The organism is Hymenobacter sp. UYAg731, assembly GCF_054061335.1.
This window is the reverse complement of sequence record NZ_JBSSEC010000001.1, coordinates 920,827-975,130: the sequence shown is the minus strand read 5'-3', so window position 1 is coordinate 975,130 and position 54,304 is coordinate 920,827. Positions and strand designations below refer to the sequence as shown.

The 54,304-nt window shown below is 62.1% G+C and carries 55 protein-coding genes (1 of these 55 cut by a window edge); 24 read left to right on the top strand and 31 right to left on the bottom strand.

From position 1 onward, the window contains the following. On the bottom strand, positions 1-255 hold the 5' portion of the coding sequence (locus ACVWYF_RS04155; RefSeq protein ID WP_457064913.1) for a BlaI/MecI/CopY family transcriptional regulator. The gene continues 135 nt to the left of window position 1, outside the view; only the first 255 of its 390 coding nucleotides appear in the window; the start codon lies at positions 253-255; its stop codon lies off the left edge, out of view. Between the two features lie 153 nt (positions 256-408). Here ACVWYF_RS04155 and ACVWYF_RS04150 point away from each other — a divergent pair, with 153 nt between their 5' ends. Further along, positions 409-1,176 (top strand): TatD family hydrolase, encoded by a 768-nt coding sequence (locus ACVWYF_RS04150; protein ID WP_457064910.1) that lies wholly within the window; start codon positions 409-411, stop codon positions 1,174-1,176. 40 nt (positions 1,177-1,216) lie between these two features. Here ACVWYF_RS04150 and ACVWYF_RS04145 read toward each other — a convergent pair whose 3' ends face one another. After that, the gene (locus tag ACVWYF_RS04145) at positions 1,217-1,567 is read right to left on the bottom strand and encodes a hypothetical protein (RefSeq protein WP_457064908.1); all 351 of its coding nucleotides are present in this window, start codon (positions 1,565-1,567) and stop codon (positions 1,217-1,219) included. Between the two features lie 445 nt (positions 1,568-2,012). Further along, positions 2,013-2,627, bottom strand: coding sequence for a hypothetical protein (locus tag ACVWYF_RS04140; protein WP_457064906.1), 615 nt, complete (start codon positions 2,625-2,627; stop codon positions 2,013-2,015). Between the two features lie 178 nt (positions 2,628-2,805). Here ACVWYF_RS04140 and ACVWYF_RS04135 point away from each other — a divergent pair, with 178 nt between their 5' ends. Both ACVWYF_RS04135 and ACVWYF_RS04130 read left to right on the top strand, forming a co-directional pair. After that, a complete protein-coding gene (locus tag ACVWYF_RS04135; RefSeq protein ID WP_457064904.1) occupies positions 2,806-5,055 on the top strand; it encodes a TonB-dependent receptor in 2,250 nt (749 codons plus the stop codon). Between the two features lie 125 nt (positions 5,056-5,180). Further along, a complete protein-coding gene (locus tag ACVWYF_RS04130) occupies positions 5,181-5,681 on the top strand; it encodes a hypothetical protein (protein WP_457064902.1) in 501 nt (166 codons plus the stop codon). 81 nt (positions 5,682-5,762) lie between these two features. Here the strand turns inward: ACVWYF_RS04130 and ACVWYF_RS04125 are convergent, their stop codons facing one another. Continuing rightward, entirely contained in the window at positions 5,763-6,464 is a 702-nt protein-coding gene (locus ACVWYF_RS04125) for an outer membrane beta-barrel protein (RefSeq protein WP_457064900.1), read from the bottom strand. A 97-nt stretch (positions 6,465-6,561) separates the two neighbouring features. Beyond that, a complete protein-coding gene (locus ACVWYF_RS04120; RefSeq protein WP_457064898.1) occupies positions 6,562-7,278 on the bottom strand; it encodes an outer membrane beta-barrel protein in 717 nt (238 codons plus the stop codon). Positions 7,279-7,522: 244 nt separating this feature from the next. Between ACVWYF_RS04120 and ACVWYF_RS04115 the strand changes: the two genes are divergently transcribed. The 3 genes from ACVWYF_RS04115 (at position 7,523) to ACVWYF_RS04105 (ending at position 10,477) form a co-directional block, all read left to right on the top strand. Next, a complete protein-coding gene (locus tag ACVWYF_RS04115; RefSeq protein WP_457064897.1) occupies positions 7,523-8,254 on the top strand; it encodes a hypothetical protein in 732 nt (243 codons plus the stop codon). 105 nt (positions 8,255-8,359) lie between these two features. Beyond that, a complete protein-coding gene (locus ACVWYF_RS04110) occupies positions 8,360-9,508 on the top strand; it encodes a sensor histidine kinase (protein WP_457064895.1) in 1,149 nt (382 codons plus the stop codon). A 171-nt stretch (positions 9,509-9,679) separates the two neighbouring features. After that, positions 9,680-10,477: a LytR/AlgR family response regulator transcription factor gene (locus tag ACVWYF_RS04105; RefSeq protein ID WP_457064893.1), complete on the top strand. Its 798-nt coding sequence runs from the start codon at positions 9,680-9,682 to the stop codon at positions 10,475-10,477. 80 nt (positions 10,478-10,557) lie between these two features. Here ACVWYF_RS04105 and ACVWYF_RS04100 read toward each other — a convergent pair whose 3' ends face one another. From ACVWYF_RS04100 to ACVWYF_RS04080, 5 genes are all read right to left on the bottom strand, one after another. After that, complete coding sequence (locus tag ACVWYF_RS04100; RefSeq protein ID WP_457064891.1) at positions 10,558-11,142, bottom strand: Uma2 family endonuclease; 585 nt, start codon at positions 11,140-11,142, stop codon at positions 10,558-10,560. Positions 11,143-11,178: 36 nt separating this feature from the next. Next, complete coding sequence (locus ACVWYF_RS04095; RefSeq protein WP_457064889.1) at positions 11,179-11,988, bottom strand: LytR/AlgR family response regulator transcription factor; 810 nt, start codon at positions 11,986-11,988, stop codon at positions 11,179-11,181. A gap of 235 nt (positions 11,989-12,223) precedes the next feature. Beyond that, positions 12,224-13,276 (bottom strand): sensor histidine kinase, encoded by a 1,053-nt coding sequence (locus ACVWYF_RS04090; protein ID WP_457064887.1) that lies wholly within the window; start codon positions 13,274-13,276, stop codon positions 12,224-12,226. Positions 13,277-13,321: 45 nt separating this feature from the next. Further along, positions 13,322-14,179, bottom strand: coding sequence for a hypothetical protein (locus tag ACVWYF_RS04085; RefSeq protein WP_457064885.1), 858 nt, complete (start codon positions 14,177-14,179; stop codon positions 13,322-13,324). A 38-nt stretch (positions 14,180-14,217) separates the two neighbouring features. After that, a complete protein-coding gene (locus tag ACVWYF_RS04080; protein WP_457064883.1) occupies positions 14,218-14,661 on the bottom strand; it encodes an ABA4-like family protein in 444 nt (147 codons plus the stop codon). Between the two features lie 153 nt (positions 14,662-14,814). On the opposite strand from ACVWYF_RS04080, the gene ACVWYF_RS04075 reads away from it, so the two are divergent. Then, positions 14,815-15,510, top strand: coding sequence for a hypothetical protein (locus tag ACVWYF_RS04075; RefSeq protein ID WP_457064881.1), 696 nt, complete (start codon positions 14,815-14,817; stop codon positions 15,508-15,510). 99 nt (positions 15,511-15,609) lie between these two features. On the opposite strand, the gene ACVWYF_RS04070 is transcribed toward ACVWYF_RS04075, so the two are convergent. Continuing rightward, positions 15,610-16,452, bottom strand: a complete 843-nt coding sequence (locus ACVWYF_RS04070; RefSeq protein ID WP_457064879.1) for a DUF481 domain-containing protein — start codon at positions 16,450-16,452, stop codon at positions 15,610-15,612. 3 nt (positions 16,453-16,455) lie between these two features. Next, complete coding sequence (locus ACVWYF_RS04065; RefSeq protein ID WP_457064877.1) at positions 16,456-17,556, bottom strand: AMP-binding protein; 1,101 nt, start codon at positions 17,554-17,556, stop codon at positions 16,456-16,458. 83 nt (positions 17,557-17,639) lie between these two features. On the opposite strand from ACVWYF_RS04065, the gene ACVWYF_RS04060 reads away from it, so the two are divergent. Further along, positions 17,640-17,831: a hypothetical protein gene (locus ACVWYF_RS04060; RefSeq protein ID WP_457064875.1), complete on the top strand. Its 192-nt coding sequence runs from the start codon at positions 17,640-17,642 to the stop codon at positions 17,829-17,831. A gap of 210 nt (positions 17,832-18,041) precedes the next feature. Here the strand turns inward: ACVWYF_RS04060 and menB are convergent, their stop codons facing one another. From menB to ACVWYF_RS04040, 4 genes are all read right to left on the bottom strand, one after another. Further along, complete coding sequence (gene menB, locus ACVWYF_RS04055) at positions 18,042-18,866, bottom strand: 1,4-dihydroxy-2-naphthoyl-CoA synthase (RefSeq protein WP_457064873.1); 825 nt, start codon at positions 18,864-18,866, stop codon at positions 18,042-18,044. 117 nt (positions 18,867-18,983) lie between these two features. Beyond that, on the bottom strand, positions 18,984-20,687 hold the full coding sequence (gene menD, locus ACVWYF_RS04050; RefSeq protein ID WP_457064871.1) for a 2-succinyl-5-enolpyruvyl-6-hydroxy-3-cyclohexene-1-carboxylic-acid synthase: 1,704 nt from the start codon (positions 20,685-20,687) through the stop codon (positions 18,984-18,986). A gap of 131 nt (positions 20,688-20,818) precedes the next feature. Beyond that, on the bottom strand, positions 20,819-22,030 hold the full coding sequence (locus ACVWYF_RS04045) for a chorismate-binding protein (RefSeq protein ID WP_457064869.1): 1,212 nt from the start codon (positions 22,028-22,030) through the stop codon (positions 20,819-20,821). Between the two features lie 24 nt (positions 22,031-22,054). Next, the gene (locus ACVWYF_RS04040; RefSeq protein WP_457065085.1) at positions 22,055-22,489 is read right to left on the bottom strand and encodes a hotdog fold thioesterase; all 435 of its coding nucleotides are present in this window, start codon (positions 22,487-22,489) and stop codon (positions 22,055-22,057) included. Between the two features lie 135 nt (positions 22,490-22,624). Between ACVWYF_RS04040 and ACVWYF_RS04035 the strand changes: the two genes are divergently transcribed. The 5 genes from ACVWYF_RS04035 to ACVWYF_RS04015 all read left to right on the top strand — a co-directional run bounded on the left by ACVWYF_RS04035 (position 22,625) and on the right by ACVWYF_RS04015 (position 29,833). Continuing rightward, positions 22,625-23,248, top strand: coding sequence for a histidine phosphatase family protein (locus ACVWYF_RS04035; protein ID WP_457064867.1), 624 nt, complete (start codon positions 22,625-22,627; stop codon positions 23,246-23,248). A 258-nt stretch (positions 23,249-23,506) separates the two neighbouring features. After that, positions 23,507-25,240 (top strand): pyruvate dehydrogenase complex dihydrolipoamide acetyltransferase, encoded by a 1,734-nt coding sequence (locus ACVWYF_RS04030; protein WP_457064865.1) that lies wholly within the window; start codon positions 23,507-23,509, stop codon positions 25,238-25,240. Positions 25,241-25,413: 173 nt separating this feature from the next. Continuing rightward, positions 25,414-28,026 (top strand): TonB-dependent receptor, encoded by a 2,613-nt coding sequence (locus ACVWYF_RS04025; RefSeq protein ID WP_457064863.1) that lies wholly within the window; start codon positions 25,414-25,416, stop codon positions 28,024-28,026. Between the two features lie 181 nt (positions 28,027-28,207). Continuing rightward, positions 28,208-28,750: an ATP-dependent protease subunit HslV gene (gene hslV, locus ACVWYF_RS04020; RefSeq protein ID WP_457064860.1), complete on the top strand. Its 543-nt coding sequence runs from the start codon at positions 28,208-28,210 to the stop codon at positions 28,748-28,750. Positions 28,751-28,861: 111 nt separating this feature from the next. Continuing rightward, the gene (locus ACVWYF_RS04015; RefSeq protein ID WP_457064858.1) at positions 28,862-29,833 is read left to right on the top strand and encodes a deoxyhypusine synthase family protein; all 972 of its coding nucleotides are present in this window, start codon (positions 28,862-28,864) and stop codon (positions 29,831-29,833) included. A gap of 249 nt (positions 29,834-30,082) precedes the next feature. Here ACVWYF_RS04015 and ACVWYF_RS04010 read toward each other — a convergent pair whose 3' ends face one another. The 3 genes from ACVWYF_RS04010 to ACVWYF_RS04000 all read right to left on the bottom strand — a co-directional run bounded on the left by ACVWYF_RS04010 (position 30,083) and on the right by ACVWYF_RS04000 (position 32,483). Then, a complete protein-coding gene (locus ACVWYF_RS04010; RefSeq protein ID WP_457064856.1) occupies positions 30,083-31,033 on the bottom strand; it encodes a DUF3667 domain-containing protein in 951 nt (316 codons plus the stop codon). A 96-nt stretch (positions 31,034-31,129) separates the two neighbouring features. Continuing rightward, positions 31,130-31,834 (bottom strand): hypothetical protein, encoded by a 705-nt coding sequence (locus ACVWYF_RS04005; RefSeq protein ID WP_457064854.1) that lies wholly within the window; start codon positions 31,832-31,834, stop codon positions 31,130-31,132. Positions 31,835-32,207: 373 nt separating this feature from the next. Next, positions 32,208-32,483 (bottom strand): hypothetical protein, encoded by a 276-nt coding sequence (locus tag ACVWYF_RS04000; protein WP_457064852.1) that lies wholly within the window; start codon positions 32,481-32,483, stop codon positions 32,208-32,210. 127 nt (positions 32,484-32,610) lie between these two features. Between ACVWYF_RS04000 and ACVWYF_RS03995 the strand changes: the two genes are divergently transcribed. Both ACVWYF_RS03995 and ACVWYF_RS03990 read left to right on the top strand, forming a co-directional pair. Beyond that, the gene (locus ACVWYF_RS03995; protein WP_457064850.1) at positions 32,611-33,027 is read left to right on the top strand and encodes a helix-turn-helix transcriptional regulator; all 417 of its coding nucleotides are present in this window, start codon (positions 32,611-32,613) and stop codon (positions 33,025-33,027) included. Between the two features lie 76 nt (positions 33,028-33,103). Beyond that, positions 33,104-33,865, top strand: a complete 762-nt coding sequence (locus ACVWYF_RS03990) for an SDR family oxidoreductase (RefSeq protein ID WP_457064848.1) — start codon at positions 33,104-33,106, stop codon at positions 33,863-33,865. A 185-nt stretch (positions 33,866-34,050) separates the two neighbouring features. On the opposite strand, the gene ACVWYF_RS03985 is transcribed toward ACVWYF_RS03990, so the two are convergent. The 5 genes from ACVWYF_RS03985 to ACVWYF_RS03965 all read right to left on the bottom strand — a co-directional run bounded on the left by ACVWYF_RS03985 (position 34,051) and on the right by ACVWYF_RS03965 (position 36,341). After that, the gene (locus ACVWYF_RS03985; RefSeq protein WP_457064846.1) at positions 34,051-34,224 is read right to left on the bottom strand and encodes a hypothetical protein; all 174 of its coding nucleotides are present in this window, start codon (positions 34,222-34,224) and stop codon (positions 34,051-34,053) included. 75 nt (positions 34,225-34,299) lie between these two features. Beyond that, the gene (locus ACVWYF_RS03980; RefSeq protein ID WP_457064844.1) at positions 34,300-34,758 is read right to left on the bottom strand and encodes a hypothetical protein; all 459 of its coding nucleotides are present in this window, start codon (positions 34,756-34,758) and stop codon (positions 34,300-34,302) included. A 45-nt stretch (positions 34,759-34,803) separates the two neighbouring features. Then, on the bottom strand, positions 34,804-34,998 hold the full coding sequence (locus ACVWYF_RS03975; protein WP_457064842.1) for a hypothetical protein: 195 nt from the start codon (positions 34,996-34,998) through the stop codon (positions 34,804-34,806). A gap of 90 nt (positions 34,999-35,088) precedes the next feature. Next, positions 35,089-35,325: a hypothetical protein gene (locus tag ACVWYF_RS03970; RefSeq protein ID WP_457064840.1), complete on the bottom strand. Its 237-nt coding sequence runs from the start codon at positions 35,323-35,325 to the stop codon at positions 35,089-35,091. A 98-nt stretch (positions 35,326-35,423) separates the two neighbouring features. Beyond that, entirely contained in the window at positions 35,424-36,341 is a 918-nt protein-coding gene (locus ACVWYF_RS03965) for a DUF58 domain-containing protein (protein WP_457064838.1), read from the bottom strand. Positions 36,342-36,616: 275 nt separating this feature from the next. On the opposite strand from ACVWYF_RS03965, the gene ACVWYF_RS03960 reads away from it, so the two are divergent. After that, positions 36,617-36,985 carry a DUF3276 family protein gene (locus tag ACVWYF_RS03960; protein ID WP_216680562.1) on the top strand — a complete coding sequence of 123 codons (369 nt, stop codon included), beginning with the start codon at positions 36,617-36,619 and terminating at the stop codon, positions 36,983-36,985. A 224-nt stretch (positions 36,986-37,209) separates the two neighbouring features. Next, positions 37,210-38,310 carry a redox-regulated ATPase YchF gene (ychF, locus tag ACVWYF_RS03955; protein ID WP_457064836.1) on the top strand — a complete coding sequence of 367 codons (1,101 nt, stop codon included), beginning with the start codon at positions 37,210-37,212 and terminating at the stop codon, positions 38,308-38,310. Between the two features lie 222 nt (positions 38,311-38,532). Here the strand turns inward: ychF and ACVWYF_RS03950 are convergent, their stop codons facing one another. Then, positions 38,533-40,002, bottom strand: coding sequence for a M48 family metalloprotease (locus ACVWYF_RS03950; RefSeq protein ID WP_457064834.1), 1,470 nt, complete (start codon positions 40,000-40,002; stop codon positions 38,533-38,535). A gap of 264 nt (positions 40,003-40,266) precedes the next feature. On the opposite strand from ACVWYF_RS03950, the gene ACVWYF_RS03945 reads away from it, so the two are divergent. Continuing rightward, positions 40,267-41,145, top strand: a complete 879-nt coding sequence (locus tag ACVWYF_RS03945; RefSeq protein WP_457064832.1) for a hypothetical protein — start codon at positions 40,267-40,269, stop codon at positions 41,143-41,145. A gap of 17 nt (positions 41,146-41,162) precedes the next feature. On the opposite strand, the gene ACVWYF_RS03940 is transcribed toward ACVWYF_RS03945, so the two are convergent. Next, a complete protein-coding gene (locus ACVWYF_RS03940; RefSeq protein ID WP_457064830.1) occupies positions 41,163-42,494 on the bottom strand; it encodes a type IX secretion system plug protein in 1,332 nt (443 codons plus the stop codon). A 160-nt stretch (positions 42,495-42,654) separates the two neighbouring features. On the opposite strand from ACVWYF_RS03940, the gene ACVWYF_RS03935 reads away from it, so the two are divergent. Together ACVWYF_RS03935 and ACVWYF_RS03930 are read left to right on the top strand one after the other, a co-directional pair. After that, complete coding sequence (locus ACVWYF_RS03935; RefSeq protein ID WP_457064828.1) at positions 42,655-43,041, top strand: hypothetical protein; 387 nt, start codon at positions 42,655-42,657, stop codon at positions 43,039-43,041. Continuing rightward, complete coding sequence (locus ACVWYF_RS03930; protein ID WP_457064826.1) at positions 43,038-43,352, top strand: hypothetical protein; 315 nt, start codon at positions 43,038-43,040, stop codon at positions 43,350-43,352. The genes ACVWYF_RS03935 and ACVWYF_RS03930 overlap by 4 nt, the downstream gene beginning before the upstream one ends. Before the next feature lie 131 nt (positions 43,353-43,483). On the opposite strand, the gene ACVWYF_RS03925 is transcribed toward ACVWYF_RS03930, so the two are convergent. Both ACVWYF_RS03925 and ACVWYF_RS03920 read right to left on the bottom strand, forming a co-directional pair. After that, the gene (locus tag ACVWYF_RS03925) at positions 43,484-45,394 is read right to left on the bottom strand and encodes an ABC-F family ATP-binding cassette domain-containing protein (RefSeq protein ID WP_457064824.1); all 1,911 of its coding nucleotides are present in this window, start codon (positions 45,392-45,394) and stop codon (positions 43,484-43,486) included. Positions 45,395-45,542: 148 nt separating this feature from the next. After that, on the bottom strand, positions 45,543-48,257 hold the full coding sequence (locus tag ACVWYF_RS03920; protein WP_457064822.1) for a hypothetical protein: 2,715 nt from the start codon (positions 48,255-48,257) through the stop codon (positions 45,543-45,545). Positions 48,258-48,413: 156 nt separating this feature from the next. On the opposite strand from ACVWYF_RS03920, the gene ACVWYF_RS03915 reads away from it, so the two are divergent. Beyond that, on the top strand, positions 48,414-48,971 hold the full coding sequence (locus ACVWYF_RS03915) for a DUF1572 family protein (RefSeq protein WP_457064820.1): 558 nt from the start codon (positions 48,414-48,416) through the stop codon (positions 48,969-48,971). 8 nt (positions 48,972-48,979) lie between these two features. Then, the gene (locus tag ACVWYF_RS03910; protein ID WP_457064818.1) at positions 48,980-49,642 is read left to right on the top strand and encodes a 2'-5' RNA ligase family protein; all 663 of its coding nucleotides are present in this window, start codon (positions 48,980-48,982) and stop codon (positions 49,640-49,642) included. Between the two features lie 175 nt (positions 49,643-49,817). On the opposite strand, the gene ACVWYF_RS03905 is transcribed toward ACVWYF_RS03910, so the two are convergent. Then, on the bottom strand, positions 49,818-50,450 hold the full coding sequence (locus tag ACVWYF_RS03905) for a DNA-3-methyladenine glycosylase family protein (RefSeq protein ID WP_457064816.1): 633 nt from the start codon (positions 50,448-50,450) through the stop codon (positions 49,818-49,820). Between the two features lie 31 nt (positions 50,451-50,481). Continuing rightward, positions 50,482-51,144, bottom strand: a complete 663-nt coding sequence (locus ACVWYF_RS03900) for a metallophosphoesterase family protein (RefSeq protein WP_457064814.1) — start codon at positions 51,142-51,144, stop codon at positions 50,482-50,484. 398 nt (positions 51,145-51,542) lie between these two features. Between ACVWYF_RS03900 and nhaA the strand changes: the two genes are divergently transcribed. After that, positions 51,543-52,730 carry a Na+/H+ antiporter NhaA gene (gene nhaA / locus ACVWYF_RS03895; RefSeq protein ID WP_457064812.1) on the top strand — a complete coding sequence of 396 codons (1,188 nt, stop codon included), beginning with the start codon at positions 51,543-51,545 and terminating at the stop codon, positions 52,728-52,730. Here nhaA and ACVWYF_RS03890 read toward each other — a convergent pair. Continuing rightward, on the bottom strand, positions 52,727-53,782 hold the full coding sequence (locus ACVWYF_RS03890) for a threonine aldolase family protein (RefSeq protein WP_457064810.1): 1,056 nt from the start codon (positions 53,780-53,782) through the stop codon (positions 52,727-52,729). The two genes, nhaA and ACVWYF_RS03890, sit on opposite strands and share 4 nt — an antisense overlap. Positions 53,783-53,992: 210 nt before the next feature. On the opposite strand from ACVWYF_RS03890, the gene ACVWYF_RS03885 reads away from it, so the two are divergent. Then, positions 53,993-54,298, top strand: a complete 306-nt coding sequence (locus tag ACVWYF_RS03885; RefSeq protein WP_457064808.1) for a hypothetical protein — start codon at positions 53,993-53,995, stop codon at positions 54,296-54,298. The last annotated feature ends 6 nt before the right edge of the window (positions 54,299-54,304 follow it).

Sequence of the window (54,304 nt, the reverse complement as noted above, 5' to 3'; positions counted from 1 at the left end):
CTGCGCCAGCATGCGCTTCAGGCTGGCGGCCCGGTATTCCATCTTGCCAATGAGCGGGAAGTACTCATACGTCTTGCCATAAGCCTTGAAGCCCACGTAGCCCTTGCGCTCCAGAATCCGCACCACCGACGAGATGGTGTTGTAAGGCGGCTTCGGGTCGTCGGGCAGATGGTCGATAACGTCTTTGATGAAAGCCTTCTTCAGCTTCCACAGCGCCTGCATAATGCGCTCTTCGGTTTTGGTCAATTCTTCCATGTCTCAAATGTATAACGGATGAATCAGTTTCAAAACTGAATAATAAGTTACGAAACTGATTCATCCGTTGATAGTCGATTTTGAGCTGACTAGCCGCTTTTTGCCGCAGAAAATGATTGCCGGCCCGCACCTTCGCCCGACCTTTGCCCCACTATGCATATCACCGATTCGCACGCCCACCTCTACTCCGAACAGTTCCGGCCCGACCGCCTGGAGGCCCTGCGCCGCGCCCAGGAAGCCGGCGTGCGGACCATCGTCATGCCCAACGTCGACCACAGCACCATTGACGCCATGCTGGAGCTCGAAGCCGAGGCCCCGGAAACCTGCTTCGCCATGATGGGCCTGCACCCGTGCTCCGTCACGCGCAATTTTGAGCAGGAATTGTATGATGTGGAAACCTGGCTGGGCCGCCGGCCCTTCGCCGCCGTGGGCGAGGCCGGCCTCGATTTGCACTGGGACAAAAGCCTGCTGGCCGAGCAGCAGCAGGCCCTGAAAATTCAACTCGACCTGGCCAAAAAACACCAGCTGCCCATCGTGCTGCACACCCGCGAAGCCTTCGCCGAAACCGTGGCCCTGGTCGAAGCCGCGCAGGATGGCACGCTGCGCGGCGTGTTCCACTGCTTTTCCGGCACGCCCGAGGAAGCGGAGCAGGTCATCAAACTCGGCTTTAAGCTGGGCATCGGCGGCGTGGCAACGTTCAAGAACGGCGGGGCCGACAAGGTGCTGCCCGGCATCGGCCTGGAGCATCTGCTGCTCGAAACCGACTGCCCATACCTCGCGCCCGTGCCGCACCGGGGCAAGCGCAACGAGCCGGCCTACCTGCCGCTGGTGCTGCGCCGCGTGGCCGCCCTGCTGGGCCTGCCCGAAGCGGAAGTGGCCGCCGCCACCACGCGCAACGCGGCGGCACTGTTCAATTTATGAAAAGAGTGGTGGCGCGAACGGGCCGTTCGCGCTATCGGCTTTAAGCGGCCTTTTCCAGGCTGGTGAGCAGGGTTTCAATCTGGTCGGAGAAGGCGTTGACCTGGTCGAGGCCGGCGCGGGCTTCTTCGAGGTGGCCGTGCTGGTAGCGGGTGGCCAGGTCCTGGCCGGTGCTCAGCATGCGCTGCAGGACGTGCTCCAACTCGCGCACGGCGGGCTGGCCGGCCGCCTGGGGCTTGAGCACGGCCTGAATCCACTGGCCCAGCGGGTTTTCGGTGAAGGAAAACAGGGCCGGCTCGGCTTCGCGCACGCTGTAGAGCACGGAGCGCAGCCGCGACTTAAAGAGCACCTGCTTTACGCGGGCCTGCTGAAAGTCGAACGAAGTAAGCGGCATAAAAGCGGGAAGAAAGAATAGAAGGGACAGGGCCGAAACCGAGAGGTAGCGGATGAGGAGCCGCAAGCCCGGCAAATGGTTGCGGGCGGCCTACCACAAATCAGGCCAAGGACGCGCCAAGGCCGGCATCGCGCCGCTTTTCTAGGGCCTGGCCGGGGGGCAGCAGCGACACGCCTACGTGCTGTCGGAACTGTCGGGCACGGTGCCATCGGGGGCCAGCAGCAGGCAGGCACCGGGGAGGCCGTGAAACCGGGCCTGGCAATGGATGGGCAGGGAAGCATCAGCCATGAGGGAGGGGGAAGCGAAGGGCCGCAAACTACGCGGCAGGCAAATGATGAAGGCGTGAAGATATTCGCCGCGGGGCAACCCGGCAGAGTCACCCGTACATCGGTACAGAATTGGGGGCCGGCTGCGATGTCCGGATGGTAGAAAACTAGCTTGGCTGCTAGTATTTTACATCGAACCGGCCATCTATCACGGTCAGCGAGTCGTGGCCGCTGAGGCTGCCGCCGTAGAGTGTGCCCGCAAACGTGCCGCTCACGGTGCGCTGCTGGCGGTCGAGCTTGCGCACGAGCAGGCGCACGGGGCGGCGGGTGCTGCTGTAGTAGCCCACATACGGAATTAGGTCGATGGCCTCCATGTATTCCCGGTAGTGGCCGGGGCGGGTTCGCACGGTGTCGTCCCCCAGCAGGTGTATTCCGCCCAACGTGTCGGAGAGGAGGAACGTGAGCCGTATTTCGCGGTCATAAAACTCCTTGCTGTTGCGCACCCCGCTCATTTCGCCGCGCACGGTGAGCAGGGGCGGTACCGCGTTGCCCCCCTCAGGCTCCAAGCGATTGGGTTCCCAAACGGTACCGATGCCCCCTTTGAGGGCGTGGCTGCCCAGCACGGTCCACACCTGCGAGCCCAGCACGCAGCCCAAGGTATTGGCCCCGGTTTCGGTGTATGGCGGCAGCTTGGCCTTCGCAAACTCTTCGTTGTTGTCGTAGTCGTTGCACGAGCGGGTGCAGGCGCTGAGCGGCAGCAGGCTAAGGTAGGTGAGGACGGTTCGAAAGCGCATGGGAAAGAGCCGCAGGGAATAGACGCGGCCCCTAAAATACATACGATTCCCTGGCTGCAGCGGGCTGCTCATCGCCTGCCACAACGGTTCATCCGCCTCATCCGACGGTTCGGAAACGGGAAGTTGAGCGTCGGGCCGTGGCACCGGCACCTTTGAGCCATTCAAACCGCCCGCCGCCATGAAAACTTCGCTACTCCCGCTACTCCTGTTGCTCCTGCTGCTGAGCGCCCCACCCGCCGCCCGCGCCCAAACCGCGCCGGCTGCCAAAACCACCCAATCCACCACGGCACCAACCCGCCTGCACGGCACCGTACGCGATGCCGCCGGCCAGCCTCTGCCGGGCGTGAACGTGTTCCTGAAAACCACCTTCGATGGGGCCAGTACCGATTCGCTGGGCCGGTTCGACTTCCGCACTGACCGTGCCGCCGGCCCGGCCGTGCTCGTGGTGAGTTTCATCGGCTACGTGCCGCAGGAGCTGCTGGTGGGCCTGGGCGAAGGCCCCATCAATCTGCCCGGCATCAAAATGAAAGCCAACCCCGCTGCCCTCGGCGACGTGGTGGTGACGGCCGGGGCCTTCGAGGCCAGCGACACCAAGCGCGGCACCTTGCTCAAGCCCCTCGACATCGTGACCACCGCCGGGGCGCTCGGCGACGTGGCCGGGGCCCTCAATGCCCTGCCCGGCACCACCCGGGTGGGGGAGGACGGCAAGCTGTTCGTGCGCGGCGGGGCGGCCTCCGAAACCAAGTACTACATCGACGGCCTGCCCGTGCAAACGCCCTACGGCGGCGCGGTGCCCAACGTGCCGGCGCGGGGCCGGTTTTCGCCCTTCCTGTTTAAGGGGCTGGTGTTCAGCACCGGCGGCTACTCGGCCGAGTACGGGCAGGCCCTGAGCGCCGTGGTGGTGCAGAACTCGACGGATTTGGCCCCCGAAACGCAGTCCAGCGTGTCGCTGATGAGCGTGGGGGCAAGCCTGGGCCGGACCCGGCGTTGGGAGCGCACCTCCGTGGCCGTGAGCGCCGACTACACCAACCTCGCGCCTTACTACAACCTCGTGCCCCAGAACCTGGGCTGGGACAAGGCCCCGCTGGCCCTGGGCGGCTCCGTCAAAGTGGCCCACAAAACAGGGCAGGCCGGCATGCTGAAAATCTACGGCACCTACAGCCGCCAGCGCCTGGCCCTGCGCCAGCCCGACGCCAGCCCCGCCTACGCCGCCGACGGCCACCCCGTGACGCTGGCCAACGACAACGCCTACCTCAACGCCACCTACCGGACCCCGCTGCGGCGCGGCTGGAGCCTGAACACCGGCCTGGCCCTGACCGTGGACGATAACCTCATCCGCCCCGACGTGCAGTCGGTGCGCGACCTCGACCAGTCGGCCGTGGCCCGGCTCGTGCTCACCAACGACTCGGCCAGCACCTGGTTCAACCTCAAAATGGGCCTCGAAGGCTACGCCCAGCGCTACCGCCAGCAGTACCAGTCCTCGGCCGAAGCAAGTACGCGGACCCTGGCCGTGGACGAGCAGCGCGGGGCCGGCTTCGTGGAAAGCGAGATGGTGCTGAGCCACCGCCTGGCCGCCCGCGTGGGGGCGCGCACCGAATATTCAGCGCTATTGAGCCAGTTCAACGCCGCGCCGCGCCTGGGCATGGCCTACAAAACCGGCGAGCACAGCCAGCTGTCGGCCGCCTGGGGCTACTTCTACCAAACGCCCACCACGGATTTGCTCCGCATCAGCCACGCCCTTGCTTTTGAGCGGGCCGAGCACTACAGCCTGCTGTATGAGCGCACCGTGCAGGACCGCACCCTGCGCGTGGAGGGCTACCAGAAAAACTACCGCCAGCTCGTGACCTACGACCGCGCCAACGTCTTCGACCCCGCCGGCTACCAGAACGCCGGCAGCGGCTACGCCCGGGGGCTCGACGTGCTGTTCCGGGACCGCAGCACCTTCAAAATGGCCGATTACTGGGTGAGCTACGGCTTTCTGGACACCCGCCGCCAGTATCGGGCCGACCCCGTGGCGGCCATCCCCACCTTCGCCGCGCGGCATAACCTGAGCGTGGTGGGCAAGTACTACGTGGCCAAAATGCACACCCAGTTCGGCTTCACCTACAGCTACGGCTCGCCCCGTCGCTACTTTGACCCCAACCAGGCCGGCTACAACCAGGCCGCCCTGCCCACCTACCAGGACCTGAGCCTGAACGTGAGCTACCTCACCCACTGGTTCAAGCAGTTCACCATCGTCTACATCTCGGCCAGCAACGTGCTCAACCGCCGCAACATCTATGGCTACACCTTCGCCGGTACCCCCGATGCTGGCGGGCAATTCCGTAGCGCCGCCGTGCTGCCGCCCGCCCCGCGCATGCTGTTTGTGGGCGTGTTTATCTCGATAAATAAGACGACCAAGGTAGATTTGGAGAAGCGGCCGGATTAGCGCGCCAGCGGGGAGCGGCGGAAACCCTTTTTGCCGCGGGGCGGGCGCGTTCAGCTAATCAGCTAACTAAAATAATGAGGGCACCAGGACCGTTGCTACCGAAATCAACCCTCTTGTTTCCACTTATGAATGCTCCGCTACGATTGCTGACCCTGGCACTATTCGCCAGCAGCACATTTGGTCTTACCAATTGCAAAAAAGACAGTGAGCCGGAACCCCAAAAACCTTCTCAGCGGGAAATATGGCTCACAACCCCGGGGTGGCGACTGGAGACTTACGCCATAGTAGAAACGACTGCCGCGGGCGTCGTCACGACGACCGATTATCCGCTCGCGGCCTTTGACCCCTGCTCCCTGGACGACCTCAGTTACTACCATGCCGACAAATCGTTTACCGTAGACGAGGGACTGGTAAAGTGCAGTGCCATTTTCCCCGGATTCCTAACCAGCGGAACCTGGGCTTTCGCGTCGAACGAAACGGAAATTGTGGTCAATCCCGACCGGGTAGGGGCCGCTCCCGTGTCGATTCGGAACCTGACGGCCACGACATTGATTTTCGCATCAGCCCCTTATACGTATCCCGACGGCACCACGTCCGTTCAGATAAGAACCTATTCGGCCCATTAAGTAGTCGTGCAGAAGTAAGAAGCGGTTTGAGTTAGTCTCTACACCGTTCCGGCGGCCCCAAAACCTCATTCAAACAGCTTCTTAGCGCCGCCCGAACCGGTAGCGCAGGCCCAGCGCGCTGCTGCTGGTGAGGCCCTGGAAATGGCCCGTCGGACTGTCGCTGGTCAGGGCCTTGTTGAGGGTGAAGTCGTAGGTGAGCTCGAAATGCTGGCTCAGGCGAACCCGGGTGCCCAGGCCGGCCGTGAGCAGTAGCGTATTGCGGGCGGCGCGGGAGCTGTAGGGATTCACAATGAGCGCGCCGCCGAGGCTGTCGGCCCGGGTGCCGCGCTCGAAGCCGCTGCTGTGCTCCAGGGTGAAGCCGCCCAGCGCGTCGAACTGCACCCGGTGGGCCGGGTTGCGGGTGAGGGTGTAGCGGGCCAGCACCGCTACCGAGGCGTTGCGCAGGGTGCTGGTGGCGTATTCGTGGAAGTAAGTGCCCCTGGTGGGACTGGTGGGATTGTAGGCGAGCCCCACGTTGGCGAAATGGGCAGTGTTGCCGCTGTAGGCCACGCCCACCTGCACGGCCAGGCGCGGGCGCAGCCGGTAGCCGGCCACGAGCTGTACCGGCAACCGCACGGGGGTGTCGTAGCCCGACTGGCCGCCCAGCAGCTGGTAGTAGCTGCTATAGGCCCCCAGCCCGATGTAGAAGCGGGGCGCGGCCGACGGTTCGGGCGTGGTTTGGGCGTGGGTGGGGAGGGCAGCGGCGAGGAGCAGGCCACCGAGGGCAAAGGGAAGGAAACGCATGGAATGGGGAGAGGAAAGTGGCGTGTATTGGCGGGACGGGGCAACGGCACTGTGCGGACGCGCGGCCCGCGACCGGAAAAAGCGGGGCCGGCCCGCATTACCGCCCAAACCGGTAGCGTAGGCCCAGGGCCTGGCTCGTGGTGAGGGTATTGATGCCGGTGATGGCGGTGCCGAAAACGTTATTGTTGTTGTTCAGGGCTTTGTTCACGGTGAAGTCGTAGGTAAGCTCGACGCGGCGGCTCAGGCGGTAGCGGGCCCCCACGCCGCCGGTGAGCAGGTAGGTGTTTTGCGTGAAATTGACATCGTAGTTATTGGTTGTGGATGTGCCCTGGGAGGCATTGGTCTGGGTGCCCTGGTTGGCGCTGCGGCGATGTTCCAGGGTGAAGCCGCCCAGCGCATCGAACTGCAGCCGGTGGGCCGGGTCGGCGGTGATGGTGTACCGGGCCAGGGCCGAAATGGAGGTTTGCCACTGGGAAATGTGGCCTTCGGTGCTGGTGTAGGGCGACGGCGTGCCCGGCGTAGGGCTGCTGTACACGATGGTCTGGCCGTAGCGCGACTGGTCGGTGCTGTAGGCCACGCCCACCTGCCCGGCCAGGCGGGGGCTGAACCGGTAGCCCGCCGTGAGCTGCACCGGCAGCCGAAACCGATTGTCGAGGCCCAGCGAGGAATTACCCACCTGCTGGTAGTAGCTGCTATAGGCCCCCAGCCCGATGTAGAAGCGGGGCGCGGCCGATGGTTCGGGCGTGGTTTGGGCGTGGGTGGGGAGGGCAGCGGCGAGGAGCAGGCCACCGAGGGCAAAGGGAAGGAAACGCATGAGCAGGGGAGAGGAAAGTGGGTTGGACTACTGCTAAGAGCAACCGGGCCGCCCAGGCGTTGCACGGCCGAAGCCAGAAAGCGCAAAAAAGTTGTCGCCCGCTGGTCGGCCCCGCCCGACGGTTCATCCGCTTCATCCGACGCTTCGGGAACAGCCATTTTTCCCGGCCCCGGCCCACCGCCACCTTTGAATCATCAACCACGGCAGCTCACCCTTCACCCCAACAACTTCAAGCCCCAATCCCATGAAAACCCTCGTCCTCACCCTCACTTTCGCCGCCGCCTCGCTCGCCGCCAGCGCCCAGGCCCAACCCGCCGCCGCCCCGGCTGCTAAAACCACCGCCCTGCCAGCTATTACCACCGCTGCCGCGCCCGCCGATGCCTACACCACCCTGATGGCCGCCACCATCACCGAGCTCCTGAGCACCGGCGACCCGGTGGCCCTCAAGGCCGTGGCCGCCAAGCTGGAGCGCGCCGCCACCGTGGCCCCCGCCGACTGGCTGCCCCGCTACTACCAGGCCTATGCGTTGGTCATTAGCGTGTTTCAGAGCAAGGAAGACGGCGATGCCAAAGACAAAACCCTCGACCAGGCCGAAGCCGCCCTCGCCCAGGCCCGCCAGCTGCACGGCGACGAGTCGGAGCTGCTCGCCCTGCAAGCCTACGCCTACCAGGCCCGCCTGGGCATCGCGCCCATGGCCCGCTCGCAGCAATACTCCGAAATGGTGGGCGAGGCCGTGGCCAAAGCCCAGGCCCTGAACCCCGCCAACCCGCGTCCCTACCTCGTGGAGGCCAACAACGTGAACTTCACGCCCAAGATGTTTGGCGGCGGGCCTGAGGCTGCCAAGCCGCTCTACGAGCAGGCCCAGGCCAGGTTTGCCGCCTTTGTGCCCGCCGGCCCGCTGGCTCCCAACTGGGGCCAGCGCCAGCTGCAAGGCCGGATGAAGCAGTACGAAACGCCCACCACGGCGGCGAAGTAGGGCATAGGCTGGCGCAGACCAACAGAACGTCATTCTTCGGCAGGCTCAGCATGACGTTCTTTTAACCGCCTGCGCAATTTATCATCCCCGCCGCCCCTTACTTTGATGGAAACTTCCCTGCCCGCCGCCGTGGCCCTTCCTCATTCTGCTTCCTGCGCTCCTGCGGCCCCCGCCCCAGCAGCCGCGCCGGCCCAGCCCTGGGTCACCACCACCGAGCCCTCGCAGCTGCGCAGCATCTGGGCGCGGCGCTGGTGGATACTGCTGGGCACGGCTGGCTTCGCCTTCTCCAACGAGCATCAGCCCTGGCTGAACCCGGTCAATTACGGCATCAGCTTCGCGATTTCGCTGCTGTACTTCGTAGGGCTGTGGCTGGCCAACGGCTACACCTCCGACTGGCTGAACCACCGCATGGGCTGGACCGAGCGGCCCATGCGCCGGCTGCTGCTCACGGTGGGGGCCTCGGTGATGGCCTCGATGGCTGTGATTATGGTGCTGGGCGAGGCCATTACGCTGCTGTTGTGGCATAAGTCGCCGGGCTTTATTTTTCAGCACAACGTGCTGGGCCAGATGGTGGCCCCGCTGGTGATGACGGTGATTATTTCGCTGTTTATGCACTCGCGCTCCTTTCTGCTGGGCTGGCGCGAGGCCACGGTGCGCGCCGAGCGCCTCGAAAAGGAAACCGCCATTGCCCGCCTCGACTCCCTGCGCCGGCAGGTGGACCCGCACTTTCTGTTCAACTCCCTGAACGCGCTGACCAGCCTGGTGGAGGAAAACGACCCCGCCCGGGCCGTCCGCTTTATCCGGCAGCTCTCGCAGGTGTACCGCTACGTGCTCGACTCCGAAAGCCAGGAGCTGGTGCCCCTGGCCGATGAGATTGCCTTCGCCGAAAGCTACTTGTACCTCCAGAAAACCCGCCTCGGCAACGCCCTGGCGGTGGAAATGGACCTGCCGCCGGCGGCAGTGGCCCCGTACTACGTACCGCCCCTGGCCCTGCAATTACTGCTCGAAAATGTGGTGAAGCACAATGCCGCCTACCAAACCGACCCGCTGCACCTGCGCGTGACCTTGGACCCCATCGCCCACACCCTGACGGTGCGCAACACCCGCCGCCCACGCCGCCTAGCCCCGGGCGAGTCGTCGGGCCGGGGCCTGGCCAACCTGGCCGCCCGCTACGCTTTCCTGACGAGCCAGCCGCTGGCGGTTGGCGAGGAAAACGGCGAGTTTGTGGTGACGCTGCCGCTGCTGGTGCTGTAAGCGGGGATGTTTAGGCAACAAAAGAACGTCATGCCTCATCTGGCATCCGCTTGCCGAAGCATCTCTGCCGCGTGAGTAATCCATTCGATTGGGTTTATTTGCGCGGTAGAGATGCTTCGGCTGCGCTCAGCAGGACGTTCTCTTGAAGCTCAATCACCGCTTACCGCTCCAATGCCCCTCCACTGTATCATCGTCGAAGACGAACCCCTGGCCGCCCGCCGCCTGGCCGATATGCTGGCCCGCCAGCCCGAGCCGTTCGAAATCCTGGGCACCGCCGAATCAGTGGTCCAGGCGGTGGCCCTGCTGCGGGAAATAGCGCCCGACGTGCTGTTTCTCGACATCAACCTGGCCGATGGCCTGAGCTTCGAGATTTTTGAGCAGGTGGCGGTGCGCTGCCCGGTCATCTTCACCACGGCCTACGACCAGTACGCGCTCCAGGCCTTCAAGGTGAACAGCGTGGACTACCTGCTCAAGCCCATCGATGCCGATGAGCTGGCCGCCGCGGTGGCCAAGCTGCGCCAGCGCCTGCCCGCTACGCCCGCGCCAGTTGCCGCGCCGGCCTTCGACCCCGCGCTGCTGGCCCAGCTCATGCAGCAGATGCAGCAAAGTGCCGCACCAGCCACCAGCTACAAAACCCAGTTTGTGGTGCGCGTGGGCGAGCACTTGAAAGTGGTGCCCCTCGACCAGATTGCCTACTTTTTCAGCCTCGAAAAAGCCACCTTCCTGCAAACCGCCGAGGGCCGCAAGTTCGTGGTCGACTACACGATGGACCAGCTCGAAAACCTGCTCGACCCGCGCCGCTTCTTCCGCCTCAATCGCGCCTACCTGGCCCAGCAGTCGGCCATTCAGGACATCATCCACTACACCAACTCCCGCCTGCAAACCGTGCTCAAGCCCACCGCGCCCGATGCCCAGGTGCTGGTGAGCCGCGAGAAGGTGAACACGTTCAAGAGCTGGCTGGACCGGTAGGGAAGGAGTGGGGAACGGAAATAAAAAGGAACGTCATGCTGAGCTTGTCGAAGCCTGACGTTCTACTTGTTCGCTCCCCACTACTCCGCCCGCAGCCGGCCCAGCTCCAGCACGAAGCCGGGCAGTACCGGGCCGGCCGTCAGGTCCTGGTCGAAGCCGACCACGGGGCGCACGGGCTGGCCGGGCTCGAAAATATAAACCGACTCGGTGCCGGGGGCAATGAGCCAGCCCAGCCGGGCTCCGGCTTCGAGCCAGTGCTCCATCTTGCGCATGGTATCGGTGAGGCGGTCGGTAGGCGAGAGCAGCTTCACCACAAAATCGGGGCAGATGCGGGCGAAGCCGCGCCGGTCGTCGAGGCTTAGGGCATTCCAATTACCCTGAGCTATCCAGCTGGCATCGGGCGAGAGCATGGCCCCGGTATTGAGGCTGAAGCCGGAGGAGGAATCAAACGTCTTACCCAACTGGTGCTGGCGGTTCCAATGGGCTAACTGGTAATTGATTTCGCTATTGGAGGCACCAGTTTCAGAATTAGTGGGGGGCATAATGGTGATTTGGTGGTGGGCATCGCGCTCAATGCGTTGGTCGCGGTTGTCCATGCAGAACTGGAAGAACTCTTCGTCGGTGAGGCGTTCGAGCACGGGGCTTTTTAGGGTAATGGCGGTCATGGCAAAGGGGATTAGAGCAACAAGATACGCCGAAAACTACCCTTCCAGCCAGGCTTTCAGGGCCGGGGCCTTCTCGCGGCTCACCAGGATTTCTTCGGCCGGCGCGGGGTATAAATCAACCAACAGCTTGCCGCCGAAATGCGGGTGCAGGCGGCGTACGGCCGGCAATTGGGCCAGCAGCTGGCGGTTGAGGCGGAAGAACCGGGCGGGGTCGAGCAGGCCTTCGAGCTGCTCCAGGGTGTAGTCGAGCACGAAGCGGCGGCCGTCGGTGGTCACCAGCGTCACGGTTTCGTTCCGGCTCAGAAACCACGCCGCCTCGGCCACCGGCAGCGGCAGCAGCTGCTCGCCCTGCCGCACCAGAAACCGCGTTTTGTAGGGCCGCAGGGCATCGAGCATGCGCTCGATGGAGTGAATTGAGTTAAGAGTTGAGCCAACAGCATTTGCCGAATCAACTCTTAACTCTTCACTTTTAACTCTTAACTGATTTAACTCAGACCATTGCCGCAGCTTGGCCAGGGCGGCTTGCAGCTCGCCCAGCTTCACGGGCTTGAGCAGATATGCCACGCTGTGGGCCTGGAAAGCGCGGATGGCGTACGCATCGAAGGCGGTGGTGAAGATGACCGGGCTGGGCACCACGGCCTGCTCCCAGATTTCGAGGCTCAGCCCATCGGCCAGCTGAATGTCGCTGAGAATAAGGTCGGGCGCGGGGTAGGTGGCCAGCCAGGCCAGCGCCCCGGCCACTGTATCGAGCACGGCCAGCACCTGCGCATCGGGGGCGGCTTGCAGCAGCAGGCGTTGCAGGCGCTCGGCGGCGGGGTATTCGTCTTCGAGGAGCAGAACGGTCATGGGCGAAGAAGCGGAAGCTGGCGGGCATTTGCCAGAATCGAGTCCGATTTATTGAAATTGAGTTCGTTTTGGCAAACCTGAACTCCGGTTTGGTAAATCCGGACTCCGGTTTGGTAAATCCGGACTCCGGTTTGGTAAATCCGGACTCCGGTTTGGCAAACCGGAACTCAAGTTTGGCAAATCCGGACTCAGTTTCAGCAAACCGGAACTCAAGTTTGGCAAACCTGAGCTCCGATTAGCTCTTCTCGGCTTGGGGCGCGGCTAGTAGCGGCAGCCGCACCCGAAACAATTCCCCGGCCACGCCGGCCTCCACGGCCTGCGCCGCGCCCAGCAGCTCGTAGCGGCGGCGCACGTTGGCCAGGCCCGTGCCCGTGCCGGGGGCAAGGCCGGCCGTGCGCGGCCGCAAGGTGTTTTCGACCACCAACGCATCCGGCGCATCGGCCGCGACGAGTAGCCGCAGGTGCAGGGGGTGCTCGCGCGAGGCCACGTTGTGCTTCAGGGCATTTTCTACCAGGAGCTGGACGCTGAGGGGCGCAACGTGCCCGGCCAGGGCGGCGGGCGCAACGCTGATTTCGACCCGCAGATTGTCCCGAAACCGGGCCTTGTGCAGCGCCAGGTAGGTTTCGATGAAGGCCAGCTCCTCGGCCAGCGGCACGGTGGCGCGGCCCTGGGCCAGCAGCACGTAGCGGTACACGTCGGCCAGCTGCTCCACAAAATCCTGGGCCGGGGCGTTGGCGGGCTCGATGAGGGCCGAGAGGGTATTGAGGTTGTTGAACAGGAAATGCGGGTCGAGCTGGCTTTGCAGGGCCTCCAGCTGGGCCTGGTTCTGGGCGCGGCCCAGCTCCTCGGCGCGGCCCAGGCTGGTCTTCCACTGCTCAAAGAAATACATGGTTTCGTAGAGCGTGAGCACGGCCACGGTGGGCACCAGGCTGAACCGAACCTGCGCCAGCAGCGCCGGCAGTGTCAGTGGGAAGTCGTTGGGCCGCAGCGCGTGCAGCGGCAGCGCCAGCAGCACCGACGTGGCGGCCGTCACCAGCAGGGCCAGGCCGGCCAGCAGCCAGAGGCGGCGCGGTGTTTGGGCCGGGCTGGGAAAGCGGGCCAGCAGCGCCATCCACAGCTGCCGGTTGGCCAGCCAGTAGCCCGTGGTGAAGTACAGCGAAATGGCCCAATGTGCCAGCACCAGCGGCCAGCGCCCGTACGCCCCGGTGGGCAGGTTAACCACGGCGATAATGAAGCTCAGCAGCGGAATGCCTCCCAGCAGAAACCGACGGTCGTTCAGGGCAGGCATGGGCGGGCGGCGGGGCTTGGTGAGCAGTCAAAAGTAGTGCGCCGCCTACTGCCCGGCCCACAGCGGCCGCCCCGCCATTGCCAGGGCAAACAGCCCGGCCACCGCGCCGGCATACAGCGCCGCCCCCGCCCAGGTGAGGCCGGTGGCCTGCTGCGGCAGCACGCGGCTCAGGCTCCAGCCCAGCAGCGGCAGCACCTGCAAGGCGTGCATGCCCAGGAAATGGGCAATGCGCAGGTCGCCGGCGCGGTTGCTCCAGCCCAGGCCGGGCAGGCCGGGGCCGCCGTCGGGCGCGCCCACGGTGTGCTGCTGGTTATGAATCATGAAGCCGCCCAGCACGCTCCCCACCACAAACACCAGCAGCCCCAGCCGCAGGCCCCACACGTAGCCGCCCGGCCCGAATGGCTGGTAGCGCCAGGCCAGGTACAGGGCCCACACGCTCATCAGGGTATTCACCAGAATAAACACGCCCATCAGCCCGAACAGGATGGCGTTGAGCGCCGTGGTATTGTTGTAGTGCGAGGAAGTGCCCCGCGCCGCCTGCGCAAAAATCACGGCCTGCTCCACCACCATGCTCACGGCCACGCCCCAGCTGATGACGGACACGCTGCGCTGGGCCGCCGCTGGCAAGTCGGCCAGCAGCCAGCCCAGCGTCCAGACAAAGGCCGTGATGGAGAGGGCAAATTTCAGCGGCTTCGCCCACACCAGCGCCCCGGTCACGAGGCGGTGGTCGAGGGGCAGCAGCGTCAGGGCCAGCACGGCCAGGGCCACGTTCAGCCAGCCCGTGTACGAGAGCACGGGGTTCACGCGGTGCAGCAGCCGCAGGGCATCGCCCACGGTGGTGGCGGAAGGGGCCAGGGCGCTGAGCAGCGAAAAGTCAGCCGTCGAAAGCAAGGTGGTTTTCATGGGTGAAAAGCAGTGAGGCAGGTGATTTGAATGAGCAACTATCGGGCATCAGCGGCGGGCTCCGGGTACCGGCTCCGCACCCCGAAATACAGCAGCAGCCCCACCGGCCCGAACAGGAACGTGAGCAGCAGGCACGGCACCAGCAGCCCGTGCGGCACGCCGCGCCGCTGGGCGTCGCGGGTTTCCCACGCGCCGGTCCACATATCGAAGCAGAGGTAATGCACCCAGCCGGCCAGCAACGCCCACCGGTCGCGGAACAGCGCCGCCACCGCATCCAGCGACTGAAAACCGCCTTCGCCGCCGTGCGGCCCCAGGTAGTGCGCGGCAATGAGCCCGGCGTAGGTGGCGGCCAGCAGCAGGGGCAGCGCGCCGCTGAGCACCCCGGCGCGGGTACCGCGCCAGCGCGGGGCCAGCACCATCAGCGCCCAGCCCAGCAGGGCCACGGGGTTGGCGAGGGAAAACAGAAAATCGGGCGTAAGCATGGGAGCAGGGCGAAGAAGTTGTTCAAAGCTAGCGGCCAACCCTGTGGGTGCGCCAGCCGTTTCGGGGCGAAGCGGCCAAACAACCGGGCGAAGCAGCGGTTGTGGCCGGGTGAAATTCCCGACCTTTGCCGTTGGTCGGTTTTTTGGTTTGTTATGCGGTGGTTGTTACGCCTTGTGTGGTTGAGTGTGGGCCTGCTGCCGGTGGGCGCGTGGGCGCAGGCCGTGGAGCCGGCCCGGCCCGACTCGGCCGTGCGCCGGCCCAACATCGTGCGCCTGCCGCACAACCGCTTCGTGGTGCAGTACGACTCCCGCTATTCCATCCTCAACCACCATTTCACCACCATCAACGGCCTCAAGCTGGGCATCGAGTTCAAGAGCCGTTTCCGCACCGGCGCGGCCATCTACTTCCTGAGCACGGGCGTGCCCTCGCGCCAGGCCAAGCCCGACAACGCCGCCGAGGATGCCGACGCCGAAATCCGCTTCCGCTACCTGGCCGCCTACGCCGGCTACGTGCTGCTCGAAAACCGCCGCTGGGAGCTCAGCGCCAACCTGCAGCTCGGCCTAGGCTCGACCTACGTGCTCTACGAAGCCGATGATGGCGACCTCGACAAAACCCCGCGCGACTTCATGGGCATCGTGGAGCCCACGCTGGCCGCCCAGTACCGCGTGTTTCGCTGGGGCGGCGTGGGCACGGGACTGGGCTGGCGGCAGCCGGTGTTCATCCCCGTCGCCATCCAGAAAGAATTGAACGGCCCCGTGTTTTACCTGCGCGCCAACCTGTTTCTGGGCGAATTATTCAAGGTGATGAAGGACAAGGAACCGCTCTTCACCCAAACCAATATGCGCTAGTAGCGCGAACTTTTAGTTCGCGTCCCCGAACGAAACCCGAACGAAACCCGAACGAGTATTAGCGACGCGGGGACGCGAACTAAAAGTCCGCGCTCCAGCCTACTTGCCCGTGCTGTACGCGAAGCCCACTGAGAGCGTGCCATTGGCCCGGCTGCGGTCCTGCACCACCACGCTTTCGTAGGAAAACGAGTAGGCCAGGTTCAGGGCCAGGTGCTGGTAGAGCTTGAAGGCCAGCACGGTGGCGCTGTTTAGGCGGTAGTCGCCGCCGGGGTCGCGCAGGCTGGGTTGATAAAAAAACAACTCCGACGCGCTGAACACGCCCCGTTTCAGGCGCAGCTTGAGGCGGGTAGAGCTGCGCACCACATGCCGGGAAAAATCGGGCTCGGCATTGTAGTCGGTGCGCTCATTGAGCAGAAACGTACTCACGGCTGCCTCGTTGCTGAGGGTGTCGGCATAGAGTTGGTAGCCCACGCCCCCGCCGGCCACCACGCGGCGGTCGATGGCGCGCAGGTTGCTGCTTTCAAACTCGCCCAGCGCGTAAAATTTCCACCGTCCCCGGTGGTAATCTGGCGTGCTGAGCAGCAGCAGTTCCCGCTCGCGCAGCGCCCCTTCCTGCCGGCCGTAGCTGTAGCTCAGGGCCGCCGGAAACTGCCAGTGCCCCGTGGTGAAGCCACCCGTGTGGCTGGTGCTGAAATACACCCGCTCCACCGTGCCCGTGGTGTAGAGGCCGGTGAGGGCTGCCGTGTAGCGCACCCCGGTGCCGTCCACATTATAGGTTTCAAACTCGGCCGAAGGCAGCCCGCCCGGCGGCGGCGCAAGGCTGCCCGCACTATTTACCACCGCCGAATCGGGCGCGGCCGTACCGGTCGAGTCCGGCACCTGGGCCTGCGCCGCCAGGCTGGCCAGCAGCCCCAGCAGGCTGAGTAAAAAACCGAATTTCATGCCTTACAGCGTGCGCAGCGTGGCCGCCCGGTTGAGCTTGCCCGTGGCCGTCATCTGAAACTCGGGCAGGTAAGCGAACTGCCGGGGCTGCTCGTAGCGCCCCAGGCGGGCCGCCAGCAGGGTTTTGAGCTGGCCTTCCTCGTCTCCGGTCAGCGCCTTTCCTTCAATAAAAGCCGTTACCACCTGGCCCAGCCGCGCATCGGGCTGGCCCGCCACAAAGCAGCGCCGCGCCGCCCCGATTTCGGCCAGCGCCACGTCCAGCACCAGCTCCACTTTCTCGGCCGGCACCTTCACGCCGCCCGAGTTGATGATAAAATCGGCCCGGCCCAGCCACTCAAACGTGTGCGCGTCGAGCAGCTGCACCACGTCGTTGGTGATGATGAGCTGGTCGTCGGTCACGTCGCCGCGCAGCGTGAGGCAGCCGCGCTCGTCCTGCCCCGCCGCGATGCCCGACAGCACCCGGAACGTGGGGCCGGCCTGCGGGCCGTTGAGGCGGCGCAGGGCTACGTGCGAGCAGGTTTCCGTCATGCCATACGTCAGCCACGCGGCGGCTCTCAGCGGCTGCAGCTCCTGCGTCAGCGCCGCATCAGCCGGCGCGCCGCCAATTAGAAACGACTTCATTTTATCGAGCCGCGCGGCGTGGCCGGCCGCCAGCACGGCCTTCAGCTGCAAGGGCACGAAAGCCGAAAAGTCGAATTCTGCTTCGGCAGCCACGTAGGCAAACGGGTCGGCGTGCGGCTCCACGATGGTCAGGTGCATATTGCGCTCCAGCCCGCGCACCAGCATCATCATGCCCCCGATGTACTCGCAGTTGAGGCAGACCAGCGCCCGGTCGCCGGGGCCGAGGTCGAAGAAATCGGCCGTGCGGCGGGCCGAAGCTTCCAGCTGCCGCCGCCGCAGCACGATGGGCGAGGGCGGCCCCGTGCTGCCCGACGTGGTGAGGGCAAATTCCTGCGTCCCGTTCAGCCACTGCCGCACAAAATCCAGCACCCGGGCCTCGTAGCCGTTCACGGGCGCATCAAGCCGGGCGGGGTATTCGCGGAGGGCGGCGTAGGCGTATTCGCGGCCGTTGAGCAGGAGGGAAGTGGGCAGGGGGGCAGTCATGCGGCAAAATTACACCCGCCGGCGGGGTTGATTCTCCGGTAAAAATTCCGTATTATTACAATCCAACTACTTCCCTCAGCGCCATGCAATCCCACCCGCAATTCGCCGCTGCCGTGGCTCCCGCAGTTGGCAGCTCGCCCCCCCAAATCCGCCGCTTCGAGCGCTCCGAAATCAAGGCCCGCGCCAAAGCCATCAAAAAGCAGCGCAAGCAGGACGACCGGCGGTATTTTTTCAGCTGGTGCGCGTGCCTGCATGCGATAGGGTTCAGCTACTAGCGTCTTCTAAGGGCACATAAATCAGCACTACCGGTCCGACCCCCCTAGGCGGTCCGACCGATTGAAGCACCACCGATTACGTCCTGACGACAACCGGTCGGACCGCCTAGGGCGGTCGGACCGGAGCATATAATTACTTAAAAAAGCGCGTCTGTTTTCTACCGGGAGGTAGAAAACAGACGCGCTTTTTAGCGAAGCTCCGGACGGGGCTTACGGGAATTTTGGAAATTTCGAGAAGTCGGGCTGACGCTTTTCCATGTAAGCATTGCGGCCTTCCTTGGCTTCATCGGAGAGATAGTAGAGCAGCGTGGCGTTGCCGGCCAGCTCCTGAATGCCGGCCTGTCCATCCAGCTCGGCATTGAAGCTCGATTTGAGCATGCGCAGCGAGAGCGGGCTTTTCTGGAGAATCTTGTGGCACCAGGCCACGGTGGTTTCTTCCAGCTTATCCAGCGGCACCACTTTGTTCACTAGTCCCATGTCGAGGGCTTCCTGGGCGTCGTACTGGTCGCAGAGGAACCAGATTTCGCGGGCCTTTTTCTGGCCCACCACGCGGGCGAGGTAAGAAGCCCCGAAGCCGCCATCGAACGAGCCCACGTTCGGGCCGGTCTGGCCGAAACGGGCGTTGTCGGCCGCGATGCTCAGGTCGCATACCACATGCAAAACGTGGCCGCCGCCAATGGCCCAGCCCGCCACCATGGCAATGACCGGTTTGGGAATGGAGCGGATGATTTTCTGCAATTCCAGCACGTTGAGGCGGGGAACGGTGTCCTCGCCCACGTAGCCGCCGTGGCCACGCACGCTCTGGTCGCCGCCCGAGCAGAAGGCCCGGCCGCCCTCGCCGGTGAGGATGATGACGCCGATGTCGGTGCGGTCCTGGCACATCCGCATGGCCTCAATCATCTCCTGCACCGTGAGCGGCGTGAAGGCGTTGTGTACCTGCGGCCGGTTGATGCTGATTTTGGCGATGCCGCCGGCCTGCGTGAAGAGAATTTCTTTGAACTCCTTAATCGGGGTCCAACTGATGGGTTCACTCATGGGAGAAAAGTTTGCCTTCTGCGTTTTTTCTGCGTTTTTCCTCTGCCACTTCTGCGGTGAAGCCGTCATTCACCGCAGAAGTGGCAGAGGAAAAACGCAGAAGAAACGCAGAGATGGTTAAGAAAAAGCTTGTTTTACCGCACTACGGTATTCCTCAAAAAACGCCGCGTTGGTCTTCGAGTCGGTGAAGACTTCCAGAATGGCCGCGCCGGTCTCAGCTGCAAAGAAAACCGGTAGCGCGGCTTCTAGTTCTCCGAACGATGAAATCGGGAAGTAGCGCAGGTTAAAATCCTTGGCTGTATTCTCGGCCGTCAGCAGTTGGCGCGTCACAAAAAACTCCTCCAGCTCCGGCTGCTGCCGTGGCCCGTCGATGATGCGGAAAATCCCGCCGCCGTGGTTGTTGAACAGGACCACCCGCAGGTTGGGCGTGGCGTAGTTGTGCCAGAAGGCGTTGCGGTCGTAGAAAAAAGCCACATCGCCGGTGAGGAGGACTACCGGACGCTGGGGCTGAGCCAGGGCCGCGCCCACGGCGGTGCTGGTGCAGCCGTCGATGCCACTGGTGCCCCGGTTAGCGAAAACTTCAACCTGCTTGCCTTGCGGAATGCCCAGGATGTTGGCGTAGCGCACGGCCATGCTGTTGGCGAGGTGCAGAGCAAGGGTTTCCGGCAGGGCCGCCAAGGCGTGTCGGAAAGCCGAGAACTCATTGAATGCAGGTGCTTCAGTTGCAAAAAAATGCGCCAAAAAATTAGCCGCAGCGGCATCGACCTCCTGCCAGGCGGCAGTTTCGATGGGCTGGTTCTTGACCGCTCCTTCCGATAACTGCTGGAAGAATACCGCAGGTGGCACTCGTATCACCCGCGTCAGCGAGCGGAATGTATCGGCCGCTTCGCCAGCGGCTTGCAGGTGCCAATGCTGGGCCGGGGCCGCATCGCGCAGAAACAATTTCAGGCTTTTGGAAATCAGCGACTGACCGAAGGTGATAAGCAAATCCGGCTTCAGTATGGCTTTGTCGTTTTTGTTCAGGCCCGCCAGAAAAATATCCTGCCGCTGCACGTCCGCAACCTCGCCTACATTGGCAATGATATCGCCTACCACCGGCACCTGTCGGGCTTTCGCAAATTCGTAGAGTGCCGCCAGTAGCCCAGAGTTGCCGGGCTGCTGGCCGGCTACCACCACTACGTGGCCCGCCGCCCGCAGTTGCTGACGCAAATCTAGGATTTCGGCTGGAGAAATGGTGGCATTAGAAGCGTATTCCCGAATAATCTTCACATCCTTATCATACCCAATTACCTCGCCTGCTTTCGGATAAAACGGCTCCCGCAGCGCCACGTTCACCTGCACCGGCCCGGCGGGCGCGGCCTGCGCCAGGTTAATGGCCTCGTTCACGATGCGCGCCGAATGCCACTTGGCATCGGGGTGGGCAGTATCGACCGGAAACTTGAACGCGCCTTTGGCGTGCGCGCCGTAGAGGTTGTGCTGCCGGATGGTCTGCCCGTCGAGCTGGTCAATCCACTCCGGCGGCCGGTCGGCGGTGAAAATCACCAGCGGGATTTGCTGAAAAAAGGCCTCCGCTACGGCCGGCGCGTAGTTCAGCCCCGCCGTGCCCGACGTGCAGACCAGCGCCACGGCTCGCCGCTGCGCCTGCGCAATGCCGAGGCCGATAAAGGCGGCGGCCCGCTCATCGGGCACCACGCGCACGTTCAAATCGGGGTGCCGCACAAAGGCTAGCGTGAGCGGGGCCGAGCGCGAGCCGGGCGAAAGCACCACATCGGTAATGCCGTGGCGGGCGCAGATTTCGGCGATGTTATAAACGGCCTGCATGGGCGGATTTTGTTAGTTCAGGTAGTGAAAAGAACGTCATGCTGAGCGCAGTCGAAGCATGTCTGCCGCGCAATTAATTCGATTAGCATCGAGGGAGAAATGCTTCGACTGCGCTCAGCATGACCGTACGTTTATTCGTTCAAAACTGCGCCTACGGTCTGCAATTTCATTTCCGTTTCCTGCCACTCGCGGGCCGGGTCCGAGTCGACGGTGAGGCCGGTGCCGGCGTAGAGAATGGCTTCGGTGGGACGCAGCTGAAGGCAGCGCAGGTTCACAAACAGGCGGGCGATGCCGGGCGCGGCCACGTTCACCGGCCCCAGAAAGCCGCTGTAGTAGGCGCGGTCGTAGCCCTCGTGGCGGCGCAGGAAATCGAGCGCGGCCGTTTTGGGCATGCCGCCTACGGCCGACGTGGGGTGCAGCAGCCGCAGCATATCGGTGCCCAGCGACGGGGAAGGCACGTTCTGCAAGTCCACTTCAAAGTCGGTGCGCAGGTGCAGGAGCTGCCCGGCGGCCACGGTGCGCGGGCCGGTTTCGTGGTACTCGCGCAGGCGCAGCTGCTTGAAACAGCTCACGATGTAGCGGGCCACCAGCGCCTGCTCCTCAATCTCCTTCTGCCGCCAGATGGCCTCCTGGGGCCGCGTGCCCGGCACCAGCGGCTGCGTGCCGGCCAGCGCCATGGTATGAAACTGCCCATCGGCCGTGACCTCGGCCAGCACCTCGGGTGAGGCTCCCAACCAGGTGCCCACGCCCGGCACGCTCACCAGCGACACAAAGGCGCGGGGGTATTTCTCGCTCAGTTCCGCGAACGCCACCAGCGGGTCGAAGCCCGGCGGCAGCGGGCGGCGCGCGGCGCGCGAGCTCACCACCTTCACCACTTCGCGGGCCTCGATGGCGGCCACGCCGCGCCGCACCAGCGTCGTGTATTCGGCCTCGGTGGCGGCAGGCGGGGCGGGCTGCGGGCCGTAGTGCCAGGCTAGCTCGGCTGGCGTGGGCAGGTTCAGCCAGGCGGTGAGGTTGGGCACCAGCTCGCGGGCGGCGGGGGCCACGGTCACGGCTTCGGGGCGGGCCAGGTCGTAGCCCACGTCGGCGGGCAGGAACAGGGCCGGGTTGTGGTCCGAATCGCGGAACGGGAAGAAGGCGAAGCCGGCCGGTGCCTGGGCATCGAGGGCGGGCGGCAGGCCGGTGTAGGCGGCTTCGAGGGAACGGGCCACCAGCAACTGCGGCTGCGCCGCGCCGGGCTCGCGCCATAGGGCCAGCGGGCGGCTGGTGCGCAGCGCGCCGGCCACGAGGTGCCGCAGCCGGGCCGGGGCATCCAGCCCCGAGGCCGCCGTTGGCCAGGGCAAATATCGAAGTGGACCCGCCTGCATTTAAACCGCCTTGGGAGTAGCCGCCGGCAAGTCAATCACCGCCATCGTAATGCGGCTGATGCAGACCAGCGCCCCCGTTTCTTCGTGCGAAATACGGATTTCCCACACCTGCGTGCTGCGGCCGATGTGGACCGGCGTGGCGCGACCCAGCACCCAGCCATCGCGCACGCCCTTGAGGTGGTTGGCGTTGATTTCGAGGCCCACGCAGGCCTGCTTGCTGCGGTCCACGCGCAGGGCGGCGGCAATGCTGCCCAGGGTTTCGGCGAAAGCCACCGAGGCCCCGCCGTGCAGCAGGCCCATGGGCTGGTGGGTGCGGCCATCCACGGGCATCCGGCCTTCAATGTACTCGTCGGTCACGGCGGTGATTTCCATGCCGAGGGCATCGGCCAGGGTGGGGCGGGAGGCCGTCCAGCGCTTTACTTCTTCCAGATTCATGGAGTGGGGCAGGGGAGCGGCCGTAGGGGCTGCGCTCATCGGTGAATGATAGGGGGCGTAAAGGTCAACGGTTGGGGTTTAAACTCCGTACTTTGAGGAATTGTTGACCGATTGTTACGCAAAACTACCCCGAAAGTGAGGCCCCGGACCATCTTCCTGCTGCGCCACGGCCAGACCGATTTCAACGTGCGCGGCATCGTGCAGGGCAGCGGCGTGGATTCCAGCCTGAACGACACCGGCCGCCGCCAGGCCGCCCAGTTCTTCGCGGCCTATGGCCAGGTACCGTTCGATAAGGTATACACCTCGGCCCTGCGCCGCACCCAGGAGTCGGTGCAGCAGTTCCTCGACCTCGGCCTGCCCCACGAGGCCCACGCCGGCCTCAACGAAATCAGCTGGGGCGTGCGCGAAGGCACCCGCATCACCGTGGAGGAGGACGCCGAATACCGCCAGGTGCTGGCCGGCTGGGTGGCCGGCGATACCCACGCCCGCCTCACCGGCGGCGAAAGCCCCGAGGAAGTGGCCGCCCGCCAGCGCCCGTTTATCGAGCTGCTGAAGGCGCGGGAGGCCGAAGCAACCGTCCTCGTCTGCATGCACGGCCGAGCCATGCGCGTCATGCTCTGCCAGTTGCTTAACTATCCGCTCAGCTGCATGGAAGGCTTCGAGCACAGCAACTTATGCCTGTACAAGCTGGAATATACCGGCTCGGTGTTCACCATCAAGAATTTCCTGGACGTGTCGCATTTGCAGGTGGCGGGCTGATTTTGGAAGTAATTGGGGCTAGAATAGAAACGTCATGCTGAGCGCAGCCGAAGCCTCTCGCTTGGGATAGTAATTCAATCGTGAAGTCGATGCGGGCAAGATGTTTTGGCTGCGCTCAGCATGACCGTTGTTTTGACCACGTAGGACCAGCTTGCTCCTTATTGTGAACAAGTCCGTACATTCTACCCATAATAACATTGCCCCCGCCAACTTTTCCGGCTAATTTTGGCCTTCTCAACTCTAGCGCTTCTATATCCGATGGCCGAAATCATAAAAATGCCCAAAATGAGCGACACGATGACCGAAGGGACCATCGCGGCCTGGCTCAAGAAAGTGGGTGATAAAGTTAAATCCGGGGACATCCTGGCCGAAGTCGAAACCGACAAAGCCACCATGGAACTCGAAAACTACGAAGACGGCATCCTGCTCTACATCGGCCCGAAAGAGAAAGATTCCGTGCCGGTTGATGGCATTCTGGCCATCGTGGGCAAGGAGGGCGAAGACATTTCCGGCCTGCTGAACGGGCAGAGCGGCGGTGCGGCTCCTGCTGTAGCCGCGCCCGCCCCGGCCCCCGCCGCCGAAGCTCCCAAAGCCCCGGAAGCTGCTCCGGCACCCGCTGTTGCCCCGGCTTCCGCACCCGCTGCCGCCGCGCCAGCCGCTCAGGCCGCGCCCGCCAATGGCAAGAAAGCCACCGTGGTCCGCATGCCCAAAATGAGCGACACGATGACCGAAGGGACCATCGCGGCCTGGCTCAAGAAAGTGGGTGATAAAGTTAAATCCGGGGACATCCTGGCCGAAGTCGAAACCGACAAAGCCACCATGGAACTCGAAAACTACGAAGACGGCATCCTGCTCTATACCGGCCCCAAAGCCGGCGAAGCCGTTGCCGTTGACGGTGTTCTGGCCATCATCGGCGAGGAAGGGGCTGATATTCAGGCGCTGCTCGGCGGTGGTTCGGCTCCGGCTCCGGTCGCTGCCCTGGCTGCTCCCGCCGCCGACGCTGCTCCTGCTCCAGCCGCTATCGGAGTTCCTGCTGCACCTGCCGCCGCGCCCGCCAACAACGGCCGCATTCTGGCCTCGCCGCTGGCCAAAAGCATTGCCAAGGAGAAAGGCATCAACCTCTCGCAGGTAGTAGGCAGCGGCGATAACGGCCGCATTGTTCAGCGCGACGTGGAGAACTTCCAGCCCGGCGCTGCTGCCGCTCCCGCGCCGCAAGCTGCTCCGGCTGCTACGCCCGCCCCGGCCGCTACGTCTCCGGCAGCTGCTCCGGCCCCGCAGGCGGCTCCCGCTGCCAGCGCCCCGGCCTCGACCGATACCTACACCGATACCCCGGTATCGCAGATGCGCAAGGTGATTGCCAAGCGCCTCTCCGAAAGCCTGTTTACGGCCCCGCATTTCTATCTCACGATGGAAATCAACATGGACAAGGCCATGGAAGTCCGCGTGAAGCTCAACGAGCTGTCGCCGGTGAAACTGAGCTTCAACGACCTGGTGCTGAAGTCGGCAGCCATTGCGCTGCGCTCGCACCCGGCCGTGAACTCCTCGTGGCTCGGCGACCGAATCCGTCAGAACAAAGTCATCAACATCGGCGTGGCCGTGGCCGTGGACGAAGGCCTGCTGGTGCCCGTGATTCGCAACGCGGACCAGAAAGGCCTCGCCACCATCGCCACCGAAGTGAAAGAGCTGGCCGGCAAAGCCAAGAGCAAAAAGCTCCAACCCGCCGAGTGGGAGGGCAGCACCTTCACCATTTCGAACCTGGGCATGTTCGGTATTGATGAATTTACCGCCATCATCAACCCGCCCGACGCCTGCATCCTGGCCGTGGGCGGCATCAAGCAAACCGCCATCGTGAAGGACGGCGCGCTGGCTATCGGTAACATCATGAAGGTGACGCTGAGCTGCGACCACCGCGTGGTGGACGGTGCTACCGGCGCGGCCTTCCTGCAAACGCTGAAGAGCCTGCTGGAAGACCCCATGCGACTTATGATTTGAGGAAAAAACGCACAAACCCCGTTGGTAACATAAGGGGTTTAGCTAATATTTTAAAAAAACCAGCCCATTGGGGCTGGTTTTTTTATGCCCTTAATAGTTAGCTTGCGAAAGTTGAAACTCACCCTTTCAACCCTCCGCCACACTTAGCTCATCCTTTAACAACTGTCCTGACCATGAATAAAAGTCTACTAATTGCTCCAATCTGCCTCGTTAGCAGCATGGCTTGGGGCCAAAGCACTACCCTCACCGGCCAGATAAAAGATGCCGCTGGCCAGCCCATAATCGGGGCTACCGTGGTGGAAAAGGGTACCAACAACGGCACCTCCACCGATGCCAGCGGCCGGTTTACGCTGCGAGCCCGTACGGCAGCCCCGAAGTTGGTTATCAGCTCGCTGGGCTATGCCAACCAGGAGGTAGCGGGCGGCAGCGGACTCAACGTGGCCCTGGCCGAAAGCAGCACCAGCCTCGATGCCGTGCAGGTGGTGGGCTCGCGCAGCCAAAACCGCTCCGTCACGGATTCGCCCTCGCCGGTCGACATCATCGACGTGCGGGAGGTGACGGCCAAAACCGGCCAGCTCGACGTGAACCAGCTGCTGCAATTCGTGGCCCCGTCCTTCAACTCGAACCGCCAGACCGGGGCCGACGGCGCCGACCACGTAGACCCCGCCAGCCTGCGCGGCCTCGGCCCTGACCAGACCTTGGTGCTCGTGAACGGCAAGCGCTGGCACCAGTCGGCCCTCGTGAATCTGTTTGGCAGCCGGGGCCGGGGCAACACCGGCACCGATTTGAACACGATTCCGGCCGCCAGCATCGAGCGGATTGAGATTCTGCGCGACGGAGCCTCGGCCCAGTACGGCTCCGATGCCATCGCGGGCGTTATTAACATCGTACTGAAAACCAGCGTGAACGAGCTAACCGCCAATGTGAACTACGGGGCGTACAGCGCCAAGTACCGCTTCGATGACAAGAAATTCGACGGCGGCAACTTCAACGCCAACCTCAACTACGGGGTGGGCGTGGGCAAGGGCGGCTTCGTGAACGCGACCCTCGACTACAACCAGCGCCAGCACACCCAACGGGCCAACGTACCGGCCCCGGACGGCATTCAGCGCCGCGAATACGGCGACCCCAAGGCCAGCAATACCTCGGCCTACCTCAACAGCAAGCTGCCCATCAACGACAACCTCTACGCCTACGCCTTTGGCGGCGTGAACTTCCGCAAGGGCGAGGCCTACGCCTACACACGCTTCCCAATGTCGGACAGCACCTACATCAGTGGCCTGGATACGATTACGGTGAGCGTGCGCAACCCCCGCAGCAACGCCAAGCTTTATCCCAACGGCTTCGACCCCATCATCACCAGCAACCTTACCGATGCCCACGGGGCGGTGGGCCTGCGCGGCACGTTTGGGGGCTTCGATGTGGATTTGAGCGAGGGCTTCGGCTCGAACCGCTTCCACTACGGCGTGACCAATACGCTGAACGCCTCGTTGGGCAGCAAGTCGCCCACCACGTTTGATGCCGGCGGCTTCCAGCTCCAGCAAAACGTGGTGAACCTGAACCTGAGCCGCAACTACAAAACCGTGCTTGAGGGCCTGAACGTGGCGGTGGGGGCCGAATACCGCCGCGAGTGGTACCAGATATTCGCCGGCGAGCAAGGGTCTTACGCCAACTACGCGCCGGCCTCAAACCGGCCGGCGGGTTCGCAGGGCTTCCCCGGTTTTCAGCCCAAAAACGAGCTGAAGGCCAGCCGCAACAACATCGGCGTGTACGCCGATGCCGAGTTGGACGTGACCAAGGCTTTCCTGCTGGCCGGCGCGGTGCGGTTTGAGAACTACTCTGATTTTGGCAGCAGCGTGACGGGCAAGCTGGCCACCCGCCTCAAGTTGAGCGAAACCTTCTCGTTGCGCGGCACCATCAGTACGGGTTTCCGCGCGCCTTCTTTGGCGCAGGTGAATTTCAATACCGTATTCACCAACGTAGTGGGCGGTAAGCCAGTGGATATTCTGCTGGACCGCAACAACGGGCCGGTGTCGCGGGCGGTGGGCATTCCGGCCCTCACGCAGGAGCGGTCGCAGTCGGCCAGCGTGGGCTTCACGGGCCGGGCCGGCTCGGTGCTCAGCTTCACGGTAGACGGCTACTACATTCACATCAAGGACCGGATTGTGCTCACGGGCACCTTTGCCGATGACGACGATAAAATCGGCCCCCTGCTGCAAAGCTTGAACGTGGGCCAGGCCCAGTTCTTCGCCAACGCCGTTTCGACCGACACCTGGGGGCTGGATGCCGTGCTGGCCAACACCATCACCGTGGGGCCGGGCCGCCTCACTACCACGCTGGCCGCCAACCTCAACCGCCTGCTCATCGTGGGCGAGGCCAAAACCACGACGCTGCTGGCTGGCAAGGAGGAGACCTTTTTCGGCCAGCGCGAGCAGGCATTCGTGAAAGCCTCGGCCCCGCCGTATAAAATCAACCTGACCTTCGACTACAACGTGGGCCGCTTTGGGGCGCTGGTGCGGCTGGTGCAGTTCGGCCACGTCCTGCTGTATGACTACAACGGTGACCCGAACCCCTACCGCGACCACCTCACCACCGACGTGGCCCTGTCCTACGCCCTCACCAACCAGCTGCGCCTGTCGGTGGGTTCGTCCAACCTCTTCAACGTGTACCCCACCTTCTTCAACCCCCAGGCCACCGAAAACGGCGGCGCCTGGGATGCCGTGCAGATGGGCAGCAACGGCCGTTTCCTGTTCGCCAAGCTGCAATTTCGCGTGAGCAAGCAGTAGGGACGGGGGCGAAGGAATCGGGTTTTAGTCCGTCATGCAGAGCGCAGCGAAGCATCTCTACCGCGCAAGTAATCCTATCGAATGGATTACTTGCGCGGTAGAGATGCTTCGCTGCGCTCTGCATGACGTTCTTTTTTCGTTCTGCCGCCGCCCACCGGCGGCGTTGTATTTTTGCGGCCTTATGCAAGCAAAAATCCGCTCTACTACCGTCCTCGGCATCCGGCACAATGGCGAAATAGCCGTCGGGGCCGACGGCCAGGCCACCATGGACAAGCACGTCGCCAAAAACAACGTGCGCAAAATTCGCAAGCTCCAGGAGGGCAAAGTCGTGACCGGTTTTGCCGGCTCCACGGCCGATGCCTTCATGCTACTCGACCGCTTCGAGGAGAAGCTGGTCAGCTACGGCGGCAACCTCAAGCGGGCCGCCATCGAGCTGGCCAAAGACTGGCGCAAAGACCAGTACCTGCGCAAGCTGGAAGCCATGATGGTGGTGGCCGATAAGGACGAGCTGCTCATCCTCAGCGGCACCGGCGACGTACTGGAACCCGATTCCGACGTGGCCGCCATCGGTTCCGGCGCCATGTATGCCCAGGCCGCCGCGCTGGCGCTCAAGAAGCACGCGCCGCATTTAACGGCCCGCCAGATGGTGGAAGAAGGCCTGCACATCGCGGCCGATATCTGCATCTACACCAATCATAATTTGATGATTGAGTCGCCTTCTTAGCGCTTATCATCGTTTGAAATAGAACGGTCATGCTTCGGCTGCGCGTACGCCAGATAAGCATGACCGTTTAATATAACCCGGAAAACAACCCCAATTCCCCCATTTCCCTCAATGCAAGTTTCCAATTTCCTCCGCCACCATTACCGCCATTTCAACGCCGCTGCCCTCATCGACGCGGCCGATGGCTACAACAAGCACCTCGCCGAAGGCGGCAAAATGATGATTACCCTGGCCGGGGCCATGAGCACCGCCGAGCTGGGCATTCAGCTGGCCGAGCTGATTCGGCAGGATAAGGTGCAAATCATCAGCTGCACCGGGGCCAACCTGGAGGAGGACATCTTCAATCTCGTGGCCCACGACTTTTATGAGCGCGTGCCCAACTACCGCGACCTCACGCCCGCCGACGAGCAGGCCCTGCTGGAGCGCCACATGAACCGCGTGACCGATACCTGCATCCCCGAGGAAGAGGCCATGCGCCGCCTGGAGCACGTTGTGCTCAAGTTCTGGGAGAAGGCCGATGCCGAGGGCAAGTCGTATTTCCCCCACGAGTTTTTCTACCAGATTCTGCTGAGCGGCGAGCTGGAGCAGTACTACCAGATTGACCCCAAAGACTCCTGGATGCTGGCCGCCGCCGAGAAAAATCTGCCCATTATCTGCCCCGGCTGGGAAGATTCCACGCTCGGCAACATCTTCGCGGGCCACGTTATTTCGGGCGATATCAAGAACGTGCATACCATGCGCACGGGCATTCAGTACATGATTTACCTGGCCGACTGGTACACCCAGCAGGCCACCGACGAGAGCAAAGTAGGCTTCTTCCAGATTGGCGGCGGCATTGCCGGCGACTTCCCCATCTGCGTGGTGCCCATGCTGCACCAGGACCTGGGCCGCACCAGCGTGCCGCTGTGGGGCTACTTCTGCCAGATTTCGGACTCCACCACCAGCTACGGTAGCTACTCCGGGGCCGTGCCGAACGAGAAAATCACCTGGGGCAAGCTGGGCCAGGACACGCCCAAATTCATCATCGAAAGCGACGCTACCATTGTCGCGCCGCTGGTGTTTGCCATCGTACTGGGGCAGTAATCGAGCGGATGGCGCGGGGCTCTGCCCCGTGACGATTATTAGTAGGCCTCCGGCCTGTAGTCGTGGGACGATGTCTGTGATAATTGCGCGGGCGAGCAGGCCAGCGGCCTGTCAATAGTAGACACGGGGCAAAGCCCCGCGCCAGCGTAAACCCAAAAGAGCCGGCCGCTTCATCAGCGGCCGGCTCTTTTGGGTTTACGCTGGCCCGTTGCTGGTGCCGCGACGGGCTTTTTGCACGACGTCCTGGGGCTACCGGAGCGGCGGGACGGGGGTGGGCGCGACGCTACGGGCCTGCTTGGTCTTTTGCTTCTGCTGCTCCTGTTTGGCTTTGGCCTGCTGCATTATCGACTGCTTGAAGCTGGACCAGCTCAGGGTGAATATCAAAATTACAGCTACTATAGTGAGGATGAAGTAGCCCAGCATAAACGTCAGGAAGCCGCGCCAGAGGCGGCCCAGCCGGCTGATGATGGTGTGATTAAGCAAACTGCCGTAGGCCCATGAGGCATAGGCTATCACCAGTAGCAGCGCGTAGAAGCTGAACGTCTGAATCCGAGGCGTACCGCTGTAGGCGTAAGTAATGGGCAGCAGCAGCAGGGTGATGAAGTTGTTGATGGCCGTGATAAAGGCGGCGATAATGAGGCATTCGGCGTAGTTGTAGCCGCCGCGCCGCAAAAACAAGCGGGCCGCCAGCGCCCAGGCCGGCACCGTGGCCAGGTAGCACCAAGTCAGGTACTTCATGAAAAACGTACTGAAGGAGCGCTGCATCTGGTATACCGCCTCGGGCATGGTATGGTCTCTGGGCGGCATCATGTCGATGTGCAGCACCGAGAAAAGCAGGGCGTAGAGGCCGGTGATGAGAAACAGCAGCGACAGCGGCCGGAAATGGTCGACGCGCTGGCCGGCCAGGTAGGCCCGAATGGTGGGGCCGGGCCGTAGCACCATCGTCTTCAGGGTGTAAATAATGCCTTTATCGACGTGCCAGATGCTGTGCAGCACGTCGTGGGGCATGTCCTTCAGCGTGAGGCGGTGCGTGTGGTGGGCATCCTGTCCGCAGCGCCCGCAGTACCGGTCCGGCACGGCGTGGCCGCAGTTGAGGCAGGCCGTGGGGTGGGCGTGGCCGGGCGGCAGGATGGGCGGGGCCGCTTCGGCGGCATTCACAGCGACCCAGGCAGTGAGGTCGGGCGTAGTCGTCAGGTCCATTTTGCAGTATAGAAAAAGGTGTGCGTAGGCAAATTAAAGCGAAAAATCCCACCCGGCAAATGCCAGGTGGGCTGTGTGGGCTGCGGCCGGAACAGGCTAGGCGGCCGGGCCGGAGCCAGTAGCGGGTGCCTTCGCGGGCTGCGTGAAAATCTTCGGGTCGTACAGTGCCATTACATCGTCGGGGGTGTCGATGTGCAGCTTCAATTGCTCCAATAAATTCAGCTTGAGCTGGCGGGCGGCGGCTTTGCGCAGCTTCTTTTCCTCCTTGCTGTCGCCCTGCACTTCGCCTTTGCGCTCACCCTGGGTATCGCGGGCGGCCTGGTAGTCGGCCTTGAATTGGGCGGCGCGGGTGGCCAGGGCGGTCCCGAGGTCGGCCTTATACGTGGTGGTGAGGGTGGCCACGCGGTCGAGCAGCGTGGGCAGGGTCAGGAGCGTGGCGCTACTGTACTCGGAGCGGCCCTTGGGCAGGAACTCGGCCAGGGCCTGGGGGTTGGGCTTCTGGCGGCCGAAGACGTAGGCCACGTCCACGAGCAGCTCTTTTTTGGCAAACTCCTTGAATTCGGTCCGCAGCTTTTCCACGGCGTCGGTGTTGCCGCCGCGCGCGCCCACGGTCACGTCCTGGTCGCCGAGGAGGGCGGCGTAGGCATCGTGGTGGGGTTGCAGGGCGGCTATCTGGGCCGTGTAGAGGCCGGTTTTGTTCTGGCCGGCCATCCGGGTGAGGGTGCCGGCCATGAGGTCGCGGAAGTTTTCGCGGGCCAGGTTTTTGGTAGCGAACGGGTTTTTGAGAAAGGGTAAGAACATGAGGTAGGAATTGGGTAAGTGGTTGGCCGGCAAGGTAGGAAAATTAGCCGGCCGGCTAAGCAATTGGCCCCAAAACTCGGCTTCCAAACGTTTGAAGTCGGGTTTTGGGGCCAATTGTTCCTTCCAAACGTTTGGAAGGGAGGATTGAGTGCTAATTGTGCCTTCCAAACGTTTGGAAGGGGAGTTTTGAGGCCAAATGTGCCTTTCAAACGTTTGGAAGCCGGGTTTTGGGGCTAATTGTTCCTTCCAGACGTTTGGAAGGGAGGTTTTGGGGCCAATTGTGCCTTACCAAACGTTTGGATGGCTCTCCTAAACGCCAAACCCGGCCTTCCCGCAAGTGGAATGGCCGGGTTTGGAAGGTAATAGCAAGCAACTACTTGGGAAGCTTTGCAAGCCAAGCTTGAACCTGTGCAGGATTGGCTCCAGAGTTTTTAAGGAAGTCCTCAAAAACAGTTTGAATCTGGGTCACTTTCACAGTCAATTCCTCATTCTGGCTTATCAGCTCATTAATTGCATAATAAAGCTGCGTATTCGTTGGGTTGATAGTCGCTCCCTTTGCTAGTAGTTCCTTAGCAAGAGAGCCGATTACAGGAGCATCGTGCTTTGCAGTTGCAAAAAAACCTTCAAAATCTTGGACGTGCTTTTTCATGTTATGGGTTTGGATTAAGATAGAAAAACTATAAATAATTTTTGCCGGTTCAATAAAAATATAAAGTTGTTTAATTCGGATAAGTACGTTCTGATTTTGTACGACTTATAATTCGTAACGTCTCCCCATGCCCACCCCCCTCCCCAAAAAACTCCTGGCCCGCCAGCACGAAATCACCGCCGATTTCCGGCGCGAAGTCGACCAGCACGTCGCCGACATCGTGGCCGGCCGGGCCACCGAGATGTGGGAAGTGCGCGACCTGGCCGCCCGGCTCTGCATCCACCCCACGCACCTGAGCAATACCCTCAAGCTCACCACCGGCCATTCGCCGTGCTTCTATTTCGAGGCCCGCATCATGGATGCGGCCCGTGCGCTGTTGCTGGAGCCGCGCCACACCGTGGCCGCCGTGGCCGCCACCCTCACCTTCGACCCCTCCAACTTCACCAAGTTCTTCAAGCGCTTTCAGGGCTGCACGCCCAAGCAGTACCGCGAGCAGGCCTGGGCCGCCCAACGGGCCGAAATTCCGGAAGCTGTCACCATTTAAACGGAACTACTCACCATAAACCCGGCGGCCGGGGCCGGACCTTTGCCTCATCATTCACCCCAACCAATTGAATCCGATGAGCACTTCCAAAATCGCCCTCGTCACCGGCGGCAGCCGTGGCCTGGGCAAAAACATGGCCCTCGCCCTCGCCCAAAAAGGCATCAGCGTCATCCTCACCTACCACAGCCAGCAGGCCGAAGCCGCCGGCGTGGTGGCCGAAATCCAGGCCCTGGGCCAGCAAGCCGCCGCTTTGCAGCTCGATGCATCTAACGTGGCCGGCTTCGATGCCTTCTTCGCCCAGGTCAAAACCACGCTGCACGACACCTTTCAGGCCGAGCAGTTCCATTTCCTGATAAACAACGCCGGCACCGGCCTGCACGCCGCCTTCGCCGACACCACCGAGGCCCAGTTCGATGCCGTGCTGAACATTCACCTCAAAGGCCCCTTCTTCCTCACCCAAAAGGCCCTGCCGCTGCTGGCCGATGGCGGGCGCATCATCAACATCTCGTCGGGGCTGGCCCGGTTTGCGCTGCCCGGCTCGTCGGCCTACGCCGCCATGAAGGGGGCCATCGAAGTCCTGACCCGCTACCAGGCCAAGGAGCTGGGCGCGCGCGGCATCGCCGCCAACGTGGTGGCCCCCGGCGCCATCGAAACCGATTTCGGCGGCGGGGCCGTGCGCGACAACGCTCAGCTCAACGCCTTCGTGGCCTCCCAAACTGCCCTCGGCCGCACCGGCCAGCCCGACGACATCGGCGGTGTGGTGGCCTTCCTCTGCACCGAGGAAGCCCGCTGGGTGAATGCCCAGCGCCTGGAAGCCTCGGGCGGCATGTTCGTGTAGGGAGCGTAACCGGGCCGGTCCGACCGCCCTAGGCGGTCCGACCGGTTGCCGTTGTTTACCCGAACGTGCTTACAACAACCGGTCGGACCGCCTAGGGCGGTCGGACCGGGGCAATGTCACAAAAAAAGCCTTCCCGCTGCGTAGCGGGAAGGCTTTTTGGTTTCTGAGAAGGTTTTAAAACCGGGCTATTTGCCGCCCGCCCGCCGCATCCGGTAGGAATCGACCTGCTGGCGCAGCACGGCCAGCAGGGAGCCGTAGCGCTGGCGGGCCTCCTGGGTGCTTTCCAGTTGTTGAATGCGGGAGCTGATTAGCTCCGAGAAGTCTTCAACGGAATACGAACGTTTCGGCGCGGATGACACGGGCAGAACAACAAAAGGGTGCGGGCAATATAGCGGAGGCGCTACGGCATATACGTAGCGCCTCAAACATAAGACTTAAAACCGAAACAATGGCCGGGCCGGGTTCCAGATGCCCCACGGAATCATGAGCAGCACCAGCAGCAGCGCCACGCCGAAGTAGAGCAGGGCCTTGCGGTGCTTCTGGGTGCTGTCGGCTGTTTTCTTGACGGCGATGCGGCCCACCTGCGCCACAATGGCGGCCAGAATCATCACCACGACGTGCTCCATGCCGAAGAAGCGGGTGGTGGGGTCGTGCATGGCCCCGGCCTGCTTCATGGCCTTCAGGCCGTAGGGGCTGAGGCCGAAATACAGGCCCAGGCCGATGATGACCTGCAACCACATAAAGCCCGAGAAAGCGGCGCTCATGCCGTTGTCGGCACTCACGAAGGGGCGGCGGCCGGAGTAGCCCACGTAGGCGCGGTACACGGCAATGAGGCCGAAAACGAGCACGAACCAGCGGGACCAGGAGTGCAGAACGAGAAGCGTTTGGTACATAAAAAGGGGAAGAAGTAAGTAAGGGAAATCAGTTGCAAAAGCGGCTTAGGCAGTAGCCAGGGCCACTTTTTTCTTGTCGCGGTGTACCACGAACATCACCACGAACAGCGACACATACGGCAGGGCACACCCAATGCCAAACCACCGCCAGAACGAGCGGCCGTGGCTATACGCCATAAACGCCGTCATGATGGGCATGAAAAACAGCGGCGTCAGAATAACAATAAGGGCCTCAATCATCGAATTAACACGGGATAACTATCGCCACAAAGGTACGGCCGCTGGCCGGCCGGTCAATCCGTGCGCGGGCCGTGAAGCTGGCCAGTGCGGTTAGCGTTGCGTTGGCCAGCGGTGCGGCGGCTGCTGTTGCTTGGCGGTTTTTTCTTCCCGGTACTTGTCGCGCATGGCCATAAACAGCGCGATAAATACCGAAACGAACGGCAGCAGCAGCCCAATGCCAAACCACCGCCAGAACGAGCGGCCATAGTTGTAAGCAATGTAGCCGGTGATGGGCGCGAAGACGAGCAGCGAAACCCCTAAAATGAGTAGCAGGCGAAGAAAAAACACGGGAATGTTTGGGGATGGAATGGGGTATTTGTTTATTCAGAACGTCATGCTGAGCGCCGCGAAGCATGACCGTGCTTTTTCGTTCTAGTTGAGTAGCTCTACCGCACCTTGCCGCGCTTTACCAGGTAGGCGTACAGCACTTTCTCGAACGGCTCGCGCACGTCCACGGGCACGAAATCGATGCGCAGCTGGCCGCAGCGCTGGGCCAGCTCCTGCTCGTAGGCCGTCATGGCGGCCTGGTATTGCTCCTTTACTTGGGAGGGCTGGAGCTTGATTTCGAGGCCGGTTTCCATGTCTTCGAAAATATAGGGCCGTTCGGCAAAGTCGAAACTGGCCTCCGTGGCGCGGTCGAGAACGTGGAACAGCAGCACTTCGTGGTGCTGGTGTTTGAGGTGCTGGAGGGCGGCCAGGGCGGCTTCCTGCTCATCGGCACCGCGTCCCAACATGTCGCTGAACAGGATGACGAGCGAGCGTTTCGGAATCTGCTGCGCGATGGCGTGGATTGTGCCGGCCACGTCGGTGCCCCGGGCCGTTTTGGGCGCGGGCGGGCGCTCCAGTAACTGTTGCAGGGCCAGCAGCAGCGTGTGGCGGTGGGTGCTGGTGGAGCGCACCGGCGTTTGCAGCTCAATGGTATCGGCGAAGGTGACGAGGCCCACGGCATCGCGCTGCCGGGTGAGCAGCGTGGTGAGCGCGGCGGCGGCCAGAATACTGAACTTCAGCTTGTCGAACCCCGGCGCGGGGTAGTACATGCTGGGGCTCACGTCGAGCAGAATGTGCGCCCGCAGGTTGGTTTCCTCCTCGTAGCGCTTCACAAACAGCTTGTCGGTGCGGGCAAAAACCTTCCAGTCGATGTGCCGCGTGCTCTCGCCGGGATTATACAGCCGGTGCTCCGAAAACTCCACTGAGAACCCATGGTAGGGCGATTGATGCAGCCCGGTAATAAACCCATCCACCAGCTGGCGGGCCAGAAACTCAAGGTTCTCGAAGGAGCGAATGGCGGCGAGGTCGAGGGGCATGGGGCGGTGGTGGGACGGAAGGGGGCTTTCGGGGCTATAAAGAAACGTCATGCAGAGCGCAGCGAAGCATCTTGCGTGGGGTAGTAATCCAATCGTAGTAATTAGTTGAAGCACGCGAGATGCTTCGCTGTGCTCTGCATGACGTTCTTCTTTATCGTTCCTGCCTTTAACACCGCCACCCCGCCCACCGTTTATCTTTACCACAACTTTCGTAAGTTAGTCCTTTCAACCAACCGACCGTTTCTATTTCCCACCCATACCCCCAACCCAACGCCGTGGACGACCGTCACGACCAGGAAGAAATTTATTCCCAACGCATTAAAGCCGGCAAGCGCACGTACTTCTTCGACGTGAAAGCCACCCGCGGCCAGGATTACTACCTGACCATCACCGAGAGCAAGCGCCGCCAGAACGGCGACGATTCCGTCTCGTACGAAAAGCACAAGATTTTCCTCTATAAGGAAGATTTCCTCAAGTTCGTGGATGCCTTGCAGGATGCCGTGGACTACGTGCGCGAGGAGCTGCTGAGCCCCGAGGAAGTGGCCGAGCTCGACCGTCCCCGCGAATATGACGACCGCGACCAGCCCCGCCGCGAGGTGGAGCGCCCCGCCTTCGACCCCAACCGCAGCGACGACAGCTTCTAGGGCTTTGCCCGTCATGCAGAGCGTAGCGAAGCATCTTTACCGCAATAGTAACTGATTGCGTTGTGCGGTAAAGATGCTTCGCTACGCTCTGCATGACAAGAACCCCAAAACGGCGCAATCAGACTTTCGTTTGGTTGCGCCGTTTTGCGTGGCATCAGGCCGTACCTTTGCGGCCGAATTGTGCCAACGCATAATTCTCAATTCATAACTCATAATTCCAAAAAATGGGCCTCCGCTGCGGTATCGTCGGCTTGCCGAACGTCGGTAAATCCACCCTTTTCAACGCGCTTTCGAACGCCAAGGCCGAATCGGCCAACTACCCGTTCTGCACCATCGAGCCCAACGTGGGCGTTATCACCGTGCCCGATGAGCGCCTCCAGATTCTGGAAGCCCTCGTGAACCCGAAGCGCGTGCTGCCCACCATCATCGAGTTTGTCGACATTGCCGGCCTCGTGAAGGGGGCCAGCAAGGGCGAAGGGCTGGGCAATAAATTCCTGGCCAACATCCGCGAAGTGGACGCCATCATTCACGTCGTGCGCTGCTTCGACGACCCCAACATCGTACACGTTGCCGGCGGCGTCGACCCCGTGTTCGACAAAGACGTTATCGACACCGAACTGCAGCTTAAAGACCTGGAAAGCGTCGATAAGAAATTGGTGAAATCGGAGCGCAGCGCCAAAGCCGGCGACGCCGTAGCCAAGAAGGAAGTGGTAGCCCTGCAGAAATTCAAAGCCGCCCTCGAAGCCGGCGAGAATGCCCGCGCCGTAGCCGCCACCGCCGACGACCTCGAAGCCATTGCCGACCTGCAACTGCTCACCGTAAAGCCCGTGATTTACGTGGCCAACGTGGACGAGGCCAGCATTGCCAGCAACGGCAACCACCACGTTACCGCCCTGCGCGAGCACGTAAAGGCCGAAGGTGCCCAGGTCGTACTGGTGTCGGCCGCCATCGAGGAGCAGATTGCCGACATGGAAGACCCCGAGGAAAAAGAAATGTTCTTGGGCGAGTACGGCCTCACGGAGTCGGGCCTGAATAAGCTCATTCGCGCCTCATACGAGCTGCTGAACCTGATTACCTACTTCACCGCCGGCGTGCAGGAAGTGCGCGCCTGGACCATTCACCGCGGCGACAAAGCACCCGCCGCAGCCGGGGTTATCCACTCCGATTTTGAGAAAGGCTTCATCCGCGCCGAGGTTATCAAGTTGCCGGATTATCAGGAGTACAAGACGGAAGTAAAAATCAAAGAAGCCGGCAAAATGGCTGTGGAAGGCAAAGAATACGTGGTGCAGGATGGCGACATCATGCACTTCCGCTTCAACGTCTGACCACGGATTCGCTCGGATTTTTCCGGATTTAGCTTCGCTGTCCTTCGGTTCACGGATTTTGTGGGCGCTGAATGTTACCAAAAAAGGCTTGCCAACTGGCAAGCCTTTTTGTTTTTCTGATGGACCGTGTCGGACTTCGTATGAAGGATAATAATCGTCCACAAAATCCGTGAACCGAAGGACAGCGAAGCTAAATCCGAAAAATCCGAGCGAATCCGTGGTCTATTTGCCCACCACTTTATACAGCATGCCCTTCGGTAGCTTGTCAGTGGTTTTCATGCCATTGACGATGGCTAACTCTTCGTAGCGCTTCGAGGGAACACCGGCCGATGCCAGGGCCGAGGCCAGCGTCTGGGTGCCGGTGGCGGTGCGGATGTGGATGTGCTCGGGCTGGCGGTTGAGCTTGCTGGCCTCGGTGAGGCGGGCGTAGCCCTGGGCGGCCTGCTGAAACTGCGGCGCGTAGGCGCTGAACGAAGCCGGCGCGGCCAAGCCCACGAAGGCGTAGATGCTCTTGCCGTCCTGAATGAGCTGGGCCAGGACGTGGGCGGGCGTGCTGCTTTGGTCGGTGGCCTGCTGGTCGCCTTCAAATACGAGGGCGGGGAAGCCGTTGATGGTGGTCTTGCTGGCGTTGGCCGAGGCCAGGCCGATGGACTTGGCAAGGCTCTGGCCGGCCTCATCCAGCGAAGAGCCGCCGACTCCCAGGAATACTAACAGGGCTTTGCCGTTGGGCTCGGCCATCTCGAATTTGTCGGGGGAGTTCTGCGATTTCCAGCCCGAGGGAATGGGGAAGCGGAACTTCAAATCGGGGTGGTAGAACACGCCGCTTTCCACGAAGCCCTGGCGCGGGTCTTCGCCAAAAGTCAGGCCCTCGATGGAACGCAGGTACGCGTCGCGGTTCACGGCGAAGGTGGTGCGGCCGGCGCTCTGCTTGGCCTGAGCCGCCAGCTGCTTCACGCGGGTGTAGCGGTCGGCCGAATTGGGGTGGGTGCTCAGGAAAGTAGGCACGCTGCTGCCGCTTTGGGCTTCGGTGCGCTCCAGCGTCTGGAAAAAATCGGCCATGTGGCTGGCGTCGTAGCCGATTTTGGTGGAGTATTTCACGCCAAGGCCGTCGGCCTCGTTCTCATCATTGCGGCTGTACTTCAGCATGCCCAGACCCACCACCTGCTGCGCCACGCCGCCGACGGACTCCATTACGCGCGGGGCCAGCACCGAGCCCAGCAGCATGCCAATGCCGGCAATGGTGCTGCGTGTTTGCTGCTTTTTGCCGTGCTGGGCGGTGATGTGGCCCAGCTCGTGGCCGAGCACACCGGAGAACTGGGCTTCGTCATTGAAGTACGCCATGATGCCGCGCGTGAAATAGACGTGGCCGTCGGGCGTGGCGAAGGCGTTGATGATGGGCGAGTCCACGACCGTGAAGCCGTAGTCGCCGGGGCGGTCGGAGACGGCCGCCATGGCCTTGCCCCGGGCCGTGATGAGCTGTTGCAGCTTGGCGTTGTTATACAGGCCAAACTGGGCGATAACGGCCGGGTCGGGCTTGGCCCCTTGCAGCGGGCGGGCGGCAGGAGCGGCCACGGCGGAAGCAGTGGCCGGCCGGCGGGCCGCCCAATCGGTGATGCTGGACGAGCTGGCCAACGGCAGCAGCAGCGACAGCAGCGTGCCGGTGCGCAAAGAAGGAAGAAGCGAAAGATTCATGGGAATAAATAAAGCGGAATTTACCGGTGAAGGGCAACGGATGGGCTTGCAACGGCGGCAAGGCAAATGCGGTTACGCCGCGCTACGGTTGGGCCTGAGGGGAGCGGCGGCTAGCTTTGCAGCAGAGCCGGCCGCGCCAAGCTCCGCCGGGGTTATGCCATTTCCCTGCCAGTTTGCCGCCAACCCAGTCACATTCACCCAAAACACACGCAATACCCAGCAACATTGCGGCTGATTTTGCCTGGTTGTATTTCAAATTTCGTGATGACGCTTCCCCGTTCGTGGCCTGTGTGGCTGCCCGCAGCTTTTTTGTTTCTGGCGTGCAGCCGCCAGCCCACGGCCAGCAGTGCCAGCCGGTTTGCCCCCGCGCCGCCGGTCGTCGACGGCCGGGCGACGGAGTGGACCGACTCGCTGCACTACGACCCTTCCAGCAAGCTGCAATATCAGGTATTGAACGACGGCCGCGCGGTGTACCTGCGCATCAAAGCCGCCGACCCCACTACTCAGGCCAAAATCGTGCGGCTGGGCCTCACCGTCTGGCTCGATACCACGGGCCGCAACCAGCACCAGTTTGGGGTGCGTTTCCCATTGGGCGGCCCCCTGGCCGGGCGCGGTGGGGCCGCAGGCGGCGACCAGCAGCCCGATAATGCGGCCGACTCGCCCGCCGACCGCCAGGCCTCCCGGCACGAGCGCATGGCCCGGGTGCTTGCCAATATGCGTGAGATGGAGCTCCTCAACTACAAAGGCAACAAGGAACCCACCCTCACCGATGCCCAGTCGCAGCTCGGTGTGAAAGCCGCCTTGGCCGTGGATGCGCAGGAAGACCTGATTTATGAGCTAGCGGTGCCTTTGCGCCTGCTCTACCGCAAGCTGCCCGCGCTGGCCGGCGGCCGGCCGGCCGTTGTGGGCATCACCATTGCCGGCAACAAGTGGAACCCGTCCGTGGCCAGTCCCGGTGGCAGCGTAATGAATAGCGGCCAGGACGGCATAGGAATGCGCGGCGGGATGCCCGGCGGCGGGGGCGGAATGCGCGGCGGGGGCATGCGGGGCGGTGGCGGCGGAATGCGCGGCGGCCAGGGTGGCGGTGCCTACGCCGGCGAGAGCATTTCCCTGAAAACCAGTGTGCAGCTCAGCGGCAAGTAGCGCCCTGCGCCGGGTGGCTACTGCCGGCTGTTCATGTCCACGGCTTTGTAGCCGATGAGCAGGTCGGCGCGGGTTCCGGGCGGGCGGTAGTACACCAGCAGGTCGTACTGGTTTTCGGTTTCGTAGTGCGTGCCCTCGAAGTAAACTTCGTTGGGAGCCTTGCCGGTGGCCCCGGCCACGGCAAAATCGTAGTTGTAGTAGCCTTGCTTGAGCAGGGCGTGGCCGGTGTAAAGCTGCTGCGCTTCATCGTAAGCCAGCTTGAACTCGTCCTTCAGCTGCCAGTCCGTGAGGGCTCCGAACACGTAGACCGGGCCGGGCGCGGGCTGCGGGGTCTTTAGCTGGAACTGCACGTCGGCGTAGTCAGCATTGGTGTCTCCGCGGCCGTATTCGCGGCTCTCGAACACGCGCTGGCCGTTGGAATCCACGTATTGGTTGTAGGCCGTTTGGCTGCGCGACACCTCGGGCTGCAGCTGCACCGTGGTGGCGGGCGTGGCGCGCGGGTCCACGTGCAGCACGCCAATGCCCACCGTCTGGATGGAGCGAGTATCGAAGTACCGGTACTCGCTCAGGCCGGGAAAGGCATTCTCGAAGTTGAAATACTGGTAATCGAGGCGGCGCTCGGCGTCGCGCACGAAGGTGGGGTGCAGGTTGTACTTGGCGTTGTCCCAGCGGAAATTCTGGCGTAGCACCACCTTCACCTCCACGGCGGGGTTCACCAAATCCACGGTGCCGTAGCCCACGCTGAAATCGAGCTGCTGCATGGTGAACCGCTCCTGCCCGCCAATGACGATACCCGGGGCCAGGCCCACATTCACCTGATTCTCGTACACCAGCAGCCGGCGCGATACCACGGGGACGCCGCCCGTGCTTTGCACCACCAGCAGGTAGTTGCCGCTCAGTTTCACCTGCGGGGCGCGCAGCCGGTAGTGATAATATGGCACCTTGGTGCCCGTGCCCACCCGGTAATCGGTGATGAGAAACTCGTTGATTTCGCTCAGAAACTGCATATCCGTCAGTACCGAGGGCTGCCAGTCCACGTCGCAATGAATGAGCTTGGCGGTGTAGCGCTGGCTCTGCTGGCCCAGCACATCAAACTCCAGCAGGATGCTCGGGCTCTGGCCCAGCGGCACCACTGGCGGCTGCAATACCTCGTTGGGCTGGCCGGTGTTCACGTAGCACTGTACGCTGCGCACGTCGGGCGCGTAGGTGTAGTCCTGGTAGCGCAGGGTGCGGTCGGCGTAGTATTCGGGCGGCTTCTGGGTGCCGGGCGTGGTACTGGTGATGGGCGTACCGAGCGGCACGCAGGCGGTAGCGAGTAGGAGGAGGGAGGCTAGGGGAAGGAGGCGCATGGGGCGAAAGTTACGGCCGGAGTACGCTTGTTTGCCTTACCTTACCTTGCTGGCGGGCAGCCGTTCGTTTTGATGCGCTACCCGCTATTACCTTGCGTACCGGAATAGGTAGCTGTTATTAGCGGAGCTGGAGAGCGTATCTAAATAGCCTATAATCGAAATGAAAAAAGTATTCGGATATGTAAAAAATTATTTTACAATTTGGTGGATTCCGGTTACAGTTAATTTGCTTGTAATTGGAGTGTTTCTGCTTGGGACTCTTTTTGAGCGGGATTGGATTATTGATTTTTCACTACTGATTCTTTTGGTAAATGTTTTTGGAACAATTATCTCAAGTATTGTTCAAGTTGTTCAGCGGAGATGGTATTTTGTGTTTCCCCAACTAGGCTTTGCTGCATTGGTTTTTTATTCTGCCCCTATCATTTTCACTTACTCTCCGCCAGACTATTACGGAGCACGTAAAGAAATTCCAAAGGATGTGAGATTTTCAAGTCCACTTGATTCAATGCCTACGCGAAAAGATTATGAAAAAACAATTTTATTTTGACAAACTATTCTCAGCGGGGGATTTATAAATACTATGCTGATTACCGTCCAACTGAAACAGGGTATTTGTATATTAAGGCATTTGAAATAAATTCAAACGACCAACTTTCAGGAGAACGAATGAAAGAAAAATCAAAAGTTGTCATTGATAAAATTGAGCCCCGAATATTCGAAGGGGAGTTTACGATTTATGAAGGTTCATGGGGAGATAAATACGGTAGTAGAATTGAATTGTGGTTCCAGCCTTCGGGTGGAAAGCGAGCGTATAAAATCACAGAAAGGAACTACATCATAGAAGGGTGGATGAGATAAAAATAGCCATAGTAATACCTATGTAACAATTCCCGCAGGACACAGCGAATAGTAAAACCATTGCCCATAAAAAAAGCCTCTCCCGAAGCAATTGCTTCCGGAGAGGCTTTCGGTTTTAAGCGCGGGGTGAATTACACTTCGGCCAGCATTTCCCACCGGTCATTCAGCTGGGCTAATTCCTTTTTCACCTGCTCGAATTTCACCGTAGTGTCTTTTAGTAGGGCAGTGTTCTGATAAATTTTAGGGTCGGCCAATTCCTTTTCGTAGCCAGCTAATTCCTTTTCCAGCGTATCGATTTTAGCTTCTACTTCGGCCAGCTCTTTAAGGGCCTTTTTCTGGTCGGGTGAGGAGGTTTTGGCCGGGGCGGCATCGGCTTTTTTCTCCTCTTTAGGCTGGGGCTTGGGGGCCGAGGGGCTGGGCAGGCCGGCTTTTTTGGCGGCTTTCTCGCGGTCCTCCATCCAGGTTTCGTACTCGGCGTAGGTGCCGGGGTACTCTTTCAGCTGGAAATCCTCGATGTACCAGATTTTAGTGGCCACGTTCTCCACGAAGAACCGGTCGTGACTGATGACGATGAACGTGCCTTGGTACTGCTCCAGCGCCTGAATCAGGATGTTTACCGACACCATATCCAAGTGGTTGGTCGGTTCGTCAAGCAGCAGGAAGTTGGCTTCCGAAATCAAGGTTTTGGCCAGGGCCACGCGACTTTTTTCGCCGCCGCTGAGGACTTTGATTTTCTTGAAAACCTCCTCACCCGTGAACAGGAACGAGCCCAGTACTGAGCGCAATTCCATGTCGTTGCGCTTCGAGCCGGCCTCGCTCATCTCCTGCAATATCTCGTTATCCAGCGTCAGCGACTCCAGTTGGTGCTGGGCGTAGAACGACATAATCACGTTGTGGCCCAGCTGGTGCTTGCCGTTGGTGGGCGCTTCGGTGCCCGCCACGAGGCGCATCAGCGTCGATTTGCCCTTGCCGTTGGCCCCGATTAGCGCGATTTTGTCGCCCCGCTCGATGTGTACGTTCGTGTCGCGGAAAATCAGCTTCTGGTCATACTTCTTCGTGACGTGCTCCATGCGCAGGATGTGGCGGCCGGGCTCGACTTTGAAGGTGAACTTCATGTTGATTTTGGCCGCGTCCTGGGCCACATCGTCAATGCGTTCCATCTTGTCCAAGGCCTTCACACGACTCTGGGCCTGCTTGGCCTTGCTGGCCTTGGCCTTGAAGCGCTCGATGAATTTCTCGGCCTGCCGAATCTGGGCCTGCTGGTTCTCAAAAGCGCCTTTCTGGATGAGGTTGCGCTCCACCTTTTCCTCCAGGTAATAGCTGTAGTTGCCGGCGTAGGGCACCAGCTTGCCGCCGATTACTTCCACCGTAGTATTGGTGGTACGGTCGAGGAAAGCCCGGTCGTGGCTCACGATGATGACGGCACCTTCGTAGTCGGCCAGGTAATTCTCAATCCACTTGATACTTGGCAAGTCCAGGTGGTTGGTTGGTTCGTCCAGCAGCAGCAGGGAAGGCTGCTGAAGCAGGATTTTGGCAAGCATCACGCGCATCCGCCAGCCGCCCGAGAAGCTTTTCAGCGGCTTGGATAGCTCTTCGGTCGAGAAGCCCAGACCTTCCAGTATTTCCTCGGCGCGGGCCTGCATGGTGTAGCCGCCCAGCGCTTCAAACCGCTCCTGCATGGTGGCCAGCTTGTCAATCAAGTCATCCGAATAATCGGTTTCGAAGAGCACCAGAATGTCGTCGATTTTCTTCTGCAATTCCAGCGCTTCTTCAAAAGCCTGCATGGCGACGTGCAGAATGCTTTCGTGCGTGTCGTAGCTCAGCAAATCCTGGTTCAGGAAGCCCAGGCTCACCTCCTTACTCATCGAAATCGTGCCGCCGTCGGCCTTATACTCGCCCACCAGCAGGCGCAGCAGGGTAGACTTACCGGTACCGTTGAGGCCGATAAGGCCGATTTTATCCTTGGGTTTGATGTGCAGGCTGGCGTTGTCGTACAGCGCACGGGAACCGAAGTGGAAGTCGAGGTCGGAGATTGAAATCATGGGGTCGCGGGGTATTCGGGCACAAAGGTACGGCCGATGGCCGGGCCGTCGACTAAAAAACCGTGTTACCTGATTGTGCAACCGCTGAACGGGACCGGAAAGTGAAGAACTGAACCGTGCGTTTTGGGCATCAGCGCGGGCTGCCCACCTATTTGGTCGAACCTTTCGGCAGCGGGGCCTGGTCCTGGGCTTCGCTCAGCTTCTGGGCGATTTTCTGGGGCACGCCCACGTTGTTGAACAGGCCGCTTATCACGCCCTGCCGCCAGAGCGCGAACACTGAAAAGCGCGGCTCGCGGGTGCTTTTCATTTCGCCGGTCACCAGCTCGCCGCGCTTGCGCGGGTTCTGGTCCCGAATCACGATGACATTGACGGCTTTGGAGATGATGTTCTTAAGGAGCTTTTTCTTCACTTCCTCGTCCTTGTATCCGAGCAGTTTCAGCTGTAAATCAGTGTATTCGGTTCGCATAGTGCCGGTGGAGCCCTGGCGGTCTACCTGCATATCGAATCGGATGCGCTGCACATTGCCGCTCTTGAATTCGACCAGCTTAGTGGGCACGGTCATGGAATTGAGCATGGCAAACGGGCCGGGGCCGAACGCGCCCCATATGCGGTGCCGGCCCTTCGGGTCGAGCAAATACATGGACACCTGAGCATCGAGCCGGCACTGATTCTGGAGGTAAGTGCTGGCCTTGCCGGTGAGGGGCCGGGTGGCGGTCTGGTGCCGGCGGTCGTTGCTCAGGTTGTAGAACGTGCCGTTGAAGCGGTTGATGTTCATGGTGCCGGCGAGGGGCGTGAGCGGGCTGCGGTAGGTGGTGTAGATGTTGCCATTCACGAGGTCGAGCCGGGGCACATCGACGATTACGGGGAGGTTGAGCATTTCCTCGGGCGAGATTTTGGAGCGGTTCGGGTTGATGGGACCCCGGCCGTCAGAGGCGATGGTAACGACGGGACTTTGCACGGTGACGCGCTTCAGGCGGAAATCGCCGTGGTCGACCAGGCCCTTGAAAGCGAGCCCGGTCAGGTTCAGGGCCTTCACTTTGATGGTGACGGCCGGGGCCTGGTAGCCCTTGTGCAGGTTCATGCCGATGGGCGAAAACTGGGGATGAAGCAGCATGTCGTTGAATACCAACTGCTGGGCATTGGTATCGAGATGCACATGCGCGCTGCTGGCCTGGTAAAAGGGTGGGTCGAAAGGCGCGGAAAGGCGGCCCGTATTCAGCAGCCAGGCGCGGGCGTAGGCAATGCGACCGGGGTCGGCATTGGCCGCCGAGTCGATGCGGATGGCGGTACCCGTCGCGTTCAGGTCGCGCACTTGGGGTGCGTGGCGCCAGCGGCCAAAGCGCACGTCGGCGTGGTTCACGCGCACCACAGCCACATCGGAGCGCCGCAGTTGCTTCGACAGTAGCTTCCAGAAGGGTGGGGGCGGCTGCACGGGCGGCGTAAAGTCGAGGTCGGGCCGGTCCAGCACCAGGCTTTGGGCCTTGAGGTGCTTTTGTTGCAGCGCCTTGGCATCGAGCCCGGTCAGTGCCAAGCCAGGCAACGTGAGGTCGACGCGCACGCCACCAGGCTTGCCCTGCCCCGGCGCGGGCGGCCGAATCCGTACCGAGCGCACCGAAAACGTGCCCGCCGAAGTCGACAAATGCAGGCTGCCCAGCGCTAGCGCGTGCGCCGCCACGGTGGCTTGGCTGCGGCCCAGAGCCACTTCCCAGGCTTTGGCGAAAAAAACCTGTTGCGCATCGGGCGCATTTACCGAATCGAAATGAAGGGCCGTGCCCGCCACTGCCAGGCCGTGGATGGTGGGGTCAGAAGCCGCGCCGGTTAGGTGTAAGTAGCCGCCCTGCACGGCCAGGTGCGCCAAATCCAGGCTTTTCAAATAATCAGTTGCCGACTTCGATTTTCCTGCCGAATGATTGGCCTGCAAAATGGCGGTGAACTGTGGTTGTTGAATCAGCAGCGAATCGGCCCGGAACCGGTGCTGATGCTGCAACGCCGCCGCCCGCAGCCCGGTGAGGCGCAGGCGCGGCAAAAATAAATCGACGCGGGGCTGGCCGGCGCTGGTAGTGCCCAGCGGCTGCACCCGCCCGGAATCGAGCTGGATTAGTTGGTCGGCAGTCGAAACGGTCAGCCCGGCCACGGCCAGCCGGTGGCCAGCTGCCTGCCCCTGCGCATGTTGCAGCCGCAAATTCCAGCCAATGGCGTAGTCCAGGCGCTGCGAATCGGCCGCGCCGGCTGAGCTGATGAGCAGGTTTTGCGCACTCAAATCGGCGCGGCGGAACCGGGTCGTGGGCGCGGCCTGCGCCCCGCCGGGCTGGTAGCTGGCCCGGGTGTGCAGCAGGCCAAAGTAACCAATGTTCAGGCCTTTGAGATTGAGCGGCAGTTGCTCGTGCAGCGGCTTGCCAGCGTTTCGGGTGGGTTTTTGGGCCAAAGCCAGCACATCAAGCCGGGCCGAATCCAGCACCACGCTATCGATGGGAACCACGCCTTTGCGCAGCAGCGCCAACAGGCCAATGCCCGTGACATCAAGCTGCGCCACATCGAGCCGGACGCGGGGCAGCGTATCGGCTACGGTGGCGGCGGGGCGCAGGCGCAGGCCGCTGAGGCGCACGGCGCGCTGCCACAGGCTGGTGTGCAGCGCGCCCACTTGCAGGCGATATTGGCCGTGGGTTTGGGTGCTCACCTGCTGCTCCAGCTTGCGGCGCAGCCATGGGTCGAGCAGCCGTTGGGCCACCAGGGTGAGCCCCAGCAGCAGCCCCACCACGCCCAGCAGCCACCACACCCAACGGCGGGGCCGGGACGTGGGAACTTCCGGCGCGGGGGAAGCGGAAAGCGGCGAAAGGGCGGTGGGTTGTTCTAATTCAGACACGGTTTCAGGCGGAAAGCGGATAACGCAAATAGGCCTGGTCAGGGTTGTGCCCTGGCTGGCCAAGTCGATGAAAAGGCGCAGTTTCCCGACCGGCCGGCTGGTTAAAAATACCAGTCGCGCTACCGTCGCTTCGGCCGGATTCATTACTTTTAGGCTATGCCTACCCCATCTTCTGCCGATGCCCTGAGCGCGGCCCTGCTGGCTTCCTTTCGCCACACCTTTCAGCAATACAAAACCCTGGCCGACCGCGCCCTGGCCCAGCTCCGCGATGCCGAGTGGCTTCAACGGCCTGCGCCCGGCAGCAACAGCGCCGCCGTCATTGTGCAGCACATGGTGGGCAACCTGCGTTCCCGGTTCACCGATTTTCTGACCACCGACGGCGAAAAGCCCACCCGCCAGCGCGACCAGGAATTTGAGGAGCCCCGGGCCGTGGCCGGCATCCCGGCGCTGCGGCAGGAGTGGGAGGCCGCGTGGAGCATTCTGCTCGATTTGCTGGGTGAGCTGCAACCTGCCGATATGCTGCGCACCGTCACCATCCGGGGCGAGGCGCACACGGTACTGGAGGCCGTGCAGCGTCAGGTGGCCCATTATGCTTCGCACGTAGGGCAGCTGGTGCAGCTGGCCAAAATCATTCGGGGCGATGATTTTCAGTCCCTGAGCATCCCGCGCGGGCAGAGCCAGCAGTTCAATCAAACCATGCAAAACCGTAAATAAGCCCGCCCGTGCATCTACTTGGCCGCACTCCCGTAAGCAGCATACCGACGACTCAGCCCGATTTTCTGGCCGGCTGCCCCGCCGAAAACACCGATTGGCCCCCGCCCCACATGCTTGCCATCACCACCCTGCTCAGCCCGCCCCACGCGGCCCGCATCAACCGCATCATCAAGCGGCTGGAGAAAAAATTCGGCCTCGACGATGTGCAGGCCACCCCCGACCCGCACCTCACCTACCAGCTGGCCGGCGTGCAGAAGCTTTCCGTCCTGAAGGAAGTGCTGGCCGACGTGGCCGCCACCACCGAGCCTTTTCCGGCCTTCACCACCGGGCTGGGCGTGTTTCCGGGCGAGCGGCCGGTCATCTACATCCCGGTGCTGCGCTCCGATGCCCTCAATGCCCTGCACCACCGCATCATCGAGGCCACCGCGCCGCTGTGCCTGCGCACCGATAAATTCAGCGGCCCCGATTGCTGGCTGCCGCACATCTCCCTGGCCCTGCACGACACCACGCCCGACCTGCTGGGTCCGGTCCTGAGCTTCCTCAACGAGGAAACCTACAACCTGAAAATTGAGATAAACAACCTCGCCATCCTGCGCCAGCAGGGCGACTTATTTCTTCAGGAAGAAACGTTTGAACTGGGAGCGGAGCAGGCGGTATCTAAGGAAAAGTAGGAGCTAAACAGGGGCTTGTAATTAAGATTACTAAGAACGCCATCTGAGCACAGCCGAAGCATCTCGCGTGCCGAAGTAATCAAAATCGTTTCAACGATTGATTCACTACCACACGCGAGATGCTTGGGCTGCACTCAGCATGACGTTCTCTATTTAGCCCTGACTCACTTTGCCCCTACACCGACGGCGGAATCTGCGTGCCGCTATCCAAGCTCTGCCACAGGTACTTGCAGGCCAGCGAACGGTAGGGCCGCCAGGGCTCGGCAATAATAATCATGCGTTTTTGCAGGGCGCGGCCGGTTTCGGCCAGGCCGTAGTGCTTGCGCATGGCGTTCTGCACGCCCAAGTCGCCTTCGGCAAACACATCGGGCTGGTCGAGGGCGAACATTTGCAGCATCTGGGCCGTCCAGCGGCCCACGCCTTTGATGGCGGTGAGGTGCAGGGTGAAGGCCTCTTCCGATAGGCTGGTGAGGTGTTCGTAGTCGAGCAGGCCGCGCTCGTTGTACTCGGCAATGGCTTTGAGGTAGCTGGCCTTCTGGCGCGAGAGGCCGGCAGCGCGTAGCTCGTCCTCGCTCAGGGCCAGCACTTCGCGGGGCTCGGGGTAGCCCTCGGGCGGAAACAGCGCCTGGAAGCGCTTCCAGATGGCCGCCGCTGCTTTGGTCGAAATCTGCTGGCTCACGATGGCGCGCAGCAGGGCCAGATACAGGTCTTCGTGGGGGCGCGGGTGGATGTCGCGCCCGGCGGCGATGAGAGCCCCCAGAGTTGGGTCGGCGGCCGAAAGATGTTCGATGGCGGCTTGATTGAGCATTTAGCGGGGCGTAAATGGTGGGGGGGCGGGCTTACCCTGGCAGGTCGGCGGGGTCAACGGGAATCAGCATAATATCGAGCATGTTGCCGGTGGGAGAGAGGCGCACGCCCGTGAGGTTGCGCCCGTACACCGCCCCCGTGTCGAGGTACAAGGTATTGGTGGCGCGGTCGAATACCGGCTCGCCGGCTTCGGTGGGCGTGTGGCCCACTACTTGCCGCTGCGGCAACTGCCGCAACGGCCCGCGCCGCCACAAGATGCCGTCGGGGTTGTCGCGGTTCATGGCCTCGGCCAGCGGGATGTCGGCCCGGCCGGCGTGGCTCACCAGCACATGGTCGTTCTGCCACAGCAGTGGGCGCTGTTCGAGCCAGGGCAGGTGCCGGGCCAGCAGCTTGGGCTTGCCTTTATACTGGTCGGTGGTGCTGCGCCCGCCCCAACTCAGCCAGCCGGGGTAGGGGCCGTGGGGGCCGAAGTGGTGCAGCATGGCATCCTCGTGGTTGCCCATCAGGAAGGTAGTCGTGTCCGGGTATTGCTTACTCAGTTGGCGGGCCAACTCCACGGTTTCGGGAATGTGGGCACCCCGGTCCACCAAATCGCCCACCTGAATGAGGTGGTCGGCGGCCGGGTTCCAGCGTTCCAGCAGCTTGCTGAACGTGTGAAAGCACCCATGCACATCGCCAATGAGGAATAGATTCATGGTTGATGTAGGTAGTCAGGAACCAGTAGTACGTTTGCAATTTTTTTGGAGATAATAAATACCAGTTCTGTGAATGCTAATTACTTATGGCTAAATGAATAGCCCGGTTTGGCGGTCCGCAGCTTGGATTATTTAGCGTTGCCTCGGGGGCAAAATAAAGTAGCACAAACCCTGACCCTGAAACCGCTCCAAAAGAACGTGGAATAAGTGGTTTTGGGTCCTGCCAACCCAAGTTCGACCCAACTGATGCAGGCCCATATACCTGCCGCGCCCCGGCCACCCGGTGCAAAGAAGTGCGCGCCCGGGCCAGCCACAAGTCCCGCAAACTCGTAATTAATAAATATAAAAATTTATATATAATTAATACTTTTAATCGGGTATTATTTTCTGGTTTTGCCATGCCTGCGCGCCCCGTTCTTCGTCCCATCCGGGAGCTTTCCGACAGTAGCCGGTTGGCGGGCTTGCTGCTTATTCTGGCCACGCTTGTTTCGCTGCTCCTCAGCAACAGCAGCCAGGGGCCGCGCTACCTGTCGTTGTGGGAGTTGCGCATTGGCCCCGGCTGGCTGGAAAAGTCGGTGGGACATTGGATAAACGACGGCCTGATGGCCATATTCTTTCTGCTGGTAGGGCTCGAAATTAAGCGCGAAGTGCTGCACGGCGAACTATCGGAACCGCGCCAGGCCCTGCTGCCCGCGCTGGCTGCCGGGGGCGGGGTAGCCGTGCCGGCCCTCATTCACCTGGCCCTGAATCACGGCACGCCCGGGGTGCTGGGCTGGGCCATTCCCACCACCACCGACATTGCTTTTTCGTTGGGCATCCTGGCTTTGCTGGGCAGGAATGTGCCGCCCAGTCTGCGCATTTTTCTCACCGCCCTGGCCATTATCGACGACCTGTTAGCGGTGCTCATCATTGCGCTGTTTTATTCGGACGTCCTGTATTTACCCTGGTTGGCCGGTGCGGCAGGCATTTTTGCGGTGCTGCTGCTGCTCAATAAATTCAACGTGCAGCGGCTGGCTCCCTACTTGGTGCTGGGTGTGGGGCTGTGGTTTTGCGTGCTGAAATCGGGCTTTCATGCGACGGCCGCGGGGGTGCTGCTGGCCATCACCATCCCGCTGCCGCGCGTCGAAGGCATTGAGCACGCCTTGCAGCGCCCCGTCAACTACATTTTGCTGCCGCTGTTTGCCCTCTGCAACACCGCCATTGTGCTGACTGGCGGCCTGGGGCCGGTGCTCAGCTCGCCCGTAGCCCTGGGCATTGGGCTGGGACTGCTGCTGGGCAAGCCGCTGGGGATTTTGGGCGTGGTGGCGCTGCTGGTGCGTCTGGGCGTGGCGCAGCTGCCCGCGCAGGTCAACTGGCACCACATGGTCGGGCTGGGGTTCACGGCGGGCATCGGCTTCACCATGGCCATCTTTATCGCCACCCTGGCTTTCCCCGATGCGCAGGATGCCGACCTGGCCAAGCTGGCCGTGCTGCTCGGCTCGGCCGCCGCCGCCCTGGTAGGAACCGCAATTCTGTGGTTTTCCCGCAATGTGGAAGCAGCAGCGACCACCGAGGCAGCAGCCGAACCCAAACCCCAAGCCGGCTAAGCCGGCTGCTGCGCTACCAGCTGCAACGCCGCTTCCACGCGGGCCAGGCCGGCATCGTCCACGTCCAGGTGCGTCACAAACCGAATCCACTGCGGCCCGAAGCTGCTGGCCCGGATGCCCTGCGCTTCCAGCGCGGCCAGGAAATCGGCGGCGGGCTGCGTGTCGTGCAGGCGGAAAATGACGAGGTTGGTTTCCGGGTTCAGCACCTCGGCCACGTAGGGGTGCAGGCGCAGGGTGGCGGCCAGCTGGGCGGCGCGACGGTGGTCGTCGGCCAGCCGGTCCACGTTGTTTTCGAGCGCATATAGGCCGGCGGCGGCCAGGTAGCCGGCCTGCCGCCACCCGCCGCCCATCACCTTGCGAATGCGCTTGCACTTCTGAATAAACGCCTTCGAGCCCAGCAGTACCGAGCCCACCGGCGCGCCCAGCCCTTTGCTCAAACACACCGAAATCGAGTCGAACAACTGCCCGTAATCCTCGCTGCGCTGCCCGGTGGCCACCAGCGCATTAAAGATGCGCGCGCCGTCCAGGTGCCGCGCCAGGCCGTGCCGCTTGGCCACTTCGCTAATGGCCGCCATGTCGTCCCAACTGTAGCAGCTGCCGCCGCCCCGGTTGTGCGTGTTTTCCAGGCACACGAGGCGGGTGGTGGGATAATGCACGTTTTCGGGCCGGATGGCGGCTTCCACCTGCGCGGCCGTGAGGCGGCCCCGGTCGCCGGCCAGCAGCGCCACCGACGCGCCCGAATGGAAAGCAATGCCGCCCACTTCCCACAGGTAAACGTGGGCCGTCTGCTCGCAAATCACCTCGCTCAGCGGCTCGGTGTGGGCTTTGATGGCAATCTGGTTGGTCATCGTGCCCGACGGACAGAACAGGCCGGCCTCCAGCCCGAAGCGGGCGGCGGCGGCTTCTTCGAGGCGGCGCACGGTGGGGTCCTCTTCGTACACGTCGTCGCCCACGGGGGCGGCCCACATGGCGGCCAGCATCGCGGGCGTAGGGCGGGTCACGGTATCGGAACGAAGGTCGATAAGAGGCAGAGGCGAGGTTTCGGCAGCCATAATGGAAAAATACGAACGCAAGGAAAAGGAAATGCCAGGCCGCAACCACGCGGCAGCAGCGGCAAAAGTAGCGCCCGAAACTGCCTTGCCGCTTGCCTGCCGAATACGCAGTAATTCAGCAAAATGCCTTGTGGGCTTGCACTTTCAAAATGAAAGCCCTACTTTTGCCCTCCGTTTCGTAAGCCCCTAGACTTTAACCAATCCGGCACCATGTCCGTTACCCGCCTCAAGCGCAAGCACCGCAAGAACATTGCCCGCGCCAACAATAAGAAGAGCATTATCAAGGAGTTGCTCCGTACGCCCGTCCTGAAAAACGTGGACCTGGAAGAGCTGAAGTCGCGTTTCACCACCCCCGGTGCCGCTGCTCCTGCTGCCAAAGCTCCCGCCGCCAAGGCTGCTAAAACCAACGAAACGGCCGACAACGCCGCCGCTTTCGATGCCGCCGATGCCGTGACCAAGCCGGTGAACGCCGACGGTCAGGAAGGCGAGCACCCCAAGCCTGAGATTGCACTGTAAGTAGAT

What these genes read in the sequence shown, in the direction of transcription:
- ACVWYF_RS04025 (WP_457064863.1), top strand. Translation starts at nt 25,414, where the DNA reads ATGAATAAAAGTCTACTAATTGCTCCAATCTGCCTCGTTAGCAGCATG.
- ychF (WP_457064836.1), top strand. Translation starts at nt 37,210, where the DNA reads ATGGGCCTCCGCTGCGGTATCGTCGGCTTGCCGAACGTCGGTAAATCC.
- ACVWYF_RS04080 (WP_457064883.1), bottom strand. Translation starts at nt 14,661, where the DNA reads ATGCTTACGCCCGATTTTCTGTTTTCCCTCGCCAACCCCGTGGCCCTG.
- ACVWYF_RS04065 (WP_457064877.1), bottom strand. Translation starts at nt 17,556, where the DNA reads ATGACTGCCCCCCTGCCCACTTCCCTCCTGCTCAACGGCCGCGAATAC.
- ACVWYF_RS04100 (WP_457064891.1), bottom strand. Translation starts at nt 11,142, where the DNA reads ATGACCGCCATTACCCTAAAAAGCCCCGTGCTCGAACGCCTCACCGAC.
- ACVWYF_RS04070 (WP_457064879.1), bottom strand. Translation starts at nt 16,452, where the DNA reads ATGAAATTCGGTTTTTTACTCAGCCTGCTGGGGCTGCTGGCCAGCCTG.
- ACVWYF_RS04000 (WP_457064852.1), bottom strand. Translation starts at nt 32,483, where the DNA reads ATGAAAAAGCACGTCCAAGATTTTGAAGGTTTTTTTGCAACTGCAAAG.
- ACVWYF_RS03965 (WP_457064838.1), bottom strand. Translation starts at nt 36,341, where the DNA reads ATGCCCCTCGACCTCGCCGCCATTCGCTCCTTCGAGAACCTTGAGTTT.
- ACVWYF_RS04115 (WP_457064897.1), top strand. Translation starts at nt 7,523, where the DNA reads ATGAAAACCCTCGTCCTCACCCTCACTTTCGCCGCCGCCTCGCTCGCC.
- ACVWYF_RS03975 (WP_457064842.1), bottom strand. Translation starts at nt 34,998, where the DNA reads ATGATTGAGGCCCTTATTGTTATTCTGACGCCGCTGTTTTTCATGCCC.
- ACVWYF_RS03995 (WP_457064850.1), top strand. Translation starts at nt 32,611, where the DNA reads ATGCCCACCCCCCTCCCCAAAAAACTCCTGGCCCGCCAGCACGAAATC.
- ACVWYF_RS04015 (WP_457064858.1), top strand. Translation starts at nt 28,862, where the DNA reads ATGCAAGTTTCCAATTTCCTCCGCCACCATTACCGCCATTTCAACGCC.
- ACVWYF_RS04110 (WP_457064895.1), top strand. Translation starts at nt 8,360, where the DNA reads ATGGAAACTTCCCTGCCCGCCGCCGTGGCCCTTCCTCATTCTGCTTCC.
- ACVWYF_RS03915 (WP_457064820.1), top strand. Translation starts at nt 48,414, where the DNA reads ATGCCTACCCCATCTTCTGCCGATGCCCTGAGCGCGGCCCTGCTGGCT.
- ACVWYF_RS04005 (WP_457064854.1), bottom strand. Translation starts at nt 31,834, where the DNA reads ATGTTCTTACCCTTTCTCAAAAACCCGTTCGCTACCAAAAACCTGGCC.
- ACVWYF_RS04030 (WP_457064865.1), top strand. Translation starts at nt 23,507, where the DNA reads ATGGCCGAAATCATAAAAATGCCCAAAATGAGCGACACGATGACCGAA.
- menD (WP_457064871.1), bottom strand. Translation starts at nt 20,687, where the DNA reads ATGCAGGCCGTTTATAACATCGCCGAAATCTGCGCCCGCCACGGCATT.
- ACVWYF_RS04090 (WP_457064887.1), bottom strand. Translation starts at nt 13,276, where the DNA reads ATGCCTGCCCTGAACGACCGTCGGTTTCTGCTGGGAGGCATTCCGCTG.
- ACVWYF_RS04105 (WP_457064893.1), top strand. Translation starts at nt 9,680, where the DNA reads ATGCCCCTCCACTGTATCATCGTCGAAGACGAACCCCTGGCCGCCCGC.
- ACVWYF_RS04010 (WP_457064856.1), bottom strand. Translation starts at nt 31,033, where the DNA reads ATGGACCTGACGACTACGCCCGACCTCACTGCCTGGGTCGCTGTGAAT.
- ACVWYF_RS04125 (WP_457064900.1), bottom strand. Translation starts at nt 6,464, where the DNA reads ATGCGTTTCCTTCCCTTTGCCCTCGGTGGCCTGCTCCTCGCCGCTGCC.
- ACVWYF_RS04135 (WP_457064904.1), top strand. Translation starts at nt 2,806, where the DNA reads ATGAAAACTTCGCTACTCCCGCTACTCCTGTTGCTCCTGCTGCTGAGC.
- ACVWYF_RS03885 (WP_457064808.1), top strand. Translation starts at nt 53,993, where the DNA reads ATGTCCGTTACCCGCCTCAAGCGCAAGCACCGCAAGAACATTGCCCGC.
- ACVWYF_RS04130 (WP_457064902.1), top strand. Translation starts at nt 5,181, where the DNA reads ATGAATGCTCCGCTACGATTGCTGACCCTGGCACTATTCGCCAGCAGC.
- ACVWYF_RS04150 (WP_457064910.1), top strand. Translation starts at nt 409, where the DNA reads ATGCATATCACCGATTCGCACGCCCACCTCTACTCCGAACAGTTCCGG.
- nhaA (WP_457064812.1), top strand. Translation starts at nt 51,543, where the DNA reads ATGCCTGCGCGCCCCGTTCTTCGTCCCATCCGGGAGCTTTCCGACAGT.
- ACVWYF_RS03980 (WP_457064844.1), bottom strand. Translation starts at nt 34,758, where the DNA reads ATGTACCAAACGCTTCTCGTTCTGCACTCCTGGTCCCGCTGGTTCGTG.
- ACVWYF_RS03950 (WP_457064834.1), bottom strand. Translation starts at nt 40,002, where the DNA reads ATGAATCTTTCGCTTCTTCCTTCTTTGCGCACCGGCACGCTGCTGTCG.
- menB (WP_457064873.1), bottom strand. Translation starts at nt 18,866, where the DNA reads ATGAGTGAACCCATCAGTTGGACCCCGATTAAGGAGTTCAAAGAAATT.
- ACVWYF_RS03925 (WP_457064824.1), bottom strand. Translation starts at nt 45,394, where the DNA reads ATGATTTCAATCTCCGACCTCGACTTCCACTTCGGTTCCCGTGCGCTG.
- ACVWYF_RS04060 (WP_457064875.1), top strand. Translation starts at nt 17,640, where the DNA reads ATGCAATCCCACCCGCAATTCGCCGCTGCCGTGGCTCCCGCAGTTGGC.
- ACVWYF_RS03890 (WP_457064810.1), bottom strand. Translation starts at nt 53,782, where the DNA reads ATGGCTGCCGAAACCTCGCCTCTGCCTCTTATCGACCTTCGTTCCGAT.
- ACVWYF_RS04085 (WP_457064885.1), bottom strand. Translation starts at nt 14,179, where the DNA reads ATGAAAACCACCTTGCTTTCGACGGCTGACTTTTCGCTGCTCAGCGCC.
- hslV (WP_457064860.1), top strand. Translation starts at nt 28,208, where the DNA reads ATGCAAGCAAAAATCCGCTCTACTACCGTCCTCGGCATCCGGCACAAT.
- ACVWYF_RS03935 (WP_457064828.1), top strand. Translation starts at nt 42,655, where the DNA reads ATGAAAAAAGTATTCGGATATGTAAAAAATTATTTTACAATTTGGTGG.
- ACVWYF_RS04095 (WP_457064889.1), bottom strand. Translation starts at nt 11,988, where the DNA reads ATGACCGTTCTGCTCCTCGAAGACGAATACCCCGCCGCCGAGCGCCTG.
- ACVWYF_RS03900 (WP_457064814.1), bottom strand. Translation starts at nt 51,144, where the DNA reads ATGAATCTATTCCTCATTGGCGATGTGCATGGGTGCTTTCACACGTTC.
- ACVWYF_RS03940 (WP_457064830.1), bottom strand. Translation starts at nt 42,494, where the DNA reads ATGCGCCTCCTTCCCCTAGCCTCCCTCCTCCTACTCGCTACCGCCTGC.
- ACVWYF_RS04120 (WP_457064898.1), bottom strand. Translation starts at nt 7,278, where the DNA reads ATGCGTTTCCTTCCCTTTGCCCTCGGTGGCCTGCTCCTCGCCGCTGCC.
- ACVWYF_RS04075 (WP_457064881.1), top strand. Translation starts at nt 14,815, where the DNA reads ATGCGGTGGTTGTTACGCCTTGTGTGGTTGAGTGTGGGCCTGCTGCCG.
- ACVWYF_RS04145 (WP_457064908.1), bottom strand. Translation starts at nt 1,567, where the DNA reads ATGCCGCTTACTTCGTTCGACTTTCAGCAGGCCCGCGTAAAGCAGGTG.
- ACVWYF_RS03945 (WP_457064832.1), top strand. Translation starts at nt 40,267, where the DNA reads ATGACGCTTCCCCGTTCGTGGCCTGTGTGGCTGCCCGCAGCTTTTTTG.
- ACVWYF_RS04040 (WP_457065085.1), bottom strand. Translation starts at nt 22,489, where the DNA reads ATGAATCTGGAAGAAGTAAAGCGCTGGACGGCCTCCCGCCCCACCCTG.
- ACVWYF_RS04140 (WP_457064906.1), bottom strand. Translation starts at nt 2,627, where the DNA reads ATGCGCTTTCGAACCGTCCTCACCTACCTTAGCCTGCTGCCGCTCAGC.
- ACVWYF_RS03905 (WP_457064816.1), bottom strand. Translation starts at nt 50,450, where the DNA reads ATGCTCAATCAAGCCGCCATCGAACATCTTTCGGCCGCCGACCCAACT.
- ACVWYF_RS03990 (WP_457064848.1), top strand. Translation starts at nt 33,104, where the DNA reads ATGAGCACTTCCAAAATCGCCCTCGTCACCGGCGGCAGCCGTGGCCTG.